Origin of the sequence: Pseudomonas sp. 8209, from assembly GCF_028682105.1 — a bacterium.
Classification (GTDB): Bacteria; Pseudomonadota; Gammaproteobacteria; order Pseudomonadales; family Pseudomonadaceae; genus Aquipseudomonas; species Aquipseudomonas palmensis.
Genome location: NZ_JANIAH010000005.1, coordinates 55354 through 110452, shown reverse-complemented (window position 1 = coordinate 110452; position 55099 = coordinate 55354). Strand labels below are relative to the sequence as shown.

Annotated in this window: 54 protein-coding genes and 1 pseudogene (1 of these 55 cut by a window edge); 19 read left to right on the top strand and 36 right to left on the bottom strand. The window is 65.0% G+C overall.

Annotated features, from left to right (window positions below):
* Window positions 1–162: 162 nt before the first annotated feature.
* From NP552_RS12150 to NP552_RS12140, 3 genes are all read right to left on the bottom strand, one after another.
* Window positions 163–918 (bottom strand): DeoR/GlpR family transcriptional regulator, encoded by a 756-nt coding sequence (locus tag NP552_RS12150; protein WP_043861985.1) that lies wholly within the window; start codon window positions 916–918, stop codon window positions 163–165.
* 162 nt (window positions 919–1080) lie between these two features.
* Complete coding sequence (glpK, locus tag NP552_RS12145) at window positions 1081–2580, bottom strand: glycerol kinase GlpK (protein ID WP_043861984.1); 1500 nt, start codon at window positions 2578–2580, stop codon at window positions 1081–1083.
* A 66-nt stretch (window positions 2581–2646) separates the two neighbouring features.
* Complete coding sequence (locus tag NP552_RS12140) at window positions 2647–3498, bottom strand: MIP/aquaporin family protein (protein ID WP_274096767.1); 852 nt, start codon at window positions 3496–3498, stop codon at window positions 2647–2649.
* A gap of 302 nt (window positions 3499–3800) precedes the next feature.
* Between NP552_RS12140 and ybaK the strand changes: the two genes are divergently transcribed.
* Window positions 3801–4271 carry a Cys-tRNA(Pro) deacylase gene (gene ybaK, locus NP552_RS12135; protein WP_043861982.1) on the top strand — a complete coding sequence of 157 codons (471 nt, stop codon included), beginning with the start codon at window positions 3801–3803 and terminating at the stop codon, window positions 4269–4271.
* 92 nt (window positions 4272–4363) lie between these two features.
* Complete coding sequence (locus tag NP552_RS12130) at window positions 4364–5143, top strand: PhzF family phenazine biosynthesis protein (RefSeq protein ID WP_058540964.1); 780 nt, start codon at window positions 4364–4366, stop codon at window positions 5141–5143.
* Between the two features lie 82 nt (window positions 5144–5225).
* Here NP552_RS12130 and NP552_RS12125 read toward each other — a convergent pair whose 3' ends face one another.
* Together NP552_RS12125 and argF are read right to left on the bottom strand one after the other, a co-directional pair.
* A complete protein-coding gene (locus tag NP552_RS12125) occupies window positions 5226–6335 on the bottom strand; it encodes an ABC transporter ATP-binding protein (RefSeq protein ID WP_274096766.1) in 1110 nt (369 codons plus the stop codon).
* Window positions 6332–7252 (bottom strand): ornithine carbamoyltransferase, encoded by a 921-nt coding sequence (gene argF, locus NP552_RS12120; RefSeq protein ID WP_043861979.1) that lies wholly within the window; start codon window positions 7250–7252, stop codon window positions 6332–6334. The genes NP552_RS12125 and argF overlap by 4 nt, the downstream gene beginning before the upstream one ends.
* A gap of 389 nt (window positions 7253–7641) precedes the next feature.
* Between argF and NP552_RS12115 the strand changes: the two genes are divergently transcribed.
* Window positions 7642–9750, top strand: coding sequence for a molybdopterin oxidoreductase family protein (locus NP552_RS12115; RefSeq protein WP_274096765.1), 2109 nt, complete (start codon window positions 7642–7644; stop codon window positions 9748–9750).
* A 92-nt stretch (window positions 9751–9842) separates the two neighbouring features.
* Window positions 9843–10178, top strand: a complete 336-nt coding sequence (gene grxD, locus NP552_RS12110; RefSeq protein ID WP_038999109.1) for a Grx4 family monothiol glutaredoxin — start codon at window positions 9843–9845, stop codon at window positions 10176–10178.
* Between the two features lie 140 nt (window positions 10179–10318).
* Here the strand turns inward: grxD and bfr are convergent, their stop codons facing one another.
* Both bfr and NP552_RS12100 read right to left on the bottom strand, forming a co-directional pair.
* A complete protein-coding gene (gene bfr, locus NP552_RS12105; RefSeq protein WP_043861977.1) occupies window positions 10319–10789 on the bottom strand; it encodes a bacterioferritin in 471 nt (156 codons plus the stop codon).
* Between the two features lie 201 nt (window positions 10790–10990).
* Window positions 10991–11209: a bacterioferritin-associated ferredoxin gene (locus NP552_RS12100; protein ID WP_043861976.1), complete on the bottom strand. Its 219-nt coding sequence runs from the start codon at window positions 11207–11209 to the stop codon at window positions 10991–10993.
* A gap of 236 nt (window positions 11210–11445) precedes the next feature.
* Here NP552_RS12100 and NP552_RS12095 point away from each other — a divergent pair, with 236 nt between their 5' ends.
* The gene (locus tag NP552_RS12095; RefSeq protein ID WP_043861975.1) at window positions 11446–12048 is read left to right on the top strand and encodes a peroxiredoxin; all 603 of its coding nucleotides are present in this window, start codon (window positions 11446–11448) and stop codon (window positions 12046–12048) included.
* 110 nt (window positions 12049–12158) lie between these two features.
* On the opposite strand, the gene rnt is transcribed toward NP552_RS12095, so the two are convergent.
* Window positions 12159–12770 (bottom strand): ribonuclease T, encoded by a 612-nt coding sequence (gene rnt, locus NP552_RS12090; protein WP_173925077.1) that lies wholly within the window; start codon window positions 12768–12770, stop codon window positions 12159–12161.
* Window positions 12771–12823: 53 nt separating this feature from the next.
* Window positions 12824–13870, bottom strand: a complete 1047-nt coding sequence (gene pyrC, locus NP552_RS12085) for a dihydroorotase (RefSeq protein WP_043861973.1) — start codon at window positions 13868–13870, stop codon at window positions 12824–12826.
* Window positions 13871–14001: 131 nt separating this feature from the next.
* On the opposite strand from pyrC, the gene NP552_RS12080 reads away from it, so the two are divergent.
* Both NP552_RS12080 and NP552_RS12075 read left to right on the top strand, forming a co-directional pair.
* The gene (locus tag NP552_RS12080) at window positions 14002–14970 is read left to right on the top strand and encodes a flagellar protein MotY (RefSeq protein WP_043861972.1); all 969 of its coding nucleotides are present in this window, start codon (window positions 14002–14004) and stop codon (window positions 14968–14970) included.
* Between the two features lie 134 nt (window positions 14971–15104).
* Window positions 15105–16322, top strand: a complete 1218-nt coding sequence (locus tag NP552_RS12075; RefSeq protein WP_043861971.1) for an argininosuccinate synthase — start codon at window positions 15105–15107, stop codon at window positions 16320–16322.
* A gap of 51 nt (window positions 16323–16373) precedes the next feature.
* Here the strand turns inward: NP552_RS12075 and NP552_RS12070 are convergent, their stop codons facing one another.
* Entirely contained in the window at window positions 16374–16901 is a 528-nt protein-coding gene (locus NP552_RS12070; protein ID WP_274096764.1) for a hypothetical protein, read from the bottom strand.
* Window positions 16902–17368: 467 nt separating this feature from the next.
* Here NP552_RS12070 and NP552_RS12065 point away from each other — a divergent pair, with 467 nt between their 5' ends.
* On the top strand, window positions 17369–17995 hold the full coding sequence (locus tag NP552_RS12065; RefSeq protein WP_043861969.1) for a response regulator transcription factor: 627 nt from the start codon (window positions 17369–17371) through the stop codon (window positions 17993–17995).
* A 75-nt stretch (window positions 17996–18070) separates the two neighbouring features.
* Here NP552_RS12065 and NP552_RS12060 read toward each other — a convergent pair whose 3' ends face one another.
* The 8 genes and pseudogenes from NP552_RS12060 to metG form a co-directional block, all read right to left on the bottom strand.
* A complete protein-coding gene (locus NP552_RS12060; RefSeq protein WP_043861968.1) occupies window positions 18071–18250 on the bottom strand; it encodes a PA3496 family putative envelope integrity protein in 180 nt (59 codons plus the stop codon).
* Window positions 18251–18354: 104 nt separating this feature from the next.
* Window positions 18355–18993 (bottom strand): endonuclease III, encoded by a 639-nt coding sequence (nth, locus tag NP552_RS12055; protein ID WP_043861967.1) that lies wholly within the window; start codon window positions 18991–18993, stop codon window positions 18355–18357.
* Window positions 18994–18997: 4 nt separating this feature from the next.
* Window positions 18998–19519: an Rnf-Nqr domain containing protein gene (locus tag NP552_RS12050; RefSeq protein ID WP_274096763.1), complete on the bottom strand. Its 522-nt coding sequence runs from the start codon at window positions 19517–19519 to the stop codon at window positions 18998–19000.
* Entirely contained in the window at window positions 19512–20126 is a 615-nt protein-coding gene (locus NP552_RS12045; RefSeq protein ID WP_274096762.1) for an RnfABCDGE type electron transport complex subunit G, read from the bottom strand. Before NP552_RS12045 ends, NP552_RS12050 begins: the two co-directional genes overlap by 8 nt.
* Window positions 20123–21106: an RnfABCDGE type electron transport complex subunit D gene (locus tag NP552_RS12040; protein ID WP_054914748.1), complete on the bottom strand. Its 984-nt coding sequence runs from the start codon at window positions 21104–21106 to the stop codon at window positions 20123–20125. The genes NP552_RS12045 and NP552_RS12040 overlap by 4 nt, the downstream gene beginning before the upstream one ends.
* Before the next feature lie 16 nt (window positions 21107–21122).
* Window positions 21123–21938 (bottom strand): annotated as a pseudogene (locus tag NP552_RS12035) (RnfABCDGE type electron transport complex subunit B); the annotation flags it as partial.
* Complete coding sequence (locus NP552_RS12030) at window positions 21935–22510, bottom strand: Rnf-Nqr domain containing protein (protein ID WP_043861962.1); 576 nt, start codon at window positions 22508–22510, stop codon at window positions 21935–21937. The gene NP552_RS12030 and the pseudogene NP552_RS12035, both read right to left, overlap by 4 nt.
* Window positions 22511–22601: 91 nt before the next feature.
* Window positions 22602–24641: a methionine--tRNA ligase gene (metG, locus tag NP552_RS12025; protein ID WP_274096761.1), complete on the bottom strand. Its 2040-nt coding sequence runs from the start codon at window positions 24639–24641 to the stop codon at window positions 22602–22604.
* Window positions 24642–24792: 151 nt separating this feature from the next.
* Between metG and apbC the strand changes: the two genes are divergently transcribed.
* The gene (gene apbC, locus NP552_RS12020; protein ID WP_058540969.1) at window positions 24793–25887 is read left to right on the top strand and encodes an iron-sulfur cluster carrier protein ApbC; all 1095 of its coding nucleotides are present in this window, start codon (window positions 24793–24795) and stop codon (window positions 25885–25887) included.
* 180 nt (window positions 25888–26067) lie between these two features.
* Here apbC and NP552_RS12015 read toward each other — a convergent pair whose 3' ends face one another.
* Window positions 26068–26277 carry a cold-shock protein gene (locus NP552_RS12015; RefSeq protein ID WP_008365925.1) on the bottom strand — a complete coding sequence of 70 codons (210 nt, stop codon included), beginning with the start codon at window positions 26275–26277 and terminating at the stop codon, window positions 26068–26070.
* 350 nt (window positions 26278–26627) lie between these two features.
* Between NP552_RS12015 and dcd the strand changes: the two genes are divergently transcribed.
* Together dcd and NP552_RS12005 are read left to right on the top strand one after the other, a co-directional pair.
* Window positions 26628–27194: a dCTP deaminase gene (dcd, locus tag NP552_RS12010; protein ID WP_028943496.1), complete on the top strand. Its 567-nt coding sequence runs from the start codon at window positions 26628–26630 to the stop codon at window positions 27192–27194.
* Between the two features lie 100 nt (window positions 27195–27294).
* A complete protein-coding gene (locus tag NP552_RS12005) occupies window positions 27295–27522 on the top strand; it encodes a hypothetical protein (RefSeq protein WP_058540970.1) in 228 nt (75 codons plus the stop codon).
* Between the two features lie 2 nt (window positions 27523–27524).
* Here NP552_RS12005 and pdeM read toward each other — a convergent pair whose 3' ends face one another.
* The 16 genes from pdeM to NP552_RS11925 form a co-directional block, all read right to left on the bottom strand.
* Window positions 27525–28184, bottom strand: a complete 660-nt coding sequence (gene pdeM, locus NP552_RS12000; protein WP_102063802.1) for a ligase-associated DNA damage response endonuclease PdeM — start codon at window positions 28182–28184, stop codon at window positions 27525–27527.
* Window positions 28185–30644, bottom strand: coding sequence for a ligase-associated DNA damage response DEXH box helicase (locus tag NP552_RS11995; protein WP_274096760.1), 2460 nt, complete (start codon window positions 30642–30644; stop codon window positions 28185–28187).
* Window positions 30645–30727: 83 nt separating this feature from the next.
* Window positions 30728–31492 carry an ABC transporter ATP-binding protein gene (locus NP552_RS11990; RefSeq protein ID WP_054914743.1) on the bottom strand — a complete coding sequence of 255 codons (765 nt, stop codon included), beginning with the start codon at window positions 31490–31492 and terminating at the stop codon, window positions 30728–30730.
* Window positions 31493–31502: 10 nt separating this feature from the next.
* The gene (locus NP552_RS11985; protein ID WP_088513953.1) at window positions 31503–32618 is read right to left on the bottom strand and encodes a succinylglutamate desuccinylase/aspartoacylase family protein; all 1116 of its coding nucleotides are present in this window, start codon (window positions 32616–32618) and stop codon (window positions 31503–31505) included.
* A gap of 8 nt (window positions 32619–32626) precedes the next feature.
* Window positions 32627–33337 carry an ABC transporter permease gene (locus NP552_RS11980; protein ID WP_274096759.1) on the bottom strand — a complete coding sequence of 237 codons (711 nt, stop codon included), beginning with the start codon at window positions 33335–33337 and terminating at the stop codon, window positions 32627–32629.
* Window positions 33334–34062 carry an ABC transporter permease gene (locus NP552_RS11975; protein WP_043861954.1) on the bottom strand — a complete coding sequence of 243 codons (729 nt, stop codon included), beginning with the start codon at window positions 34060–34062 and terminating at the stop codon, window positions 33334–33336. The genes NP552_RS11980 and NP552_RS11975 overlap by 4 nt, the downstream gene beginning before the upstream one ends.
* A gap of 103 nt (window positions 34063–34165) precedes the next feature.
* A complete protein-coding gene (locus NP552_RS11970; RefSeq protein ID WP_043861953.1) occupies window positions 34166–34948 on the bottom strand; it encodes a transporter substrate-binding domain-containing protein in 783 nt (260 codons plus the stop codon).
* Window positions 34949–35059: 111 nt separating this feature from the next.
* Complete coding sequence (locus tag NP552_RS11965) at window positions 35060–36697, bottom strand: ATP-dependent DNA ligase (protein WP_274096758.1); 1638 nt, start codon at window positions 36695–36697, stop codon at window positions 35060–35062.
* Window positions 36694–37710, bottom strand: coding sequence for a ligase-associated DNA damage response exonuclease (locus tag NP552_RS11960; RefSeq protein WP_043861951.1), 1017 nt, complete (start codon window positions 37708–37710; stop codon window positions 36694–36696). Before NP552_RS11960 ends, NP552_RS11965 begins: the two co-directional genes overlap by 4 nt.
* A gap of 108 nt (window positions 37711–37818) precedes the next feature.
* On the bottom strand, window positions 37819–39846 hold the full coding sequence (locus NP552_RS11955) for a c-type cytochrome (RefSeq protein WP_274096757.1): 2028 nt from the start codon (window positions 39844–39846) through the stop codon (window positions 37819–37821).
* Between the two features lie 176 nt (window positions 39847–40022).
* Window positions 40023–42461, bottom strand: a complete 2439-nt coding sequence (locus NP552_RS11950) for a penicillin acylase family protein (RefSeq protein WP_274096756.1) — start codon at window positions 42459–42461, stop codon at window positions 40023–40025.
* Between the two features lie 116 nt (window positions 42462–42577).
* Entirely contained in the window at window positions 42578–43219 is a 642-nt protein-coding gene (locus tag NP552_RS11945; RefSeq protein WP_043862633.1) for a glutathione binding-like protein, read from the bottom strand.
* Window positions 43220–43317: 98 nt separating this feature from the next.
* Window positions 43318–43524: an SEC-C metal-binding domain-containing protein gene (locus NP552_RS11940; RefSeq protein WP_078480560.1), complete on the bottom strand. Its 207-nt coding sequence runs from the start codon at window positions 43522–43524 to the stop codon at window positions 43318–43320.
* Window positions 43525–43530: 6 nt separating this feature from the next.
* Window positions 43531–44010, bottom strand: a complete 480-nt coding sequence (locus NP552_RS11935) for an LEA type 2 family protein (protein ID WP_043862632.1) — start codon at window positions 44008–44010, stop codon at window positions 43531–43533.
* Window positions 44011–44012: 2 nt separating this feature from the next.
* Window positions 44013–44489 (bottom strand): YchJ family protein, encoded by a 477-nt coding sequence (locus NP552_RS11930; protein WP_043862631.1) that lies wholly within the window; start codon window positions 44487–44489, stop codon window positions 44013–44015.
* A 4-nt stretch (window positions 44490–44493) separates the two neighbouring features.
* Window positions 44494–44988: a DUF6231 family protein gene (locus tag NP552_RS11925; protein ID WP_043862630.1), complete on the bottom strand. Its 495-nt coding sequence runs from the start codon at window positions 44986–44988 to the stop codon at window positions 44494–44496.
* 159 nt (window positions 44989–45147) lie between these two features.
* Between NP552_RS11925 and NP552_RS11920 the strand changes: the two genes are divergently transcribed.
* The 4 genes from NP552_RS11920 to NP552_RS11905 all read left to right on the top strand — a co-directional run bounded on the left by NP552_RS11920 (window position 45148) and on the right by NP552_RS11905 (window position 47782).
* The gene (locus NP552_RS11920) at window positions 45148–45840 is read left to right on the top strand and encodes an OmpA family protein (RefSeq protein ID WP_043862629.1); all 693 of its coding nucleotides are present in this window, start codon (window positions 45148–45150) and stop codon (window positions 45838–45840) included.
* A gap of 90 nt (window positions 45841–45930) precedes the next feature.
* Window positions 45931–46644, top strand: a complete 714-nt coding sequence (locus NP552_RS11915) for an OmpA family protein (RefSeq protein ID WP_054914734.1) — start codon at window positions 45931–45933, stop codon at window positions 46642–46644.
* Between the two features lie 111 nt (window positions 46645–46755).
* Entirely contained in the window at window positions 46756–47031 is a 276-nt protein-coding gene (locus NP552_RS11910) for a DUF1145 domain-containing protein (protein WP_043862627.1), read from the top strand.
* Window positions 47024–47782, top strand: a complete 759-nt coding sequence (locus NP552_RS11905) for a collagen-like protein (RefSeq protein WP_274096755.1) — start codon at window positions 47024–47026, stop codon at window positions 47780–47782. The genes NP552_RS11910 and NP552_RS11905 overlap by 8 nt, the downstream gene beginning before the upstream one ends.
* Window positions 47783–47869: 87 nt before the next feature.
* Here NP552_RS11905 and NP552_RS11900 read toward each other — a convergent pair whose 3' ends face one another.
* Entirely contained in the window at window positions 47870–48334 is a 465-nt protein-coding gene (locus NP552_RS11900) for a CopD family protein (RefSeq protein WP_043862625.1), read from the bottom strand.
* Window positions 48335–48431: 97 nt separating this feature from the next.
* On the opposite strand from NP552_RS11900, the gene dinG reads away from it, so the two are divergent.
* From dinG to NP552_RS11880, 4 genes are all read left to right on the top strand, one after another.
* Complete coding sequence (dinG, locus tag NP552_RS11895) at window positions 48432–50576, top strand: ATP-dependent DNA helicase DinG (RefSeq protein WP_043862624.1); 2145 nt, start codon at window positions 48432–48434, stop codon at window positions 50574–50576.
* 81 nt (window positions 50577–50657) lie between these two features.
* The gene (locus NP552_RS11890; protein WP_054914731.1) at window positions 50658–52844 is read left to right on the top strand and encodes a beta-galactosidase; all 2187 of its coding nucleotides are present in this window, start codon (window positions 50658–50660) and stop codon (window positions 52842–52844) included.
* Window positions 52845–52952: 108 nt separating this feature from the next.
* The gene (locus tag NP552_RS11885) at window positions 52953–54098 is read left to right on the top strand and encodes a serine hydrolase domain-containing protein (protein WP_054914730.1); all 1146 of its coding nucleotides are present in this window, start codon (window positions 52953–52955) and stop codon (window positions 54096–54098) included.
* Between the two features lie 98 nt (window positions 54099–54196).
* On the top strand, window positions 54197–55099 hold the 5' portion of the coding sequence (locus NP552_RS11880) for an OmpA family protein (RefSeq protein WP_054914729.1). 75 nt of this gene lie beyond the right edge of the window; 903 of the gene's 978 nt are visible here — the first part of the coding sequence; its start codon is at window positions 54197–54199; the stop codon falls past the right edge of the window.

The following is a 55099-nucleotide window of genomic DNA, read 5'->3' as shown; positions in this document are numbered from 1 at the left end:
CTGGTTTCTATCGAATATGAACATTAATGTTCGTTTGCGAAAATGGTAGCGCAACAAAATGGCGCCCGCCAGTCGCTTTCAATAGAAAATACTGATCGGATGACAAATAAATGAAAAATTATGAACATTCGAGCGGCCCCCGTTGCGAGGGCCGCGATGGCGCTACACCACGTCCAGGCGGATCTTGTGCTGGTTGAGCAACTGGGCGAGGGCGGCGACGGGGGGCTGGTCGGTCACCAGGCAGTCGATCAGGCTGATCGAGCCCAGGCGCACCATGGCGTTGCGCCCGAACTTGCTGGAGTCGGCGGCGAGGATCACCTGGCGCGCATTGGCGATGATGGCCTGGGACACGCGCACTTCCTGGTAATCGAAGTCGAGCAGGCTGCCGTCCTCATCGATGCCGCTGATGCCGACCAGGGCGAAGTCGACCTTGAACTGGTTGATGAAGTCGACGCTGGCCTGGCCGACCACACCGCCATCGCGGCGCACGTTGCCGCCGGCCAGCAGTACTTCGAAATCGTCCTTGGCGCTGAGGATGGAGGCCACATGCAGGTTGTTGGTGATGATCTTCAGGTGGTTGTGGTTGAGCAGGGCGCGGGCGATGGACTCGGTGGTGGTGCCGATGTTGATGAACAGCGAGGCGTGATCGGGGATCTGCGCGGCGATGGCTTCGGCGATACGCTGCTTTTCGTCGCGCATCTGGTCGGCACGCATGGCGTAGGCGGTGTTCTCGATGCTCGAGTCATAGGCCGCGCCACCGTGATAGCGGCGCAGCAGGTTCACTTCGGCCAGCTGGTTGATGTCACGGCGGATGGTTTGCGGGGTTACAACGAACAGCTGCGCCATTTCCTCGATACTGACATAGCCGCGTTCGCGGACCAGCTCGAGAATTTGTTGTTGGCGAGGGGGCAGATTCATGGGCGGTCCTTTTGGGCTGCCGGGCAAATCTGCATGATGCCGCAGGATGGGGGCGGGGGCCAGCGCGGGGCTGGCTGAAACGATCCTGTGGGCGCCTCGCCAGCAAGGCTGGTGCCTACAGTGTAGGAGTCAGCCTTGCTGGCGAAGAGGCCTGCGCAGGTTTTATTCCTCGTGCGGTTCCCAGTCGCGGGTACGGTCCACTGCCTTCAGCCAGCCGGCGTACAGCTTCTCTTTCTGCGCCTCCTCCAACTGCGGAGTGAACTCGCGCTCGATGATGGCCTTGCCGCGCAGCTCGTCCAGCCCGCTCCAGAAGCCACATGCCAGGCCGGCCAGGTAGGCGGCGCCGAGCGCAGTGGTTTCGCGCATCTGCGGGCGTTCCACGCAGGTGCCGAGAATGTCGGCCTGGAACTGCATCAGGAAGTTGTTGGCCACCGCGCCACCGTCCACCCGCAGTGCGCTCAGGCGCTCGCCGCAATCCTGCTGCATGGCGTCGAGCACGTCGCGGGTCTGATAGGCGATCGACTCCAGCGCGGCGCGGATGATGTGGTCGACCTTGACCCCGCGGGTCAGGCCGAACAGGGCGCCGCGCGCGTACGGGTCCCAGTACGGCGCACCCAGGCCGGTGAATGCCGGCACCAGGTACACGCCGTTGCTGTCCTTGACCTTGCTGGCGAAGTACTCGGTGTCGTGGGCGTCGTTGACGATCTTCAGTTCGTCACGCAGCCACTGCACGGTCGAACCGCCGTTGAACACCGCGCCTTCCAGGGCATAGGCCACTTCGCCGCGCGGGCCGCAGGCAATAGTGGTCAGCAGGCCATGGGACGACTGCACGGCCTTGTCGCCGGTGTTCATCAGCAGGAAGCAGCCGGTGCCATAGGTGTTCTTGGCCTGGCCCGGCTCCACGCACATCTGGCCGAACAGCGCAGCCTGCTGGTCGCCGGCGATGCCGGCAATGGCGATGCCGCTCTTGGTGTGGCCGTACACCTCTGACGACGAGCGTACCTGGGGCAGCATCTGCTTCGGGATGCCCAGCACCTGCAGCATCTTCTCGTCCCATTCCAGGGTGTGGATGTTGAACATCAGGGTGCGCGAGGCGTTGGTGTAGTCGGTGACATGCACCTTGCCGCCGGAGAACTTCCAGATCAGCCAGGTATCCACGGTGCCAAACAGCAGCTCGCCGCGTTCGGCGCGTTCACGCACGCCGTCGACGTTATCCAGGATCCACTTGAGCTTGGTGCCCGAGAAGTACGGGTCGGTGACCAGGCCGGTGGTTTCGCGAATGTAGTCCGCGTGGCCGTCACGCTTGAGCTGCTCGCAGATCTCGGTGCTGCGTCGGCACTGCCAGACGATGGCGTTGTACACCGGGCGACCGGTTTCGCGGTCCCACACCACGGTGGTCTCGCGCTGGTTGGTGATGCCGATGGCCGCCACCTGGTCGTGGCTCAGGCCCGCCTGGGCCAGTGCTTCGACCATGGTCGCGCTCTGGGTGGCGAAGATCTCCATCGGGTCGTGCTCGACCCAGCCGGCCTGGGGGTAATGCTGGGCGAACTCGCGCTGCGAGGTGCCGACCACGTTGGCGTCACGGTCGAAGATGATCGCGCGTGAACTGGTCGTGCCCTGGTCCAGGGCAATGATGTAGTGCTTGTTCGGGGTGTCGGTCATGGTGTGGGCCTTGCACTCGAAAAGGTGGAAGTCGGGGCAGGGCGAGCCTGGCTCGCCGGTTCGGCATCAGGAGGCCTGGGTCTTGCCCCGAGCGTTGTCGTCGGTCTGGGCGTTCGCGCCGTCTGCCGTGGGCAAGTTGCGCGCGATCACGCCGCGATACAGGGCGGCACCCACGCTTGCACCTATGATCGGCGCAATGATGGGAACCAGGAAATAGGGAATGTCACGTGCGCCAGTAAAGGCCACGTTGCCCCAGCCGGCCAGGAAGGTCATGAGCTTGGGGCCGAAGTCGCGCGCCGGGTTCATCGCAAAGCCGGTCAGCGGGCCCATGGCACTGCCGATCACCGCGATCAGCAGGCCGATCAGCAGTGGTGCCAGTGCGCCGCGGGGCAGGCCGTTGCTGTCGTCGGCAAGGGCCATGATCACCGCCATCAGGATGGCCGTGATCACGGCCTCCACCAGAAATGCCTGGCCGGTGGACAGCAACGGGTGCGGATAGGTGGAGAACACCGAGGCCAGCTCCAGGCTGGCGGTGCTGCCGCGCACCATGGCGTGGGTCTGTTCGTAATCGAAGAACAGGTTGCTGTACAGGGTGTATACCAGCGCCGCGCCGCAGAAGGCACCGGCCACCTGGGCGACGATGTAGAACGGCAGCTTGCGCTTTTCGAAGCCGCTGAACAGGCTCAGGGCGATGCTCACGGCCGGGTTCAGGTGTGCACCCGACACCCCGGCGGTGAAGTAGATCGCCATGCTGACCCCCACGCCCCAGATGAAGCTGATTTCCCACAGGCCGAAGCTGGCGCCCGCGACCTTGAGTGCCGCGACGCAGCCGGTACCGAAAAAGATGAGCAATGCGGTGCCGAGGAATTCGGCAATGCATTGGGCAGACAGCGTTGGTTGTCGTAGAGCAGTCGTCATTCGTGACCTCGGTTCTTGTTGTTGTGAGGCGCGTGTGCGCTCGACAAAAACCCGAGCAGAATCCCCATTCTGGTCGGGTTGACGGCAGAACTGCACGGTATTGGGGCAGTTCGATATTCAGAATCGAAAAAATATAGACAAGAAACGCTGATGTCAAAGGTCGAAAGTGAACTGCCATTCATATTCTGACTGCCGGTGGCTCAGGTGGTGTCGGTGGCAACCGGGCGGGTAATGGTTGGCTCCGGCGTTTTGCCCTAAAGTAGCCAGCGACTGGAGACCGATCACCCTGCCTGGAGCCCTGCATGACCCCCGCCCTGGATTTGCTCAAGAAAGCCCGCGCCGAACACCGCATCCACAGTTATGAACACGACCCCAAGGCGGCTTCCTACGGCCTGGAAGCCGCCGAGAAGCTCAACCTGGAGCCAGCGCGGGTGTTCAAGACGCTGCTGGCCAGCACCGAGAAGGGCGAGTTGCTGGTGGCGGTGGTGCCGGTGGTGGGCAGCCTGGACCTCAAGGCCCTGGCCCATGCGGCGGGCGCAAAGAAGTGCGAAATGGCCGACCCGATGGCCGCACAGCGTTCCACCGGGTACCTGGTAGGCGGGATCAGCCCACTGGGGCAGAAGAAGCGCCTGCGCACCTTCATCGATGCTTCGGCGCAGCAGTTCGAAACCATTCATGTCAGCGCCGGGCGGCGCGGGCTGGAGGTGGAACTGGCGGCGGCGGTGCTGGCCGAGCACACCCGGGGCAGCTTTGCGGCGATCGGCCGCGAGTAGCATCTGTATCCTCCAAATCCGGCCATTCTGTATATGGAAGCGCGAGCGCCCGGGCAGGCATGCTCGCTGCCTTCCCATGCAGGAGCCAACCCATGCAGCTTGAATTTCACCAGGTCGATGCCTTCAGTTCCCAACCCTTCAGCGGCAACCCGGCGATGGTGTATCGCCTGGAGCAATGGCTGCCCGATGAACTGATGCAAAAAATTGCGGCCGAGCACAACCTGGCCGAAACCGCATTCGTCGTGCGCGAGGCGCAGCGCTGGCGCATCCGCTGGTTCACGCCCTCCACCGAAGTGCCGCTGTGCGGGCATGCGACCCTGGCCAGCGCGCATGTGCTGTTCGAGGTGTATGGGGAAGATGCCGAGTGCCTGGCGTTCGACAGCCGTTCGGGGCCGCTGACCGTGAGCCGCGAGGCGGGGCGCCTGGTGCTGGACTTCCCGCGCTACGACCCGCAGCCGCTGGCCGAGCTGCCGCCGGTGGCGCAGGCGCTGGGGTGCCCGGTGGTCGAGGTGTGGCAGACCAATGAACTGTTCGTGGTGCTCGAAAGCGAACAGGCGGTGCGGGATTGTCGCCCTGACATGGCGGCGCTGGTGCCGTTGCCGGGGCTGGGCGTGATTGTCACGGCGCCAGGGCGCGAGCATGATTTTGTGTCGCGCTATTTTGCGCCGGGGATCGGTATCCCTGAAGACCCGGTGACCGGCTCCACGCACTGCTCGCTGATCCCTTACTGGGCGCAGCGCCTGGGCAAGGATGAGCTGCACGCGGTGCAGTGTTCCGCGCGGGGTGGGGAGCTGTTCTGCCGCCTGGAAGGGGCGCGGGTGAAGATTGGCGGGTATGCGACGCGGGTGGCGAGCGGGACGTTGTTCCTCTAGCGGCCCTTTTCGCCAGCAAGGCTGGTTCCTACAGTAGGCCAGGCAATTTCCTGTAGGAGCCAGCCTTGCTGGCGAAGCCTTATCAGAGCGCCGCGCTGTAGCGTCGCACGCCGTTCTCCGCCACCGGCAGTTGTGCCGGCACCGTGCCGGCCACCGGGAACAGCACCAGGTGGTCCGCCGCCACTTCAATGCCCACCTCGCCGCCGACCTGATGGTCGATATGGCTCGGGAAGATCGCTTCGAGCTGGCTGCCGGTACCCAGTTGTAGGCGGTACAGGGTGGACGCACCGAGGAAGCTCTTGCCGACGATGCTTGCCCTCAAGGCACTGTGGGGCGCATGCACGATGTCGTCCGGGCGCAGCAGCACATCCACCGCGCTGCCCTGGGGCAGGGTGTAGGCCCGATTGCCGCGCAGCTCGCCCAGTTCGGTCTGCACCGATTCGGGGCTGGTCAGCTGGCCACGGATGAAATAGCCCTGGCCGATAAAGCTGGCCACGAACGGCGTGAACGGTTCGTGGTAGAGGTTGTACGGGGTGTCCCACTGCTCCAGGCGGCCTTCCTTGAACACGCCCACATGGTCGCTGACGGCAAAGGCCTCTTCCTGGTCATGGGTGACCAGGATCGCGCTGGTGCCGCGACTCTTGAGGATGTCACGCACCTCATGACTGAGGCGTCGGCGCAGTTCCACGTCGAGGTTGGAGAACGGCTCGTCCAGCAGCAGCAGTTGCGGCTCGGGTGCCAGGGCACGGGCCAGGGCCACACGCTGTTGCTGGCCGCCGGACAGCTCGTGCGGGTAGCGCCCGCCAAGCTTGTCCAGCTTCACCAGCTCGAGCATTTCATCGACCACCTGGCGCTGGCGCGGGTGCTTGCCGATGCCGAACGCGATGTTCTCGGCCACGGTCAGGTGCGGGAACAGCGCGTAGTCCTGAAACACCATGCCGATGCGGCGCTTCTCCGGGGCCAGGGTGAAGCCGGCCTTGGAGATGACTTCGCCCGCCAGGCTGATCTCGCCCTCGTGCACCGGCTCGAAACCGGCGATGGCGCGCAGCGTGGTGGTCTTGCCGCACCCCGAGGAACCCAGCAGGCAACCGATGTCGCCGGCGTTGAGGTGCAGGTTGAGGTTCTGGACGATGCGCTGCTCGCCATAGCCGCAGGCGAGGTCGCGCAGGTTAAGCAGTAGAGGTTGACTCATGCGTGGTGATAGGCCGGTTCGACAAGATATTCGAGAAGCGCCTTCTGTGCATGCAAGCGGTTTTCGGCCTGGTCCCAGGCGACCGAACGGGGGTCGTCGAGCAGGTCCAGGCTGATTTCCTCGCCACGGTGGGCGGGCAGGCAGTGCATGAACAGGGCATCCGCAGCCGCCAGGTCGAGCAGTTCGCGGTTGACCTGGTAAGGCGCAAACAGCGCCAGGCGCCGTGCAGTTTCCTCCTCCTGGCCCATGGAAGTCCAGACATCGGTGCTCACCAGGTGTGCACCGCGCACGGCGTCCTTGGGGTCGCGCACGATCTGCACGCGCTCGCCGGCCTGGGCCACGAACGCCGGGTTGGGCTCATAGCCCTCAGGGCAGGCGATGCGCAGCTGGAAGTCGAACTGGATGGCCGCTTCTATATAGCTGTTGCACATGTTGTTGCCATCGCCCACCCAGGCCACGGTCTTGCCCTGGATCGAGCCGCGGTGTTCGAGGAAGGTCTGCATGTCGGCCAGCAGCTGGCACGGGTGCAGGTCGTCGGACAGGCCGTTGATCACCGGTACCCGCGAATTGGCGGCGAACTCGGTGAGCGTGCTGTGGGCAAATGTACGGATCATCACCGCGTCGAGCATGCGCGACATGACGATGGCGCAGTCACCGATCGGCTCGCCACGGCCCAGCTGGGTGTCGCGTGGCGACAGGAAGATGGCCTGGCCACCGAGCTGGATCATGCCGGCTTCGAACGACAGCCGGGTACGCGTGGACGATTTTTCGAAAATCATGCCCAGCACGCGGTTTTTCAGAGGTTCGAAGAGTACGCCGCGGTTACGCAGGTCCTTCAGCTCGATCCCTCGGCGGATCACACTGACCAGTTCTTCGGCGGTGAAATCCATCAGGGAGAGAAAGTGCCTAGCGCTCATCATTGACTACCTTTTTGCAACAGACCGCAGATCATCAAAAGCCGGTTTTCGAAAATAACGGAAGTGACCTGCGGCGAAAGCCGCACGGGGCGACGAAATAGGGAAAGGCGCAATACTATAATTAAATGTCGCGTCTTACCAAGTGGCGGCTGCGAACTCGACGTTGCCGAATGTGTTCAAGCCGTTGGGTGACGCTTTTTATTGGGCCGGACAGGCTTTGTACACTGCCCGCCGAGGCCTTTGCAACGCATGCGCGGTACAGGTGCCAGCGCGCCGCGACCATCGCCTTGCCTGATGCCGGGCGATTCACGCCACGAACGTCACTGGCGAGGGGGGCGGGGCAGGGCCATAGTCGAGGTCGCTAATCAGACCTACAACAAGAGGCGGCCATGAGCAAAAGCGTGCATCACCGTGCCTGTCATCTGTGCGAAGCCATCTGCGGCCTGACCCTGGAAGTGGCCCATGAGCCTGGGCAGGCGCCGCGCATCACGTCGATCAAGGGCGATGCGCTGGACACCTTCAGCCGTGGCCATATCTGTCCCAAGGCCGTTGCGTTGCAGGACATCCAGAACGATCCGGACCGCCTGCGTACTCCCATGCGCCGCATCGGCGAGCAATGGCAGGCCATCGGCTGGGACGAGGCGTTCGCGCTGGCCGCCCGGAAGCTCTGGGCCCTTCAGCAGCGCCATGGTCAGAACGCGGTGGCGGTGTACCAGGGCAACCCCAGCGTGCACAACTACGGCCTGATGACCCACAGCAACTATTTCCTGGGCCTGCTCAAGACGCGCAACCGCTTTTCCGCGACCTCGGTCGACCAGTTGCCGCAGCACCTGACCAGCTACCTGATGTACGGCCATGGCCTGCTGTTACCGATTGCGGACATCGACCATACCGACTTCATGCTGATTCTGGGCGGCAACCCCTTGGCTTCCAACGGCAGCATCATGACCGTGCCCGATGTCGAAAAGCGCCTCAAGGCCCTGCAGGCACGGGGCGGCAAGCTGGTGGTGGTCGACCCGCGGCGCAGCGAGACCGCGGCCATGGCCGACCAACACCTGTTCGTGCGCCCAGGCGCTGATGCGGCGCTGCTGTGCGGGCTGCTCAACACCCTGTTCGAGGAAGGCCTGAGCCGTACCACGCACCTGCCGGTGGCCGGGCTGGACGCGGTGCGCGAGGCAATCGCGCCGTTCACAGCCGAAGCCATGGGCCCGCGCTGTGGTATCGAGGCCGAGCAGATCCGCCAGTTGGCCCGCGACTTCGCCGCCGCCGACAAGGCCGTGTGCTATGGGCGCATGGGTATCTCGACCCAGGCTTTCGGCACCCTGTGCCATTGGCTGGTGCAGATGATCAACCTGGTCAGTGGCAATCTGGATCGGGTCGGCGGCGCCTTGTGCACCCAGCCGGCAGTGGACCTGGTGGCCAGTACCAGCGGCGGACATTTCAACGCCTGGCAGAGCCGGGTGTCGGGCCTGCCCGAGTACGCAGGCGAGCTGCCGGTGGCGGCACTGGCCGAAGAAATGCTGTGCGAGGGCGAAGGGCAGGTGCGCGCACTCGTCACCGTGGCCGGCAACCCGGTGCTCTCCACGCCCAATGGGCGGCAGCTGGAGCAGGCGCTGCAAGGGCTGGAGTTCATGCTCAGCATCGACCTGTACATCAACGAGACCACGCGCCATGCCGACCTGATCCTGCCGTCCACCTCGGCGCTGGAGAACGATCACTACGACACCACCTTCAACCTGCTGGCGGTGCGCAACGTCAGCCGCTTCAACCGGGCGATCCTGGCCAAGCCCGAAGGCGCGCTGCACGACTGGGAGATCTTCGTCGGCCTGGCCAAGGCCTTCGCGGCACTGGCCGACAAGCCGCTCAAACCGACCCTGACACCCGCGCAGATGATCGACCTGGGCTTGCGCGGCGGGCCCCATGGCCAGGGCAGCGCGTTCGACCTGTCGCTGCACACCCTCGAGCGCTATCCCCACGGTATCGACCTGGGGCCGTTGCAGCCCAACCTCGGTGCACGGCTGAAAACTGCCAGCCAGTGTGTCGAGGCCGCGCCCGCGGTGATCCTGGCCGACCTTCAGCGCTTCGCCGCGCAAGCTTTGCCCCACGCCACGCAACTGGTGCTGATCGGGCGTCGGCATGTGCGCAGCAACAACTCCTGGATGCACAACTACCATCGCCTGGTGAAGGGCAAGCCGCGCCACCAGCTGCTGATGCACCCCGACGACCTGGCCGGCCGGCAGTTGCAGGACGGCCAGCGAGTGCGCGTCAGCTCGCGCGTGGGCAGCATCGAGGTGGAGGTGCTCGCCAGCACCGATATGATGCCCGGCGTGGTCAGCCTGCCACACGGCTTCGGCCACGGGCGGCCAGGCATGCGCCTGGGCATCGCTCAGGCGCAAGCAGGGGCCAGTGCCAACGATCTGACCGACGAGCGTCAGCGCGACGCGGTATCGGGCAATGCGGCGCTCAACGGGGTGGTGGTAGAGGTGGTTGCGGCCTGATATCGGCAAGGCCGAGCGTCACGCTCGGCTTTCCGATACAATGCGTCACCGTGCCGACAACCAGGTCGGAAAGTTCAGCCGCGAGGTGCTTCATGGATATTATCGAAACAATCAAAGAGCAGATTGCCAACAACACCATTCTGCTTTACATGAAAGGCTCGCCGAATGCCCCGCAGTGCGGCTTTTCGGCCAAGGCGGCGCAAGCCGTGATGGGTTGTGGCGAGAAGTTCGCTTACGTGGATATCCTGCAGAACCCGGAAATCCGCGCCAACCTGCCCAAGTACGCCAACTGGCCGACCTTCCCGCAACTGTGGGTGGGCGGTGAGCTGGTCGGCGGCAGCGATATCATGGCCGAGATGTTTGCCAACGGCGAGCTGCAGACCCTGATCAAGGACGCCGCTGCCAAGGCCGAGGCGGCCAAGGCCTGAATCCGGTTTTGCACTGTAGAGCCCCGCATCTGCGGGGCTTTTTTGTGCCTGCCTGGGCCCGGTGGCCGGCAAGGCCGGTTACCCCAGGCGAAAAAAAGCCCCGCACAGGCGGGGCTTTGGTTGCAGCCGGTTGGGCGTGATTACTCGCCCATCTGCGACTGCAGGTAGTTTTCCAGGCTGACCTTGTCGATCAGGCTCAACTGGGTTTCCAGCCAGTCGATATGCTCTTCCTCGGCCTCGAGGATGTCCTCGAGCAGTTCGCGGCTGCCGAAGTCGCCCACGGTCTCGCAATGCGCAATCGCCGCCTTCAGGTCGATCAGGCCTTTCTGCTCCAGGCGCAGGTCGCACTCAAGCATTTCCTTGGTGTGTTCGCCAATCAGCAGCTTGCCCAGGTCCTGGACGTTGGGAATACCTTCTAGAAACAGAATGCGCTTGATCAGTTTGTCAGCGTGTTTCATCTCGTCGATGGATTCTTTGTATTCGTGCTTGCCGAGCTTTTCCAGACCCCAGTCTTCGTACATGCGCGCATGCAGGAAGTATTGGTTGATTGCGACCAGCTCGTTTCCGAGGATCTTGTTGAGATGCTGGATGACGCTAACGTCGCCTTTCATGATGGGGTCCTGCCCTGCGTAAGTGTGTCGATAAGCACGAGTCTGAGCCCGACAACTTCCAGTGTCAAACCTAAGTTATTGAATAATAAATGAAAATTAATCGGAATAAGAATGTTTGTGTTCCGCGTTTTAAGCCTAACTACTTGAATTGCAGGCATAAAAAAACCGGACACGAGGTCCGGTTCTTCAAATTCGCTGTTTTCAGGCTGCGGTAAATTCTACCGGATAAGGCAGGGCGGCCTGGCTGACCTGCAGTTTGGTCAGGGTTTCACGTACCACTTCCTTGGCCAGGCAGGCACATTTGCCGCACTGGGTGCCCACGTTGGTGGCGGCACGGACTTCCTTGTAGCTGCAGCATCCTTCGTAAATCGCATCGCGGATCTGTCCGTCGGTAACACCAACACAAAGACACACATACATAAGGGAGACCATCGCTGGTAAAGGCTTGATGTCGGGGAGCTTAATGCTAATGAGAATGCTTGTCAAAGTACCTTGTGCAGAGGCCCGTTCCAGAGCGACCGGCGGTCAGTCTGGCAGTGGGCTGGCATTCGCTCGGCGCACGGCGTCGGTCGGTGTATGATGGGCAGTTCTTGTGTCATGCCAGCGGACCTGCGGGTCGGCTGCGCAAACCATTCAATACCATCAGGAGATATCGAATGAGCGTGCTCGTAGGCAAAAACGCCCCGGACTTCACCGTACCTGCAGTACTGGGCAACGGCGAGATCGTCGACAGCTTCAACCTGGCTTCGGCTATCAAGGGCAAGTACGGCCTGGTGTTCTTCTACCCACTGGACTTCACCTTCGTCTGCCCGTCCGAGCTGATCGCCCTGGATCACCGCATGGACGACTTCAAGGCGCGCAACGTTGAAGTGATCGCCGTTTCGATCGACTCGCACTTCACCCACAACGCCTGGCGCAACACCCCGATCAACGCCGGCGGTATCGGCCCGGTCAAATACATCATGGCTGCCGACCTCAAGCACGAAATCGCCCAGGCCTACGACGTCGAGTCCGAAGGCGGCGTGGCCTTCCGTGGCGCGTTCCTGATCGACGACAAGGGTGTTGTCCGTTCGCAGATCGTCAACGACCTGCCGCTGGGCCGCAACATGGAAGAGCTGATCCGTCTGGTCGACGCGCTGCAATTCCACGAAGAGCACGGCGAAGTCTGCCCTGCCAACTGGAAAAAAGGCGACAAGGGCATGACCGCTTCGCCAGAAGGCGTTGCTGCCTACCTGAGCGAGAATGCTGGCAAGCTGTAAGCGCCACGCATGAAAAAACCGGCCCTGGTGGCCGGTTTTTTTATGCCTGTTCGCCAGCAAGGCTGGCTCCTGCGTCGCGTAGCGTCTGCAGGCGCCGGCCGGCGAAGCGGTCAGTCGCGAAAGTCCTGCCAGCCGCCCATTTCCTTCCAGCGATTGACGATGCCGCAGAACAGCTCGGCCGTCTTCTCGGTGTCGTAGCGCGCCGAGTGTGCCTCCCGCCCGTCAAAGTCGATGTCGGCACTCTGGCAGGCCCGCGCCAGCACGGTCTGACCATAGGCCAGGCCAGCCAGGGTGGCGGTGTCGAAGCTGGAGAACGGGTGGAAGGGGTTGCGCTTCATGTCGTGGCGCGCCACGGCCGCGTTGAGGAAGCCCAGGTCGAAACTGCTGTTGTGCCCCACCAGGATCGCGCGCTTGCAGCCATTGGCCTTGAGGGCCTTGCGCACGCCGCGGAAGATGTCGGTCAGCGCCGACTCTTCGCTGACCGCCATGCGCAGCGGGTGATCGAGCTTGATGCCGGTGAAGTCCAGGGCCGCCTGTTCGATATTGGCGCCCTCGAAGGGTTCGACGCGGAAGAAATAGGTGTGCTCCGGGAACAGAAAGCCCTTTTCGTCCATGCCGATGGTGACTGCGGCTATTTCCAGCAGTGCATCGGTGGCGCAGTTGAAACCACCGGTTTCAACATCCACCACCACCGGCAGGTAGCCGCGAAAGCGCTCTGCCATCGGATGGCGCGAACCGCCGCCTTGACCTTCCTGGTCGTCTTCGTAATCGTCGCTCACACAGTCTCCTCCAGCAGGCGCCAGCGCAGTTGCTCACCGGCGCGCAGCGGGATGACAGTCTGCTCGCCGAACGGCAGGCTGCCTGGGGCGGTCCAGCTTTCGCGGACCAGGGTAATGTGGTCGGTGTTCGCCGGCAGGCCGTAGAACGCCGGGCCATGAAGGCTGGCGAAACCTTCCAGCTTGTCCAGCGCGTTGCGCTGTTCGAACGCCTCGGCGTACAGCTCGATGGCGGCGAACGCGGTGTAGCAGCCGGCACAGCCGCAGGCGGCTTCCTTGGCATGCTGGGCGTGGGGCGCCGAATCGGTGCCGAGGAAGAACTTGCTGCTGCCGCTGGTGGCTGCGTCGAGCAGAGCCACCTGGTGGGTGTTGCGCTTGAGGATCGGCAGGCAGTAGAAGTGCGGGCGAATACCGCCCACCAGCATGTGGTTGCGGTTGTACAGCAGGTGCTGGGCGGTGATGGTTGCGCCGACGTTGGCCGGGGCCTCGTTGACGAACTGCACGGCTTCGGCAGTGGTGATGTGCTCGAACACCACTTTGAGCGTGGGGAAGCGCTCGACCACACGGCGCAGATGCTCGTCGATGAACAGCTTCTCGCGATCGAACACGTCGATCTCGGGGCGGGTCACTTCGCCGTGCACCAGAAGTGGCATGCCCACCTCGGCCATGGCTTCGAGCACCGGGAAAATCTTGTCGACGCTGGTCACGCCGGAGTCCGAGTTGGTGGTCGCGCCGGCCGGGTACATCTTGGCGGCATGCACGAATCCGCTGGCCTTGGCCGCGCGAATGTCCTCGGGCTGGGTGCGGTCGGTGAGGTACAGCACCATCAGCGGTTCGAAGCGGCTGCCGGCAGGGCGGGCGGCCAGGATGCGCTGGCGATAGGCGTCGGCTTCGGCAGTGTTGCGTACCGGCGGTACCAGGTTGGGCATGATGATGGCGCGGGCAAAGGTGCGCGCCACGTCGCCGACGGTATGGGGCAATACAGCGCCATCGCGAAGATGGATGTGCCAGTCGTCGGGACGCAGGAGGGTCAGGCGGTCGGACATTGGGGATTCCAGGCGGTTCGAACTCCCGGTGAATGCTACCGGAAAAGCCCGATCCGAGCACTCGCTATCAAGTTTTGCGCAGGGCGTCCGATAGCTTGCAGGTATGCCGTAAGAAATTTGTGGAGCCGCCCGTGCGCCAGCGTTACCTAGCCCTGCTCAGTATGTTTGCCAGCCTGCCGGCCGTGGCACTCACCTTCCAGACTCGCGTGGAGAACGTCGAGTGGAAGGTCGAGGGCGATCAGTTCGAATGCCGGCTGATCCAGCCGATCGCCGATTTCGGCAGCGGCGAGTTCGTGCGCCGCGCGGGCGAGCAGGCCACCTTCCAGCTACGCTCCACCAGCAATGTGCTGGGCGCCGGCTCCGCGACCCTGCTGGCCGCCGCCGCACCGTGGCAGCCCGGGCGTGGCGACATCAACCTGGGCGCGGTGCGCATGGCGCGCAGCGGCGTGCTGTTCAACAGCTCCCAGGGCCAGGCCAGCCGGCTCATCAATGGCCTGCTGGACGGGCGCAGCACCGTGGTGCGCAACTACACCGGCGAAGCCGGGCGCAGCATGGAAGTGCGCGTGCTGCCGGTGAAGTTCAACCGTGCCTACGGTGACTACCAGGCCTGTGCGGCCAAGCTGCTGCCGATGAACTATGACCAGGTGCGCCAGGCACGCGTGGGCTTTCCGGGCGGCGGTATCGATCTGGATGCCGATGCACGTGCCCGCCTGGACGTGATCATCGACTTCCTCAAGGCCGACCCCACGGTCAACCACATCGAGCTCGATGGCCACTCCGACAACAGCGGCAACCGCCTGACCAACCGCGACCTCTCGCGTCGCCGCGCCCTGGCGGTGCAGGACTACCTCAAGGCCCATGGCATCCCCGAAGAGCAGATCACCGTGCGCTTTCATGGCGAGCGCTATCCGCTGGCGGCCAATACCAATGCCGCCAATCGGGCACGCAACCGCCGGGTGAACATCCAGCTCGACCGCGTCACCCCGGTCGAGAAGCCCGCAGAGGTTGCCCCGCACAAGCCTGCCGAACCGGCAGCGACCCCGCCTGCGCCGGCACCCACGCAGACGCCGGCCGCCCAGGCAGGCAAACCCGCCGCCTGATTCGACGGTGCGACCGCCGGTCGCGCCGACGACAATTTCTGTCGCTTTGTCGTCACAAGCTGTCGCCCCACTGTAAATTCTGCGGTAAGGCCGGTAGAATCACCGGCTTTCCGTACAACCCGTGGAGTGATGGCATGGCGGACGTAAAAAAGGTCGTACTGGCGTATTCCGGCGGCCTTGATACTTCGGTGATTCTCAAGTGGCTGCAAGATACCTACAACTGTGAAGTGGTGACGTTCACCGCCGATCTGGGGCAGGGCGAGGAGGTCGAACCGGCCCGCGCCAAGGCTCAGGCCATGGGTGTCAAAGAGATCTACATCGATGACCTGCGAGAAGAATTCGTCCGCGATTTCGTGTTCCCGATGTTCCGCGCCAACACCGTCTACGAAGGCGAGTACCTGCTGGGTACTTCCATCGCACGTCCGCTGATCGCCAAGCGTCTGATCGAGATCGCCAACGAAACCGGCGCCGACGCCATTTCCCATGGCGCCACCGGCAAGGGCAACGACCAGGTGCGTTTCGAGCTGGGTGCCTACGCGCTCAAGCCAGGCGTCAAGGTCATCGCCCCATGGCGCGAGTGGGACCTGCTCTCGCGCGAGAAACTGATGGACTACGCCGAGAAGCACGGTATCCCGATCGAGCGTCACGGCAAGAAGAAGTCGCCGTACTCGATGGACGCCAACCTGCTGCACATCTCCTACGAGGGCGGCGTGCTGGAGGATACCTGGACCGAGCACGAAGAAGACATGTGGCGCTGGACCAAGTCGCCAGAAAACGCCCCTGATGTTCCGACCTACCTGGAACTGACCTACCGCAACGGCGACGTCGTGGCGCTGGACGGCGTCGAGATGACTCCGGCCACCGTCCTGGCCACCCTGAACCGCATCGGCGGCGAGAACGGCATCGGTCGCCTGGACATCGTCGAGAACCGCTATGTGGGCATGAAGTCCCGTGGCTGCTACGAAACCCCGGGCGGCACCATCATGCTGCGCGCGCACCGTGCGATCGAGTCCATCACCCTGGACCGCGAAGTGGCTCACCTCAAGGATGAGCTGATGGCCAAGTACGCCAGCTTGATCTACACCGGCTACTGGTGGAGCCCTGAGCGTCTGATGCTGCAACAGATGATCGATGCTTCGCAGTTGAACGTGAACGGTGTGGTTCGCCTGAAGCTGTACAAGGGCAACGTCATCGTCACCGGTCGCAAGTCTGACGATTCGCTGTTCGATGCCAACATCGCCACCTTCGAAGAAGACGGCGGCGCCTACAACCAGGCCGACGCGGCGGGCTTCATCAAGCTCAACGCACTGCGCCTGCGCATTGCCGCGAACAAGGGCCGCTCACTGGTGTGAGGGGCGCTTGAACGAAAGGAACCCGGCCTGAGGCCGGGTTTTTTTATGCCTTCATTGCGGTAGCTCGGCGCCCAGGGCATGGGTGGTCAGTGTGGTCTGCGTGCCGGTTTCAAGGTTGTGGATGACCAGCGTGCCCAGCCTGGGCTGTTGCGTGATGGCCTGAGTGACAAGGTATTCGATCAGCGATGTGCTGTGTGCACCGGAAATGACGATGGTCGAGATAGCGGGTGCCATGGCGTCGCAACCCAGGGGTGGGGCTTGTGTGGTCAATTGTGCAAAGGCAGAACGGGCAGGCGGCAGGTGACTTTCACGTTGTTCTGAAGTTGGCCAGTCTTTGGGTTCATCCGGAACTTCAGGCGTGTCCTCGTTGTACTCCGGGCAATACAGCGTCTTGCTGTTGAAGTTGAGCGTCAGGAAAAACAGGATTGTCAGAAAGGGTGGAAAGCCCACCAGAAACCACGTGTAGATACCCTGGCTGTCTTCGCCAAGAAAGGGCAGTGAGGCCAACGCAGAGGCTTCGATGATACCCGCGAAAATAGCAATGATCGTCAGTGGGCTTTTCGGTTCGACGTTGCTCATGTACGTGCCTGCTGCTCGGCGTGAGCGCTGTTTCGTGGGCGCAAGGGTCAGGGTTCGCATTGTTTTTGGAACCACTATGCGGCCTGGGTACTTCGGTGTTCAGGGGGTTATGGATCGTCCTCAGGAAATACTTCGGTGCAACTTCGACGCGATAAAACGCCGTGACGGGATTGATACCCGGGTTTGGCAAATATCACGGATATTTCCTGCGTGCGGGCGAGCGTTGTCATATGGAACGTGGCGAGAGTGCGGTGTTAGTGTTTGTTCGCACTGCATGCACGCCTCGAACGGCGCAATGATTGTTTCTGCTTAACGCCTGCTATCAGGAAGTTTTGTAGGAATAATCTTCTATTTAGGTAGGTCTGGTCTTGTCGTGCAACTGTCAAGGAAGCTGCAATGCACTATGCCGGTTGACTAGGCTATTGTGCGGGCTCAAAAAATCGAACAGCGAAAATTGGATTTTGCCCATGAATAAAGTGCTGATCGTGGATGATCATCCGGTCATTCGCCTGGCTGTACGCATGCTGATGGAGCGGCATGGCTATGAAGTTGTCGCAGAGACCGACAACGGAGTGGACGCGCTGCAGCTGGTCAAGAAACACCTGCCCGATATCGTGATACTGGATATCGGCATGCCCAAGCTCGATGGGCTGGAGGTCATCGCAAGGTTGACCTCCAATGACGTGAACATAAAGGTACTGGTGCTGACCTCACAGGCACCTGGGCATTTTTCGATGCGGTGCATGCAGGCGGGCGCCGCGGGTTATGTCTGCAAGCAGCAGGACCTTACCGAGCTGCTCAGCGCCATCAAGGCGGTCCTCTCCGGTTACAGCTACTTCCCCAACCAGGCCCTGCACTCGGTGCGTTCGAACCTTGGCGGTTCCAGCGAAGCGGATATGGTCGAACGTCTGTCGGGGCGGGAGATGATGGTGCTGCAGCAACTGGCACGCGGCAAGACCAACAAGGAGATTGCCGACGGCATGTTTCTGAGCAACAAGACGGTGAGTACCTACAAGACGCGCCTGTTGCTCAAGCTCAATGCGCGCTCCCTGGTGGACCTTATCGAACTGGCCCAGCGTAACGGCCTGGTGTGAACCAGACCTTGCCAGGGCGACTGCCTGGCCCCTGCATGCGCTAGAGACGGCCCGCCCGCGACCTGAAGTGGGCCGTCAAAGATCGAAGTCGTAATCGGCCAACTGCTTTTGCAGGCGGCGTTCTTCCAGCATGTTGTCGATGGTGCGACGCTTGCTGAGGTTGGTCTTCGCCGTTTCGGGCGGGCTTTCCGTTTCCTGTTCGTCTGCCGTGTCCGGCTCGACGTCGATATCCAGCTCTTCGTTATCGGTGCTCATAAGTCACTCCATGCCAAGAGGGCTATTGGCGCACCTTATAGCGATATTTTCAGAGCCGGTAAAAAAGATTTTTTCAATCGTGCGCAACCGATTCAACTATTTGTTCAATCGTCGGAGGTTTTTTGCGGGTACTCGCAAAGGTCCTCGATACGGCAGCTTCCACAGCGTGGCTTGCGCGCCTGGCATACATAGCGCCCATGCAGTATCAGCCAGTGGTGCGCATCCAGCAGATAGTCCTTGGGCACAAACTTCATCAATGCCTTTTCCACCTCCAGCACCGTCTTGCCGGGGGCGATACGGGTGCGGTTGCTGACCCGGAAGATATGCGTGTCCACCGCCATGGTCGGCTGGCGAAATGCGGTGTTGAGCACCACGTTGGCCGTCTTTCTGCCCACCCCTGGCAACGCTTCGAGGGCCTCGCGGGTTTGCGGCACTTCGCCGCCGTGGCGCTCGATCAGCAGGCGACAGGTTTCGATGACGTTCTTGGCCTTGCTGTTGTACAGGCCGATGGTCTTGATGTAGCTGGACAACCCTTCAACGCCCAGGTCGTAGATGGCCTGGGGCGTGTTGGCCACCGGGTACAGGCGTGCAGTGGCCTTGTTGACCCCCACGTCGGTGGATTGCGCCGAGAGGATGACCGCGATCAGCAGTTCGAAGGGGGTGGTGTAGGCTAGCTCGGTCTTCGGGTCCGGGTTGTCTTCGTGCAGCCTGCGAAAGATTTCCAGGCGTTTGGCAGCATTCATGGGCTCAGAGGCTTCCTTGACGGCTAGAGGGGGCCGGCTTGCGCCGCACCCGGTTGAAAATGGCCAGTAGCAGGCCCAGCAGGATCAGTGCGCCCGGGGTCAGTTGGGCCAGGCGCAGCCCGGCAGAGCCCAGCAGTTCGCGACACAGGCCCAGCAGCAGGTGCACTGTACACAAGCCGATGACCAGCAGCAGGCCTTGCGCGACGCCGCAATGGCGCTCGAAGCTCTGTTCCAGCAGCACGCATTGCAGTGCGATCAGCGCCGGGTAGATGCCCAGTTGCGCGTGAACCTCCAGGGCCCAGGCGCGCAGGCTCAGCTCCAGGCAGGTCACCAGCATCGCCGCCAAAAGCACGCTGACCAGCGTGGTCTGCAGCCCTTGCAGCAGCGGGCGCAAGGGCGTCATGCACAACCGGTGCAGGCACAGGCTCAACAGGCTGAACAACGCCAGCGCTGCGGCCTGGGCCAGGGTCTGGCTGGCGCCCAGCATCGGGGCCAGGCTGAGGATGAGCAGGCTGCGGCTATTCATGTTCACCGGTACCCAGCAGATAGAGGGAGTGTTCGTCGAAGTAGCGCAGGGCATCGTGCACCGCCCGGACCACTGCGCGGGAGGTCACGCTGGCGCCGGCCAGCTGGTCGAACTGGCCGGCATCGCGCTTGAGGGCCCAGGCCGGATCGGGGGTGTCCGCCAGCGTGCGGCCCTCGAACCCGCGTAGCCAGGTGTTGCCCGGTTCACTCAGCTTGCCGCCAAGCCCTGGCGTTTCCTGGTGCTGCAGCACCCGGGTGGCCAGCAGGCGGCCGTGGCTGTCGATGGCGATCAGCAGGTCCAATGGCCCCGCATAGCCCTGAACCCGGCTGTGCAGCACCACGGCGCTGGGCTGGCCGAGCAGGGTCGCGCGGTAGCCGGCCAGCAGGGTGCTATGGGCCAGGGTCGGTGCGGGCAGTGCGAGGGGGCGTTGCAGCGGCTGGTTGTCGTAGCGCTCTGCCGGCAGCACGCTCAGCAGGCTCCTGGCCTTGAGCTGCAGTTCAGCCTGGCTGATACGCGCGGCGTTCAACTGCGCCCAGCCAATGGCGCAGCCGATGGCCAGGCACGCCACAGCCGCCACCAGCAGCACTGCACGCGCCCGGGGGGTCATGCCGGCTGCCCTTGGCGCCGCGCGGCCCAGCGTTCGAGCGCCGGCACGCACAGGTTCATCAGCAGCACGGCGAACGCACTGCCGTCGGGGTAGCTACCCCAGGTACGGATCAGATAGACCAGCACGCCCACCCCGGCGCCGAACAGCAGGCGTGCGCTGGCCGCCCTGGGGCCGCTGACCGGTTCGGTGACGATGAAGAACGCGACGAACAGGCTGGAGCCGGCCAGCAGGTGAAACAGCGGCGAGCCATTGGAGTCGGAGCCCGAGCCGTTCCAGCCCAGCAGGCTCATGATGAACAGGCTGCCCAGCATGGCCACCGGGGCATGCCAGCTGAACACCTTGCGCTGCAGCAACAACAGGCCGCCGGCCAGGAAGGCCAGGGCGACCCACTCGCTGCCCGCGCCGGCGAATCGGCCGAAGGCCGGGTGCTGGCCGAACAGTTCTTCGATGGTCAGGCTCTGGTTGTGGCGCACCACATCCAGCACCGTCGCCTGGGCCCAGGCGTCGGGTCGGACGGCCAAGCCGAACACCGCTTCGAGGCTGGTGCCCAGGTCCAGCGGTTGCGGCCCGGGCCACTGGGTCATCTGGGCCGGAAAGCTGACCAGGGCCACGGCATAGCCGAGCATGGCCGGGTTGAACGGATTCTTGCCAAGCCCGCCGTACACATGCTTGCCCAGGGCCAGGGCGCTTGCGCTGGCAATCACCGGCACCCACCAGGCGAGGTAGGCGGGCAGGGCGATGGCCAGCAGTGTGGCGCTGACCAGGGCGCTGCCATCACCCAGTGCAGCACGTACCGGGCGGCGCTGGGCGCGCAGCAACACCGCTTCGGTCGCCAGCGCCGCGGTGGTGGTCAGCAGCAGGTTGAGCAGGGTGCCCCAACCGTGCAGCCAGGTCAGTGCCAGCAAGCCGGGCAGGCACGCCAGCAGCACCAGGCGCAGGCTGGCGCGCAGGCGTTCGCCCGGGTCAGGCGCGGGCAGCATCGCTTACCGCCAGCAGTGATTCCAGGTGAGCCTGGGCCTGTTGCTGCGCTTGCTGCAGCTCAGCCAGTTGCGCTTGCTGCGCCGGGCTTGGCGAGTCGCCAAAGGCTGTGCGCGCCTTGGTCAGCTGGGCGCGACTCATGGCCGCGGCAATCTTGGCCTTTTTCAGCGCCGCATCGGCGGCTGCAGCCTTTTGCGCCTGCACCCGCGCAATCGCGGCCTTGATCGGGTCGTCGGCCGGCACCGCAGCCGCCGCGTTCGGGGCGGGCCGCTGGCTGCGCGCGATGCGTTCGGCCTGCTTGCGCGCCTCTTCGCGTTGCAGGCGCTGGGCACGCTGCTCGAAGCGGTGGCGTGCATGGCTGCGCCGGGCGGCGCGGGCGAGCTGCTGTGGCCGGGTGTGCGCCAGGCCGCCGACGATCGGCACGATAGGGCTGTCGGCAGGCAGTGGCAGCAGGTCGATGCAGTCGACCGGGCAAGGCGCCACGCACAGGTCGCAGCCGGTGCATTCGGCGCTGATGACTGTGTGCATCAGCTTGGCGGCGCCGACGATGGCGTCCACCGGGCAGGCCTGGATGCATTTGGTGCAACCGATACATTCGGCCTCGCGAATGAAGGCGACCTGGGCGGGCGCACTGCCGCGGTCGGTATCCAGGGCAATCACCGGCACCTGCAGCAGTGCTGCCAGTGCGGCAATGGTCTCGCTGCCGCCGGGTGGGCACTTGTTGATCGCCTCGCCCGCCGCCAGCCCCTGGGCGTAAGGCTGGCAGCCGGCATGACCGCACTTGCCGCATTGGGTCTGGGGCAGCAGGGCGTCGATGCGTTGAATCAGGCTCATGAGGTGAACAGTCCGTTGAAACCGAGAAAGGCCAGGGCCATGATCCCTGCGCCGATCAGCTCGATGGGCAGGCCGCGCAAGGCCACGGGGGCCGCGTCGCTGCGTTGGCGCAGGTCGTCGAACAGGCACAGCGCCAGCCAGAAGCCCAGGCCGCCGCCCAGGCTCAGGGCCAGGGTGGCGAACGGGTCGAGCGTGGCATCGCTGGCTTGCAGGGCAAGGCCCAAGACGGCGGCATTGCCCAGCAGCAAGGGTTTGAGGCCGGTGAACGGCCAGTGTGGCAGTTGGCGTTGCAACCGGTTCAGCACCGGCGCTGCCAGCAGAACGCACAGCGGCAGGAACACGAACAGGCGCAGGTACTCCAGTTGCAGCGGGCGCAACCCGTAGCGGTAAAGCAACTGCCCCGGTACGACCGCCAGCACCATCAGCACCAGCGTCGCCAACCCCAGTGCGTGCACCCGGCGACGTGACGCCGGCTCGACGGGCTGCAGCAGCGGGTCGAGCGCGAGGGCCTGGTGCAACACGAGGTTGTTGACCAGCGCAGCGCTGATAAGGGTAAGGAGCAGTTCGGTCATGGGCGCGCCACAGGCAAGAGGCTGTGCGCCATTATCCGGCAATCACGGTGCAATGAGAACGCCCCGGCCGGTCAGGGTCGGGGCGTGGCACTTACTTGATGCGCTGACCCGGCTTGGCGCCGCTGTCAGGGCTGAGCAGGTAGATCTCCTCGCCGCCAGGGCCTGCGGCCATGACCATCCCCTCGCTCACGCCAAAGCGCATTTTGCGTGGCTTGAGGTTGGCGATCATCATGGTCAGACGACCTTCCAGCTTGCTCGGGTCCGGGTAGGCGGACTTGATGCCGGAGAACACGTTGCGCTGCTCGTCACCGATGTCCAGGGTCAGTCGCAGCAGCTTGTCGGCCCCTTCCACGGCTTCGGCCTTGAGAATCAGCGCTACCCGCAGGTCGACGGCGGCAAAGGTGTCGAAGTCGATCTCGGCCGACAGCGGGTCCTTGGTCAGCTCGCCGTTGCCGGTGACCACGCTGGTCTGGCTGGCGGCCAGGTCCTGCTTGGAAGCGTCGACCATGGCTTGCACCTTGACCGGGTCGATGCGGGTCATCAATGCCTTGAACGGGTTCAGCTGGTGGTTCTCGAGACGGCTCAGGTGGTCGTTCCAGGTCAGCGGCGCGACGTTCAGGAACGCCTCGGCATCGCTGGCCAGTTGCGGCAGCACCGGCTTGAGGAAGATCACCAGCTGGCGGAACAGGTTGATGCCCTGGGCGCACACGGCCTGCACTTCGTCCTGCTTGCCTTCCTGCTTGGCCAGCGACCACGGGGCCTTGTCGGCGATCCAGGCGTTGGCGCGGTCGGCCAGGCCCATGATTTCGCGCATCGCACGGGCGAAGTCGCGGCCTTCGTAGGCGTCGGCGATACCCGGTGCCGCAGCCAGGAAGGCTTCGGTCAGCTCCGGTGCGGCGTCGCCGGCCACCATCACGCCGCCGTTGCCCTTGTGGATGAACCCTGCGCAGCGGCTGGCGATGTTGACCACCTTGCCGATCAGGTCCGAGTTGACCTTCTGCACGAAGTCTTCCAGGTTCAGGTCCAGGTCATCCACGCCACGGCCCAGCTTGGCCGCGTAGTAGTAGCGCAGGTATTCCGGCGACAGGTGGTCGAGGTAGGTGCGCGCCTTGATGAAGGTGCCACGAGACTTGGACATCTTCTGGCCGTTGACCGTCAGGTAGCCGTGCACGTTGATTGCGGTCGGCTTGCGGTAGCCGGCGCCTTCGAGCATGGCCGGCCAGAACAGCGCGTGGAAGTTGACGATGTCCTTGCCGATGAAGTGGTACAGCTCGGCGCTGGAGTCTTTTTTCCAGTAGGCGTCGAAGTCCAGTTCCGGCGTGCGGTCGCACAGGTTCTTGAAGCTGGCCATGTAGCCGATCGGCGCGTCCAGCCACACATAGAAGTACTTGCCCGGCTCGCCCGGGATCTCGAAGCCGAAGTACGGCGCATCACGGGAGATGTCCCATTCCTGCAGGCCGGAATCCAGCCATTCGGCCAACTTGTTGGCCACGGCGTCCTGCAGTGTGCCGCTGCGGGTCCACTGCTGCAGCATGGCCTGGAAGTCGGGCAGCTTGAAGAAGAAGTGCTGGGAGTCCCTGAGCACCGGGGTGGCGCCGGAGATCGCCGACTTGGGGTTCTTCAGTTCGGTCGGTGCGTAGGTGGCGCCGCATTTTTCGCAGTTGTCGCCATACTGGTCGTCGGCCGCGCATTTGGGGCAGGTGCCCTTGATGAAGCGGTCGGCCAGGAACATCTGCTTGTCGGGGTCGAAATACTGGGTGACCGAGCGCGTGGCGATATGCCCGGCGTCACGCAGTTTCAGGTAGATCTGGCTCGACAGCTCGCGGTTTTCGTCGGCGTGGGTCGAATGGTAGTTGTCGAACTCCACCAGAAAGTCGGCAAAGTCGCCGCAGTGCTCGGCCTGCACATTCGCGATCAGTTGCTCGGGGGTAATGCCTTCTTTCTCGGCGCGCAGCATGATCGCCGAACCGTGCGCGTCGTCGGCGCACACGTAGGTGCACTGGTTGCCGCGGTACTTCTGGAAGCGCACCCACATGTCTGTCTGAACGTACTCGAGCATGTGGCCAAGGTGGATCGACCCGTTGGCATAGGGCAGGGCGCTGGTGACGAGAATCTGGCGTGGCTCGGACATGGGGGCTCGGCTACTTTCGGCTACAGGGTATGAACGGTGATCGGCCACTATAAAACGATGGGAAATATATTTCACCCCATGGACGTATCTGCCGTTGTTTCACGGGTTAGCATAGCGACCTGTTTCATTCAGTCTTTTATCGGGAGTCTCCATGAGCGCCGTCACTCGCGCAGCGGTTGAAACCGTCCTTCGCCAATACACCGACCCTTACCTGAACCAGGACCCGGTCAGCGCCGGGTGTGTGCGCAGCATCGATATCCAGGGCGACCGGGTCAGCGTGGCCCTGGAGCTGGGCTATGCCGCCGGCCTGTTCAAGAACGGCTGGGCCCAGGTGCTGCAGACCGCCGTCGAGGGGATCGAGGGCGTGGCCTCGGCACAGGTCGAGATCACCTGTGTGATCGCCGCGCACAAGGCCCAGGCGCAGATTCCGGGCCTGGCCAACGTCAAGAACATCGTGGCCGTTGCCTCGGGCAAGGGCGGTGTGGGCAAGTCCACCACCGCCGCCAACCTGGCCCTGGCCCTGGCCCGTGAAGGGGCGCGAGTGGGTATCCTGGATGCCGACATCTATGGCCCCAGCCAGGGCGTGATGTTCGGTATCGCCGAAGGGACCCGGCCGCAGATCCGCGACCAGAAGTGGTTCGTGCCGTTGCGTGCGCATGGCGTGGAAGTCATGTCGATGGCGTTTCTTACCGACGACAACACGCCGATGGTATGGCGTGGCCCGATGGTCTCCGGTGCGTTGCTGCAACTGGTGACCCAGACCGCCTGGGACAACCTCGACTACCTGGTGATCGACATGCCGCCGGGCACCGGCGACATCCAGCTGACCCTGGCGCAGAAGGTGCCGGTGGCCGGTTCGGTGATCGTGACCACGCCGCAGGACCTTGCGCTGCTGGACGCGAAAAAGGGTGTGGAGATGTTCCGCAAGGTGAATATCCCGGTGCTGGGCGTGGTCGAGAACATGGCCGTGCATATCTGCTCGAACTGCGGGCATGCCGAGCACCTGTTCGGTGAAGGTGGTGGCGAGAAGCTGGCGGCGCAGTACGGTGTGGAGCTGCTGGCTTCGCTGCCCCTGTCGATGCTGATTCGCGAGCAGGCCGACAGCGGCAAGCCGACTGCGATTGCCGAGCCTGAAAGCCAGATTGCCATGGTGTACCAGGAACTGGCACGGCAGGTGGGGGCGCGCATCGTGCTGCAGGAAGCGGCGGCGCCGGCGATGCCCAATATCACCATCAGCGAAGACTGAGTCGATACCCTCGCCTGTGTAGGAGCCGGCGTTGCCGGCGAAGGGCCCACTGCATCACCAGGCAGGTACTGCGGTGTTGCCTTCGCCGGCAACGCCGGCTCCTACGGGCAGCCCCACCGGCAAGGCAAAAAAAAGCCCCGCCGGTGAGGGCAGGGCTTTTTTCAAGCAGTGAAGCGCAAGTTAGATAACTTGTACTTCTTCAGCTTGCATGCCTTTCTGGCCGCGGGTAGCGACGAAAGAGACCTGCTGGCCTTCTTTCAGGCTTTTGAAGCCGTCAGCTTGAATGGCTTTGAAGTGTACGAACAGGTCGTCACCGGATTGTGGGGTGATGAAGCCGAAGCCTTTTTCATCGTTGAACCACTTAACGGTACCGGTTTGGCGATTGGACATGGTCTGTCTCCTTGGACAAAGTTAATTACGGCTCAGGAAACGCCCTGGCCGAGACTGAGTGCAAAGAGGCAGAAAATTCATGAAGATGGGTTGATCGAGATCTTGCATCAGGTAGAGATTCTCAGTGACACGTGCAGCACAGTGGCGTCACCATAACCCTTTTTCCAGAACGTGCCAATGGTCTTGTTCAGCTTTCGTGCAATTCAAGACTGACGGCGCCGCGATACCCCGCGCAGGCCCCGTATGACGCGGATCTTGCCGCCAACACCGCACGGAACTTTGAACCCGGCGCCGGGCCCGGTAAGATGCCCCACAGAATTTCTTCACCACGCTATTTCAGGACACCCGCCATGAGCATCAAATCGGACAAGTGGATTCGCCGCATGGCGCAGGAACACGGCATGATCGAGCCCTTCGTCGAGCGTCAGGTACGCGGCGAAAGCGACAACCGGCTGATCTCTTTCGGCGTCTCCAGCTACGGCTACGACGTGCGCTGCGCCGACGAGTTCAAGGTGTTCACCAACATCAATTCGGCCACCGTCGATCCGAAAAACTTCGACGCCGGCAGCTTCGTCGACGTCAAGAGCGACGTGTGCATCATCCCGCCCAACTCCTTCGCCCTGGCGCGCACCGTCGAGTACTTCCGCATCCCGCGCAACGTGCTGACCATCTGCCTGGGCAAGAGCACCTATGCCCGTTGCGGCATCATCGTCAACGTCACCCCGCTCGAGCCGGAGTGGGAAGGCCACGTGACCCTGGAGTTCTCCAACACCACCACCCTGCCGGCCAAGATCTACGCCAACGAAGGCGTGGCGCAGATGCTGTTCCTGGAGTCCGACGAAGAGTGCGAAGTGTCCTATAAGGACCGCGGCGGCAAGTACCAGGGCCAGCGCGGTGTGACCCTGCCGCGCACCTGAGCCGACGAAGCGAGGGAATTACTCGCCGGCAAGGCACTCCAAGCAGATGAACCGTCCCGGCACGCCAGGAGGCGTGTCGGACTTCGCTCAGGAGCCGCCTATGAAACTCGACCCCTCAATCAGCGCCAAACTTGCCGTGCTGCAGCCCAATCAGATTGGGCTGGTGGCCTGGTCATTGCTCGCGCAGCCGCCACTGATGCAGGCCGGTGGCGTCCCCGGCCAGCCTGGCCCGGACACCCCGTCGCCGCCGCAGCCAGGCGATAACCCGCCGATGGAACCGGGTGAACCCACACTCCCTGATGAACCGCCACCGGCACCGGTTGCCTGAGCCTAGGGCTTGACCGGCCATACCTGCGCGTCTGCCGTCAGGTACACGCGCTCACCCGGCTGAGGCTGCACTGCCCAGCCGCCGGTGAAGTCCCCGAAGGCCGGCAGCAGGCCGAGCCGTTCGCCGATCACGAAGCAGGGCAGGCGCAGGCGTTGCCGCGCGCGCCCTCGCAGCACATACACCGGGTGTACGTGGCCGGCCAGCACCAGGTGCGTGGCATGGGGCTCGGGCTCGTGCTGCAAGGCGAATGGCCCCAGCAGCAGCGGGCCGTCCAGCACGTCGATGCGCAGCCCTTCGGGCGGGTCGCCGGCATGCAGGTCGTGGTTGCCGCGTATCAGCGTGATCTTCAGCCGGGCGTGCTCCTCCCGCCATTGCCGCACGCGTTCCAGCGTGGCCGCGGCGCGGCCGGTGCGTGCGTGCAGAAAGTCGCCCAGCACGATCAGCTCTTCGCACGGGTAGCTGGTCAGCAGCCGGTCCAGGCGTTGCAGGGTCGATTGCGTGGTGCCGCGGGGCACGGGCAGGTGCTGGGCGCGAAATGCCGCCGCCTTGCCGATATGCACATCGGCCACCAGCATCACCCTGCGCGCCGGCCAGTACAGCGCCTTGTCCCCCAGCAGCCAGAGCTGCTCGCCGTGTACGTCGATGTTCAGGCAGTGACTCATTCAGCGCTCCCGGCTCGCGGCCTTTTCCAGGTCGGCGACCATGCGGGCGATGCGGTCGGCGAGCTTTTCCGTGCTCAGGGTTTCGCGCATGCCTTCCACCAGCAGCGGAAAGGCCAGCGGGCCCGGGCGCGCAAGCGGCTGCAGATGCAGGCGCAAACCGCCCAGCCGGCTCAGTACCTGCGCCAGCCGGTCGATCTCAAGCTCTGCGTTCAGCACCTCGTCACGGGCCTGGCCCAGCAGCAGGTTGCCCGCGTCGTGCTGGCGGAACACCTCGAAGAACAGGCCGCTGGACGCCTGGATCTGCCGGGTGCTCTTGTGCGAGCCGGGATAGCCGCCGAACACCAGCCCGGAGATCTGCGCAATTTCGCGAAAACGTCGCATGGCCATTTCGCCGGCATTCAGGCTGGCCAGCACGTCCTCGAGCAGTTCATCGGGGCTCAGCAGGTCCGGCAGCATGGCCGCCCACGGCACTTCGCCAGGGCACAGCAGTTCCAGGCCATAGTCGTTCACCGCAATCGAGAAACTCGCCGGCTGGCTGCGGCTGTAGCGCCACGCCAGCAGGCTGGCCAGCCCAAGGTGGGTGGTGCGCCCGGCAAATGGATAGAGAAACAGATGGCAGCCCTGACGCGAGGTCCAGGTCTCGGCCAGCAGCATGTCGTGGGTGGGGATCACCGACCAGCGCCGCTGCAGCTCCAGCAATGGCTTGACCGCCTGCATGGCCGGCCCGTGGTAGCGACCGTGCGCGGCGCTGTTGAGCTGCTCGACCACGGCCCTGGCCAGCTCGCTGGAAAGCGGCATGCGCCCGCCGTTCCAGCGTGGTACGGCAGGTTTGCGTGCGGTGCTGCGACGCACATAGGCGGTCATGTTGTCGATGCGCACCAGCTCCAGCGTGCGCCCGGCGAACAGGAAGGCATCGCCCGGGCGCAGGCGGGCAACGAAGGCTTCCTCGACACTGCCCAGGTTGCGCCCGCCGCCTCCCTTGCTCCAGAACTTCAGCTGGATGCTCGCATCGCTGACGATGGTGCCGATGCCCATGCGGTGGCGGCGCGCCAGGCGCGCGTTGGCCACCCGCCATACCCCGTCCGGGGCTTCGATGACCCGGTGATAGTCAGGGTAGGCGCCCAGCGAGGCACCGCCGTTGCGCACGAATTCCAGCGCCCATTGCCACTGTTCGTCGCGCAGGTGCCGATAGGCCCAGGTGCTGCGCACTTCCTCGAGCAGTTGCGCGGGGCGAAACCCGGCCCCCAGGGCCATGCTCACCAGGTGCTGCACCAGTACATCCATGCACAGCGCCGGAGAGCGCCTTGCCTCTATCTGGCGTGCTGCCACGGCCTCGCGGGCGGCGGCGGCCTCCACCAGCTCCAGGCTGTGGGTCGGTACCAGGGTCACCCGCGAAGGGCGGCCCGGCGCGTGCCCCGAGCGTCCGGCGCGCTGCATCAGACGCGCCACGCCCTTGGCCGAGCCGATCTGCAACACCCGTTCGACGGGCAGAAAATCCACCCCCAGGTCTAGGCTTGAGGTACATACCACTGCCTTGAGCTGGCCCTGTTTCAGGCTCTGCTCGACCCAGTTGCGGGTTTCGCGGGCCAGCGAGGCGTGATGCAGGGCAATGATGCCGGCCCAGTCGGGGCGCGCCTCCAGCAGCGCCTGATACCACAGCTCGGCCTGGGCGCGGGTGTTGGTGAACACCAGGCAACTGCCGCTGCGCGCCACCTCATCGCGCACCTGCGCGAGCATCTTGAGCCCCATGTGCCCGGCCCAGGGGAAGCGCTCGATGGCTTCGGGCAGCAGGGTATCGACCTCGATGCGCTTGTCCTGGCGGCCTTGCACCAGGCATCCGCCCTCGGGCAGCAGCACGTCGCGGGCATGCTCCAGGTTGCCCAGGGTGGCCGAGATGCCCCATACGATCAGGCCCGGGTGCCAGCGGCGCAGGCGCGCCAGGGCCAACTGCAGTTGTACACCGCGCTTGTTGCCGAGCAGCTCGTGCCATTCGTCCACCACCACCAGGCGCAGGCTGGCGAACTCGCTCTGCGCCGCATCGCGGGTCAGCAGCAGGGTCAGGCTTTCGGGGGTGGTGATCAGGGCACTGGGCAGGCGCCGGCTCTGGCGGGCACGCTCGGCGCTGGAGGTGTCGCCGCTGCGCACGCCCAGGCTCCAGTGAATCTGCAACGCGTCCAGTGGCGCCTGCAAGGCCCGCGCGGTATCGGCGGCCAGGGCGCGCATGGGGGTGATCCACAGCACTTGCAGCGGTGCCGGGTGCTTGGCGCGTGGCGTGTCCTGGGCATGGAGGTGTTGCAGCGCGGCCAGCCACAGGGCGTAGGTTTTGCCGGCGCCGGTGCTGGCATGCAGCAACCCGGATTCGCCGCGGGCGACGGCGGCCCACACGCGCTTCTGAAAGGCGAAGGGCTTCCAGCCACGGGTGGCAAACCAGGGGCCAGCAAGGTCGGAAGGTTTACGCATGCCGGGGCCGCTTGTGGGCAGTGGGTGTGTCTTCACAGACCATCAATGCCCGGCATTAGTTTTAGCGGGTGACAATCGTCGGGTTATTTGAGGTTGCCACTCAGGAACTGGCGCAGCCGCTCGCTCCTGGGGTTGCCCAGCACATCGGCCGGTGCGCCCTGTTCCTCCACCAGCCCCTGATGCAGGAACAGCACCTGGCTCGATACCTGCCGTGCAAAGCTCATTTCGTGGGTCACCATGATCATGGTGCGGCCTTCCTCGGCCAGCCCCTGGATCACCCGCAGCACTTCCCCCACCAGCTCCGGGTCCAGCGCCGAAGTCGGCTCGTCGAACAGCATCACCTCCGGCTCCATTGCCAGCGCCCGTGCGATCGCCACCCGCTGCTGCTGGCCACCGGACAGGAACGCCGGGTACTGGTCTGCCACCCGGGGCGCCAGGCCTACCTTGTCCAGGTAGGCACGTGCCCGTTCCTCTGCCTCGTGCCGGCTTACCCCCAGCACCCGGCGCGGCGCCATGCTGATGTTCTCCAGCACGCTCAGGTGGCTCCACAGGTTGAAATGCTGGAACACCATGGCCAGGCGCGTGCGGATACGCTGCAGCTCGTCGGCATCGGCCACGCGCAGGCCGTGGCGGTCGTGCACCATGCGCACCGGCTGGCCGTCCAGGGTCATGCTGCCCTCGTCGGGCTGTTCGAGAAAATTGATGCAGCGCAGAAAGGTGCTCTTGCCCGAGCCACTGGCGCCGATCAGGCTGATCACGTCGCCGGTGCTGGCCTGCAGTGAAACGCCCTTGAGCACATGGTGCTCGCCGTAGCGCTTGTGCAGGCCTTCGATGGTCAGTTTGTACATGCACGGCCCCTCATGGCGATAACAGGTAGCCGCTGCGGTACGGCTGGTTGCCCGCCACATGCGCAATCACCATGCCAGCGGTGGCCATGCGTCGCAGCGAGCGGGCATACAGCAGCCCGGCCTGCTGGTTGTGTACCGGGGTCACGCGGTCGCTGAGCGGGTCGATCACCTCGGCGATCAGTTGCCCGGCCTGCACCGGCTGGCCCGGGGTGACATGAAACACCAGCAGGCCGCCCAGCGGCGTGGCCACCGGTTCGACCGCCGCCAGCGGCGTGGCCGGGTAGGGCAGGGGCGGCAAGGGGGCGGCCTCGCCTTCGATGGCACCGAAACGGGTCAGGTAGTTCAGGATCGCCTCGCAGTCGGTGCTGGCCAGCGGGTGGCTCACATCGCCCTGACCGCGCAGCTCCACCGTCACCGAAAAGCTGCCCTGGGGGATGGGGAACTGCTTGGCAAAGCGTTGCTGCAGCTGCCACCACACCAGGGTGAAACACTCATCGAACGACTGCCCGCCCGAATCGGTGGCCAGCAGGCTGGCCTGGGCCCCGAGGTAGCGCGACAGCGCCTCGACCCGGGGCCAGGCTTCCGGGGTGGTGTACAAGTGCGCGACGGCCTCGAAGTCGCAGTGCAGGTCCAGCACCATGTCGGCATCGCAGGCCAGGCGTTGCAGTACCAGGCGCTGGGATTGCAGCGGTGTGGCGGCGGGCTGCGCGTCCAGCGCCCGGCGCATGCACTCGCGAATCAGCTCGACGTTGTGCCGCGGGTCCTGGGTCAGGTGCGCCTCGATCTGGTCACCGATGGTGTCGCTCAGGTCGACGAAGTGGCGGTTGAAGTTCTCGCCGCTCTGCAGCTCGAAACGCCCCAGGGGCACGTCCATCAGCACCTGTTCCAGGCCCACCGGGTTGGCGATGGGCACCAGCACGATCTCGTGGCGCAGGCGGCCCTGGCTCTGCAATTCGCCCAGGCGTTGCTTGAGGTGCCAGGCCACCAGCATGCCGGGCAGCTCGTCGGCATGCAGCGAAGCCTGGATATAGACCTTGCCGGCACCGCGCGGGCCGAAGTGGAAGCTGTGGATCTGGCGGCAAATCCCCGGCACCGGGGCCAGGATGTCGTGGGTCTTGTGGTGCATGAACGGTCCTAGTGTGCGGGGCCGAGGAAGGCCAGCCAGCGTCGTTCGGCCAGGCGGAACAGGCCCACCAGTGCGAAGGTCACGCACAGGTAGATGATGGCGGCCGTACCGAACGACTGAAAGGTCAGAAAGGTGGCCGAGTTGGCGTCGCGGGCGACCTTGAGGATGTCCGGCACGGTGGCGGTGAAGGCCACGGTGGTCGAGTGCAGCATCAGGATCACCTCATTGCTGTAGTACGGCAGCGAGCGGCGCAACGCGGACGGCATGATGATATAAGCATAAAGTTTCCAGCCGCGCAGGCCGTAGGCCCTGGCTGCCTCGACTTCACCGTGGTGCATGCTGCGGATGGCGCCGGCGAAGATCTCGGTGGTGTAGGCGCAGGTGTTCAGGGCAAAGGCCAGGATGGTGCAGTTCATGGCGTCGCGAAAGAAGCTGTCGAGCAGCGGTTGCCCGCGCACCACCTCCAGGCTGTAGATGCCGGTGTAGCAGATCAGCAACTGGATATACAGCGGCGTGCCGCGAAACAGGTAGGTGTAGAACTGCACTGGCCAGCGCACCCACAGGCGCCGTGACACCCGTGCGATCGACAGCGGGATCGACCCCACGAAGCCGATCAGCAGCGAGGCGCTGAGCAGCCACATCGTCATCGCCAGCCCGGTGATGTGGGTGCCGTCGGTATAGAGGAACGCGCGCCAGTATTCCTGCAGCAGCTCGATCATCGCAGTGCCTCCCGGGTGCCGACGTTGTAGCGCCGTTCGAGCCAGCGCAGGGCCACGTTCGAGGCGCTGGTGATCAGCAGGTAGATGAAGGCCGCCACCACCAGAAAGTAGAACAGCTGGTAGCTGCTCTTGCCGGCATCCTGGGCGGCCTTGACCAGGTCGGCCAGGCCGATGATCGACACCAGCGCGGTGGCCTTGAGCATCACCATCCAGTTGTTGCCGATGCCCGGCAGGGCGAAGCGCATCATCTGCGGGAACACCACGAAGCGAAACCGCTGAAAGCGCTTGAGGCCATAGGCGGTGGCCGCTTCGACCTGGCCGCGCGGCACCGCGAGGATCGCGCCGCGAAAGGTCTCGGTGAAATAGGCACCGTAGATGAAGCCCAGGGTGATGACCCCGGCAGCGAAGGGGTTGATCTCGATGTAGTCCCACTCCATGGCGTCGGTCAGGCTGGTGAGCCCGGTCTGCAGGCTGTAGAAGATCAACAGCATCAGCACCAGGTCGGGCACCCCGCGGATCAGCGTGGTGTAGAGCTGCGCGGGGATGCGTAGCAGCGGCAGCGCGGAGAGCTTGGCGCTGGCGCCGAGCAGGCCCAGGCCGACGCTGACCAGCAGCGACATGAAGGACAGTTGCAGGGTCATCCAGGTGCCTTGCAGCAGCAGCGGGCCGAAGCCCCTGAGGCTGAAGGCGCCAAGGCCCAGGTGTTGCAGGAGGTCGTCAAGCATGGGGCGAGCCTGTGCGGGTGGGACCTTGGGTACGCGGTGCGTCAGCTCCTGCACGCACCGCGAACCCGTGTAGGAGCCGGCCTTGCCGGCGAAGAGGCCGGCCCTACTTGCCGCTGTACAGGTTCAGATCACCAAAGTGCTTCTTCTGGATGTCGGCATAGGTGCCATCATCGTGTAACGCTTTGATACCTTTGTTCAGCAAGGCCTTCAGCTCGCTGTTACCTTTCTTAATGCCCACCGCCGTCTTCGACGGCAGCAATTCGCTGTCCACCGGTTGGCTCACTTCGTAGCCCGCGCCTTGTGGCGATTTCAGAAAGCCCAGTTCGGCCTGCAGCATGTCCTGGATCGAGGCGTCCAGGCGTCCCGAAATCAGGTCGGCATACACCTGGTCCTGGTTCTGGTAGGCCTGGGTCTTGACCCCGGCCTTGTCCAGCACGGCCTTGGCATAGGCTTCCTGGATGGTGCCCTGCTCATAGCCGACGGTCTTGCCCTTGAGCGAGGCCGGGTCGGCGCTCATGCCTGCACCTTTTTTGAACACCAGTGCGGTAGGCCCGGAGAACAGCTCGTCAGAGAAGTCGATGACCTTCTCCCGCGCCGGGGTCACCGTCATGGACGAGATCACGCCGTCGAACTTGTTGGCCTTGAGGCCCGGAACCATGCCGTCGAAGTCGCTCTCGACCCACCTGCACTTGACCTTGAGCTCGGCGCAGATTGCGTTGCCCAGGTCGATGTCGAAGCCCACCAGGCTGCCGTCGGCGGCCTTGGACTCGAAAGGGGCGTAGGAGGGATCGACGCCGAAGCGCAGTTCCTTGTAGTCCTTGGCCAGGGTGTTGCCCGCAGCCAGGCACAGCGCCAGAGCAGACAGCGTCAGCAGAGCTTTTTTCATGGTGTGGTCCTTCAAGCGCAAATGATGGGTGGCTGCGCAGCGTTACCGCTGGCCGCTCGACATCAAGCTCACAGCAATTTCCGCACCATAGTCCCAATTGCTGCGTTTCGCTTACCCCAGCAGCGACTGCAACGTGGCCAGGTCGTCCGCTTCGTCCACCGGTTTGTCCAGGCGCCAGCGCAGCATCCGCGGGAAGCGCACCGCAATCCCGCTCTTGTGGCGCTTGGACAGTGCGATGCCCTCGAAGCCGAGTTCGAACACCAGCGTCGGGGTCACGCTGCGTACCGGCCCGAAGGTTTCCACGGTGGTCTTGCGGATGATTGCATCAACCTTGCGCATCTCTTCGTCGCTGAGCCCCGAATACGCCTTGGCAAAGGGCACAAGGCTACGCTGCGGGCTGCCGGCGGGGGCGTCCCACACCGCAAAGGTGTAGTCGCTGTACAGGCTGGCGCGCCGGCCATGTCCGCGCTGGGCATAGATCAGCACCGCGTCCACGCTGAACGGGTCGATTTTCCACTTCCACCACACCCCCATGTCCTTGGTGCGGCCCACCCCGTACAGGGCGTCGCGGGCCTTGAGCATCAGGCCCTCGACCCCCAGGCTGCGCGATGCCTCGCGCTGGGCGGCAAGCTCGGCCCAGGTGTCGCCCTGCAGCACCGGCGACAGGCGCAGCGCCGGGTGTGCAGTGGTCTGAACCAGCGCTTCCAGCTGCGCCCGGCGCTCGGTCTGCGGGCGGCTGCGCCAGTCGGCGCCCTGCCATTCGAGCAGGTCGTAGCCCAACAGCGCCACTGGCGCATCGGCCAGGATCTTCTTGCCCAGGGTCTTGCGCCCGATGCGCTGCTGCAGCAGGGCGAAGGGCTGCACGCCGTCGCGCCACACCACGATCTCGCCGTCCACCACGCAGCCATCGGGCAGCACGGCGGCCAGCGCCTGCAGTTCGGGGAAGCGCTCGGTCAGCAGCTCCTCGCCGCGTGACCACACCCACAACTGGCCCTCGCGCTTGACCACCTGCGCACGGATGCCGTCCCACTTCCATTCCGCCTGCCAGGCCTGGGGCGGGCCGAGCAGGGCGTCGAACTGGTCCACCGGCTGTTGCAGCGCATGGGCCAGAAAGAACGGGTACGGCTGGCCGCCGCGCTGGGCATGTTCGTCTTCGGACTCGGCCGCGATCAGCTTGAGGTAGCCCTGTGCCGTGGGGCGGTGCGACAGGTCGGTGTAGCCCACCAGGCGCTGAGCCACGCGCTTGCTGTCAATGTCGGCCAGTTGCGCCAGGGCGCGGGTGACCAGCAGCTTCGACACGCCGACGCGAAAGCTGCCGGTGACCAGCTTCAGGCACACCAGCAGGCTCTGCCGGTCGAGCTGTGCCCACAGGGGCGGCAGGCGCTGCGCCAGGGTTTCGGGCGGCAGTCCGCGCAGCGGCAGCAGGCAATCCTCGACCCAGTAGGCCAGGCCCGCGTCGCTGCTGTGGGCGGCTTCGGGCAGCAGCAGCGAAAAGGTCTCGGCCAGGTCGCCCACGGCCTGGTAGCTCTCCTCGAACAACCAGTCGGGCAAACCCGACAGGCTGATTGCCAGCTCGCGCAGCAGCCGTGTGGGTACCAGCTGGCGCGGCCGCCCGCCGGCCAGGAAGTACACCGCCCAGGCGGCGTCTGCGGGGCTGGCGCTGGCGAAGTAGCGCACCAGTGCATCGCGCTTGGCGTTGCTCGAGGTGGTGGCGTCGAGCTGGCCGTAGAGTTCGGCGAAGACCTTCATGCGCTGGCCTCGGTCGGGGCGCCTTCATCCTCGTCACCGTATTCGGTGACGAACGCCTGGGCATCCAGCCCGCGCTCGCACAGGTAGCGCACCAGCACGGCCACCGAGCCGTGGGTCACCATCACCCGCTGCGCCCCGGTCTGTTCGATGGCCCATAGCAGGCCGGGCCAGTCGGCGTGGTCGGAGAGCACGAAGCCGCGGTCCACCCCGCGCCGGCGCCGGGTGCCGCGCAGGCGCATCCAGCCGCTGGCGAACGCGTCGCTGTAGTCGCCGAAGCGGCGCATCCAGCTGCTGCCGGCCGCCGAGGGCGGGGCCAGGATCAGCGCCTGACGCATGCGTGGGTCGTGCTTGTCCATCTCGCTGGCATGCAGCGTGGCGGGCAGGGCGACACCCGCTTCGCGGTATACCCGGTTCAGCGGCTCGACCGCGCCATGCACCAGGATCGGCCCCAGGCTCGGGTCCAGGCCATGCAGGATGCGCTGCGCCTTGCCGAACGAATAGCAGAACAGCACGCTGGCCTTGCCCAGTGTGATGTTCTCGCGCCACCACGCATTGATCTGGTCGAAGATCTGCTGCTGGGGCTCCCAGCGGTAGATCGGCAGGCCGAAGGTCGACTCGGTGATGAAGGTGTGGCAGCGCACCGGTTCGAACGGTGCGCAGGTGCCATCGGGTTCGACCTTGTAGTCGCCGGACGCCACCCACACCTCGCCGCGATACTCCAGGCGCACCTGGGCCGAGCCCAGCACATGGCCGGCCGGGTGCAAGCTCAGGGTCACCCCGCCGTGGTCCAGGCGCTGGCCGTAGTCGAGGGTCTGCAGGTTGATGTCGGCGCCCAGGCGGCTGCGCAGGATGCCCGCGCCGGGGCTGGCGGTGAGGTAGTGGCGGTTGCCGTTGCGGGCGTGGTCGCCATGGCCGTGGGTGATCACCGCACGTTCAACAGGGCGCCACGGGTCGATATAGAAATCCCCGGGTGGGCAATACAATCCTTCGGGTCGTGCAATCACCAGGTCCATGCCAAGGCCGCTGCGCTGGGGGTTTAACCTAGGAGCGCGGCCGGGCCGGTGAAGTTCGATCCGAAAGCGTCGCCGGCGTGCTGCCGGCGACGCTGCAGGGGGGCTGCTTCAGTAGCGCGCGTCTACCGGGCGCCCGCCGTTGGGCCAGTCCTTGACCTTGTCGGGGAAGTCCGGGCGTGGCTGGCTGGAGAACCAGGCCGCCACGTCCACCGCGTCCTGGTCGGACAGGCCGCCCTGGCCGAGCGGGAACTTCTCGTGCATGCCGATCGGCATGTTGCGTTTGACGAAGGCGGCCGCGGTGTAGGTGCGCGCCATGCCGGCACCGATGTTGAACGACTGCTCGCCCCACAGCGGCGGGAAGATCCAGGTGCCGTCGGCGCGGGTCAGGCCTTCGCCGTCGTTGCCATGGCACACCGCGCACTGCTGGGCGTACACCTGCTTGCCGTTCTCCAGGTCGGGCTTGATCGACGGGTCGACCTTGCCTACGCCGCGCCCTGGCACCTTGTCCTCGGGCTTGGTGTTGTTCTTCATCCACTCGAAGTACGCCACCATCGCCTGCATGTCGGCCCCTTGCGGTGGCAGCGGCGAGCCGCTCATCGAGCGCCGGAAGCAGCCGTTGATGCGCTCCTCCAGGGTGATCACCTTGCCCGCCCGTGGCGCATAGCCGGGGAAGAAGGCCGATACCCCGACGAACGGCGAACCGTCGGCCACGGTGCCGGCGTTCAGGTGGCAACTGGTGCAGTTGAGCGCGTTGCCGACGTTGTCGGGCAGCAGGTCGCGGGTCTGCAGGTGCAGGCGCATGCCGCGCACCACCTGATCGGCATTGCTGGCCGCCAGCAGGTCGGCCAGGCGCGGGGTCTCGAAGGTCGAGGCGTCGCGGTCCTGGGGCTTGAGCTGCTGGCGCAGCTTGGCCACCTGCGCTGCGCTGATCGCCGAGCCGTCGTTGCCCCAGCTGCTGCGCACGAACGTGAGGATCTCGGCGATCTCGGTGTCGGTCAGGCGCGAGAACCCGGGCATGGTGTACACCCGTGGGTGGGCGACGGTTTCGGCGGTCTGCCAGCCGGTCAGGGTGATGTGCAGCAGCGAGGTCGGGTTGGCCGAGGCCACGCTGGGGTTGTGCGCCAGTGGCGGGAACATGCCCGCCACGCCGGCGCCGTCCGGGCGGTGGCAGTCGCTGCAGAACTGCGTGTAGCCCAGCCCGCCGCGGCTGGTGAACAGGTTGTCCGGCGCTGGGGCAGGGGTTCGTTCCACCATCGGCATCGGCAGGTCGTCCTTGCCCGGTGGCAACGACTTGAGGTAGCGCGCGATGGCGGTGAGGTCGGCGTCGGTGAAGTGCTGGGTACTGTGGGAGATCACCTCGGCCATGTTGCCCGACACCGTGGCAAAGCGGTTCTGCCCGGTCTTGAGCAACTGCACGGTGTCTTCCACCGTCCACAGGTTGCGCAGGCTCAGGGCGCGCCAGTGCTCCACGGTCTCGCCTGCCAGGAAGTGCTGGCCGGCGCTGCCGGCGTCGTCCATGGCCTTTTCCTGGAAGGCCACGCCGCGCGGGGTATGGCAGGCGCCGCAGTGGCCCAGGCCCTGTACCAGGTAGGCGCCGCGGTTGAGCTCGTCGCTGCGGGCCGGGTCGGCCACGAAGGGTTGCTTGTCGAGAAACACCAGGTTCCACAGCGACAGGCCCCAGCGCTGGCTGAACGGAAACTTCATGTCCGCTTCCAGGTTGGGCTGGTTGACCGGCTTCACGTCCTCCATCAGGTAGGCGTACAGGTCGCGCATGTCGCCTTCGGTCATTTTCGCGTAGGAGGGGTAGGGCATGGCCGGGTACAGGTTGGTGCCGGCCGCGTTCACCCCTTCGCGCATGGCGCGGTCGAACTGCTCGAAGGTATAGCGGCCGATGCCGGTGACCTTGTCGGGGGTGATGTTGCTGGAGTAGATGGTGCCCATCGGCGTGGTCAGTTCGAGGCCGCCGGCCATCAACTCGCCGCCCTTGGCAGTGTGGCAGGCCACGCAGTCGCCCAGACGGGCAATGTAGGCGCCGCGTTCGACTGCCGTTGCCGGGGGCGGCTCACTGGCAGAGGCGGGGTACGCAAACAGCAGCGTCGAGCCAAGCATGGCCAGACGCGATACAAGAGAAGCCATCGCAATCGTCCTTTGGATGCGGCCGCAGGTGGTCCTGTAGGCACGTATCCGCAATCGTTTTTATAGGGTCATCAGACAAACCCGGTTATAGCCGATGGACGAGGGTGGCACTTTGATATGGATCAGCGCGGGGTGAGAAAGGGGCTCGCCGCCAGGGCGACGGCGAGCCGAAGGGGTTACTTGCCGGGCACCAGGGTCAGGCGCTTGCTGCCGTAGGCGCGTTCGAAGTTCTGCGGCTGCATCGGGAAGGTCACGTAGCTGCCCTTGAACCAGGCATCCAGGCCGTCGGCGAAATGCGCGCTGGCCGGGTTGCCCGACTGCCCGCTGCTGCTCACCCCCTGCAGCGGCTCGGCCAGGCCGAAGTCGACCACCATGCGCATCGACGGCATCAGGCGGGCATCGAAGTCCTGGCCCCAGGCATAGGCCGAGGCGTTGAGTGTGGTGTGGTCGCCGCCGGTGGCCAGCGGGCCGCGCTTGAGCGTGTCGCCCAGGCCATAGGGTGCGCTGACGGGCCAGTGGTACTGGTGCAGCTTGCCCCATTGCCAGGCCCGGCGGTCGGTGCCCATCTGCGCTTCGCCGGCGCTGATGGCCGCGGCCAGGCTGCGGGCCAGGATCGCCGGCTTGTCCTGCTTGCCCGGGCTGTTGCGGTCGTCCCAGAACGGGCTGTCGTCGCGGCCCAGCAGGTGATCGGCCTGGGCCGAGTACGACAGCCGCGCATTGGCGACGAAGGCCTGCCAGCTCGGGCTGGTTTCAGGCCCCAGTTCATCGAGGAAGATCTGCCGGGCGCTTTGCTGCAGGAACAGCTCGTACACCGCGGCATCCGCCGATTGCGGGCTCAGGCGCCCGTCGAACGCCATCAGCCGGGTGTAGGCCTCGCGGGCGCGGGCCTTCTGCTCGGCGGGCAGGGCGTCGATGGCCTGCTTGAGCGGCTGGGCCATGCCGGGTGCTTCGAACATGGCTTTGAGCTTGGCGGCGAACAGGGTGGTCTGGTCGTACTGCATGGCGATCAGGCTGCGGCTGTCGTGCTTGCCGTTGCCGGCCAGCTGCGCCAGGCGTTCGGCACGCTCGGGGTAGTACCAGCTGTTGGACAGTTGCAGGCCATAGCCCTTGGGAATGCTGCGCTGGTTGGCATTGCCCAGCCAGCCTTGCGGCGGGTCCTGGTCGTAGGGGTGGAGCATGGCGTCGGCGTAGCCATCCCAGTCATAGCGCCCGTCGGCACCTGGGGAGGGCAGCAGGCCCTGGCCTTCGCGGCGGTTGGGGTAGCGGCCGGTAACCTGCCAGCCCACGTTGGCGGCGTCGGCGAACACCAGGTTCAGCGCGGCGGCGCCGATTTCGCGGCTGGCGTCGAAGGCACGTTCGACGCTCTGTGCCCGCGACAGGTCGAAGAACGCATCAAGGCTCTTGTCGCCCTTGAGTTCGGGCATCTTCAGGGCCAGGCCGAGGCTGCCCTGGGTGCCGGTCAGCAGGGCGCCGTGGCGGGTTTCGTACAGGGTTTCGCGTTGCGGGCGCTGGCCCTTGACGAAGTAGGTCTCGTTGCGCGCCTGCACCGGCTGCCAGCGGCCGTCGACTTCATAGAGCACGCGGTTGCCTTCGCGCTTGAGTTTTTCCAGGTACAGGTCCTGGTTGTCGCCCATTGCCGCGCTGCTGCTCCAAGCCAGCTTGCCGTTGAAGCCGGACAGCACGAACGGCAGGCCGGCCAGGCTGAAGCCGGCGGCCTGGTATTTGGTGGTACGTACCTGCACCGGGCTCAAGGCCCAGGCGCCCTGGCTGTCGCTGGCCAGCAGGCTGCGGCCGCTGCGGCTGCGCTGCGGGGCGATGGCCCAGTTGCTCGACGCCGGGGTGCCCAGCAGGTTGAGCGCGGCCAGTTGCTCGCTGACCTTGTTCAGTGTGGCCAGGCCCGGCAGCTGGCTGCCCGGGTTCAAACCCTTGAGCTTGTCGGCTTCGGCCATGGCCAGCGGTTCGTCCGGGTAGCTGGGCAGCAGCCACGGCAGTGTGTCGGCACCGACTTTCTGCGCCAGGGTCAGTGCGGCGATTTCTTCCTGCAGGTTCACCGACTGGCTGAAGCTGTACAGGCTGAAGATCAGCGCCGAATCTTCAGGCTTCCAGTACTCGGGGCGGTAGCCGCTCTGGGCCAGCGGGGCCGGCAGGCGGTCGCGGTAGCGGAACAGGTAGGCGTTGACCCCGCGTGCGTACACCTCGAAGAAGCGCTTGAGGCGCGGCGAGGCGTCGGCGTAGAGGTCGCTGGCGTTCTTTTTCAGGTTGACCGCGCGCATGAAGCGGTCGACCTCCAGCGCATCCGGGCCAGCCATCTCGGCCAGGCGCCCCTGGGCCAGCAGACGCATGCCGACCATCTGCCCGATGCGATCGCCGGCGTGCACATAGCCCAGGGTGAACAGCGCATCGTGGAAGCTGCTGCTCTCGATCAGCGGCATGCCCAGGGCGTTGCGCCGCACCGAGACGTTCTGTGCCAGCCCCTTGAGCGGTTGCACGCCGCTGGTGGGGAGGACGCTGTCCTGATGGTTGCCCAGTTGGCAACCGCCCAGGCTGAGCAGCCCGAGCAGGGTCGCGGCGACGCCGAACCGGGGTAGAACGGGGGAAAGGGCTGGCGAGGCCATGGGCAAGGCTCCTGCAGGGGATGGCGCTAAAAGGCGCTACGTTAGTGAGCACGATCACGCCATGCAAGCGGGGGCGCGGGCTTTATTTTCAAAGTACCGCGCGGCCTTGTCGTGGTTCAGGCTGGCGGCGGGTTGATCTGCTCGACCAGGGCGTAGGCGCGCTGTGTGGCGGGGCGTGCCTGGATGCGCTGGAACCAGCCTTTGAGGGCCGGGAAGTCGTCCAGGTTCTGCTGCTGCCAGGTGTGCGAAACGATCCACGGGTAGATCGCCATGTCGGCGATGCTGTAGTCGTTGCCGGCGACGAATGGTCGGTCGGCCAGGCGCTTGTTCAGTACCCCGTACAGGCGCGCGGTTTCGTCCACGTAGCGCTTGATGGCGTAGGGGATCTTCTCGGGGGCGAAGCGGTTGAAGTGGTGGTTCTGCCCGGCCATCGGGCCCAGGCCGCCCATTTGCCAGAACAGCCATTGCAGGGCCTCCTGGCGGCCGCGCAGGTCCTTGGGAATGAACTGCCCGGTTTTTTCGGCGAGGTAGAGCAGGATGGCCCCGGACTCGAACAGCGACAGCGGCTGGCCGTCGGCGGTGTCGTGGTCGACGATGGCCGGGATGCGGTTGTTGGGGGCGATTTTCAGAAAGTCTTCGGCAAATTGCTCGCCCTTGCCGATGTTGATCGGGTGAAGGGTGTAGGGCAGGCCGGTCTCTTCGAGAAACAGGGTGATCTTGTGGCCGTTGGGGGTGGTCCAGTAATACAGGTCGATCATGGTCACGCTCCGTTTGATGGTCGTCTGCTGGAACTGTGCTTGATGTCGAGGCGCAACGTGTGTGGGAGCGGGTCAGGCCCGCTCCCACAGGAGAGGCATCAGGCCCCGTGGCACTTCTTGAACTTCTTGCCGTTGCCGCATGGGCAAGGGTCGTTGCGGCCAACGTCCTTCAGGGCATTGCGCGCAGGTTCCTGAGGGGCATGGTTGCAGTGCGGGCCATGCACATGGCCGTGGTCATGATCATGCGCGTGATGGTCATGATCGTGATTGCAGTCGGGGCCATGAACGTGGGGTTGCTGGGTCATCGAGGGTTACTCCGGAATGAGATCGGCGGGAATTATCTCACCCTTGCGCAACAAGTGCAGGTCGTGGGCAAAGAATAATCCGGTGCTCAGCTCACCCTCCAGGCGATAGGGGATGGCCTGATCGGGGCGCTTGAGCAGCTTGGCGATGGGCTTGAGCTGGCGCCACAGGTTGGTACGCACCGGTACCTGGATGGTGCGCCGACTGTGCGCGTCCACCCGAAACCACTGGCCGTGGTCGCCTTCGACCAGCAACAGGTCGGCCAGGTACACCGCGTAATGCAGGTTGCGCACCTGCAGGGTGCTGTCGTTGGGATTGTCGATGCGAAAGTGCAGGATGAACTCCTGCTGCATCAGCCGCGCCTTTACTGTCTCGACCCGCACCAGGTGCACGCCGGGGTCCTGGTAGCTGCCGCCCCACCAGCTGGCGCAGCCCGCCAGATTCATCAGCAGCAGGCCGATGAGCAGCCGACGGGCGCAGGTGGTCATGACTAATGGCTCATGTAGCTGGCGCAGCACTTCTTGAACTTCTGCCCGCTGGCGCATGGGCAGGCGTCGTTGCGCCCGGCCTTGAGGCCCACCGTGGGGTCGATGAAGTACCAGTGCCCGCCGTTGTGCACGAAGGCCGAGCGCTCGCGGTGGCTGTGCTCGCCGTCGTTGTCGTGCCAGCGCGCTGTGAAGGTGACGAACGCGTGATCGGGCTGGCCGCCGAACACCTCGGCGCTCTCGACCTCCAGGCCCAGCCAGGTGCTTTGCGCGCTCCAGGCGGCAATGCCGGCGCGATCCAGCCCGGCCTGCTGCACCGGCAGGGTGGTCTTGATCAGGTAATCCACCAGCCCCAGCACATAGGCGCTGTAGCGCGAGCGCATCAGCGTCTGTGCATCGGGCGCCGGGTGGCCGGCATGATAATGCCCGCAGCAGGCATCGAGCAGGTTACCGCTGCCGCACGGGCAAACCGAGACACTCATTGCATCACCACCAGTACTTTCCAAAATTTTGCGGGTTGGCCCAGAACTTGGCGTTGAGCCAGTCGGGTACCTGTTTGTAGTCACGTAGATCATAGGTGAACAGGTTCAATACCTGCTCGTCACGTTGAAAACGCTCGCTGTCCTGCAGCGCCAGTGCGTAGAAGTCGGTGTCGCGCCAGCCGCTGGCCGCAAGGTCGACCAGCACCGCCACGCGGCTGGCGTTGAGGTTGCGAATGCCGCCGAGCAGTTGCAGGCCCTGCTGGTTGCTCAGGTGTTCCAGGCAGTCCACCAGCACCGCCAGGTCGAAGCGCTGCGCGGCAAGCTCGGCCGGCAGCGCGCCGGGGCGGGCCACGGCGATCTGCGCCTGCGGGTGCGCGGCGGCGAAGGCCTCCAGTGCCGGAAACGACGTGCCCACCAGCAACAGGCGTTGCGGGGCATGGTGCTCCAGCAGGGCGGCGAGGGCCTGCTGGGGCGTGCGCGAAGAAAAACGGTCAGTCATCGAAGCTCCTCGGTAATGCGTCAAGACTAGCCGGCCCGGGACGCAAGGCATAGAGGCACGCGCAAAGCACCATGGCTTATTGCTGGCGCAGATGGAATCACCGGTCTTTACTCCCAGAGCATCGGTTTTGCACCGATTCCCCCTAGGAGACGCGACAAAATGAGCATAGTTCGCACAGCATTGCCTCTGGTTCTGCTAACCAGCGTATTGACTGGTTGTGCAGGTTTGCAAAAAACCGACTGGCCGAAGTGTGCCGCCGTCGGGGGCGTTGGCGGTGCCGCCCTGGGCGCCATCGAAAGCTCCAGCTGGGCCGGCTGGGGCGCGCTGCTCGGCGGCGGTCTGGCGGCCGGTTACTGCTGGGCCCATGGCGACGGCGACGAAGACGGTGATGGGGTACCGGACAGCCGCGACAAGTGCCCGGGCACCCCGCGTGGCGTTCAGGTCGATGCCAACGGCTGCCCGCCGGAGCCGGTCGCGGTGGTCGAGGAAGTCGTGGTGGTCAAGGAAGAGGTCATCGTGATCCGCGATGTGCTGTTCGAGTTCGACTCGGCCAGGCTCACCACGGCTGACAAACTGCGCCTGGACAAGATCGCCACGCGCCTCAAGGCCGAAGCCCCGAGCGCACGCCTGAGCGTCACCGGGCACACCGACAGCCGCGGTAGCGATGCCTACAACCAGAAACTCTCGGAGCGCCGCGCCCATTCGGTGACCGACTACCTGGTCGAGAGCGGCATTGCGCGCAGCAGTTTCGTTTCGGTGCAGGGCGCCGGTGAAACCCAGCCGGTGGCAGACAACAACACCGCCGACGGACGCGCGATGAACCGCCGCGTGGAAATTCGCATCGATCGCTGAAGCCCTTGCGCCCCGCGGCTTGTGAAGTGTCGCGGGCGCGTCTTTACTCCTGTGTGACCGGTACTGGCCGGTGACACAGGAGCATTCCCCATGAATGTAATCACCAAGGCTGCGCTGCCCGTGCTCGTGGTCGCCAGCCTGCTGTCCGGTTGCGCCACCCACAGCGATGGCAGCGCCCCGTTGAACCAAAGAACCTGGCCCCTATGCAGCCTGCTGGGCGGCGCCGTGGGTGGCGGCCTGGGCGCCATCGAAAGCTCTGCCTGGGCCGGTGGCGGCGCGGCGCTGGGTGCCATCGCCGGTGGCCTGATCTGCTTTGCCCAGGACGGTGACGAGGACGGCGATGGCGTGTTCGACCGCCGCGACCGGTGCCCCGATACCCCGCCCAACACCCCGGTGAGCCACAACGGTTGCCCGTTGCCCCAATACCCGCCGAGCGAGAAGGCCCCGGCGCCTGAGCCCGAGGTGATCACCCTCAACGACCAGGGCAGCGTGATGTTCGCCTACGACTCGGCCGAACTCACCCCGGCCGCCCAGCAGCAGTTGCGTACCCTGACCGGCAAGCTCAATGACCCGAGCGTGGCCAGCATCAAGGTGATCGGACACACCGACAGCCGTGGCAGCGATGCCTACAACCAGGCGTTGTCCGAGCGGCGCGCCAGCAGCGTGGCCGAGTACCTGATCAGCCAGGGCCTGGCACCGCAGAAAATCACCAGCCAGGGGCGTGGCGAGCGCGAGCCGATTGCCGACAACGAAACCGATGCGGGCCGCGCGCAGAATCGCCGGGTCGAATTGCACCTCAATTGATCGACAGCGGGGCTGGCATCCGGAGGGTGCCAGCCGGTAATGTGGCGTGCAGTGCCTGTGTCGCGTAAGCGGGCCGCCAAACAAGAAAACGCAACAACAAGGGGCGCGGGTATGAAGGCGTTGTGGGGGCTGGGCAAGGCCCTGACGGTAGTGTTCTGGTGGGTGGTACTGGTGAATCTGCTGATGCCGGCAGACAAGCCGTTCCACCAGCTGATCAACCTCGCGGGGGCCATGCTGCTGGTGCTGCACGTGCTCGAGGTGCTGATGTTCAACGGACGGTTGCGTGAGCGCAGCCATCGCTGGTTCGACCGTTTGCAGATTCTGCTGGTCGGCATCTTTCATATCCAATCGATACCGGCCCCGCGCCAGGAGGCTGGTCATGCGTAAGGTCGTGTTGTTGGCAGCACTGTTCAGCCCGTTGGCCCTGGCCGATGCAATCAGCGTGGCGGCGCACTCGGTGCTGCGCCTGCCGAACAAGGCCAGCGTGGTGCACCTGCAGCGCCTGGAGGTGGCGGATTCGGCCACCCTGGTGCTGCCGGCGAGCCTGGTGGAATTGAAGGTGGATGAGCTGTACCTGGGCAACCAGGCGCGCATTGCCATCGTGCCGGCCGAGCATGCGCTGAGCATGGAAGTGGCCCAGGCGCAGTTGGGCCAGGGCAGTGAGATTGCTGCCCACGGTGCGCCGGGTACCTATGAGCGGGTCGCCAGGCCCGGACGTGACCTGAGCTTGCGCATTCAGGCGCTGGAGGCTTCAGAACTGGCCATCGACGCCCGTGGCGGCGCGGGGGCACCGGGGTATGTGGGGCTCGATGGTGGTAACGGCAAGGCGGGTGGTTGCACCTGGGGCCAGGCCAGCCGTGGCGCCAATGGCGACAACGGTGGCGATGGCCATGACGGGGCGCCCGGAGGCCGGGTGCGCCTGGCACTGCCGGCCAGTTTCCCGGCCGAGCAGATCAAGGTCAGGCTCGACGGCGGTGCGCCAGGGCTGGCAGGTGCGCCGGGCAAGCCGGGCGCAGGCGGGGCCAGCAAGGGGTGCCTGGTGTACCGTACCGATGCAGGGGCGACGGGAAGACCCGGGCAGCCCGGGCAACCGGGGGCAGCCGGGGCTGACGGGGAGCTGATTCTTCAGCGCCTCTGATCTTCAGGGCTTCTTCGCCGGCCAGGTCGGCTCCTGCAGGCAAACGTGGCCTTTGCAGGAGCCCGCCTTGCTGGCGAAGCGGTCACCTCACACCAGCAGCCGGCTCGATGCCACCAGCACCACCGCAATACCCAGCAGCAGATTGATCCCCACCAGGCGCCGAATGCGCCCGAGCACTGCGGCCCCGGCGGGCCAGTCCTGCGCCTTCACCGCCTTGCGCAACTCTGGCAGCAGCAGCGCCTGGATTCTCAGAAACAGCGCAAACATCGCAATCCCTGCGCCAATCATCACCTGCACATAACGTGGCGCAGTCTCGAACCCCGAGAAGCGCATGTGCATCATGCCAACGCCGGTGATCGCCAGCACCGCGACCGCCACCCAGACCCACACGAAAAAACGTTGAAACACTTCTACCCACAGCGTCAGCCGTGAAGGGCCGTCAAGCGCGGCCACCATGGCCGGGCGCAGGATCAGCCAGGCGAAGAACATGCCGCCCACCCAGATCAGGGCGGCCAGCAAATGCAGGCTGTAGGGGATGGCAAAGGCGGTCATCGGGAACTCCATTCGGCGCAAGGGGCAATAGCGGGGTATGATAGCGACCCATTCGAAACACTGAAAATTTATCCAGCCCTCCGGGCGCCCCGACACCATGATCAGCAACGAACTCAAATCCCAGATTCAGGGCGCCTATTCGCGTTTTCTCGAAGCCAAGAGCCTCAAGCCCCGCTACGGCCAGCGTCTGATGATCGCCGAAGTGGCCAAGGTGCTGGGCGACATCGCCGTGGACGACGAAGGCCGCCGCAGCGGCGAGCCCGCCGTGGTCGCGGTCGAGGCCGGCACCGGTACCGGCAAGACGGTGGCCTACAGCCTGGCCTCGATTCCCGCGGCCAAGGCTGCTGGCAAGCGCCTGGTGATCGCCACCGCCACCGTGGCCCTGCAGGAACAGATCGTGTTCAAGGACCTGCCGGACCTGATGCGCAACAGTGGCCTGAACTTCAGCTTCGCCCTGGCCAAGGGGCGTGGTCGCTACCTGTGCCTGTCCAAGCTCGACCTGCTGCTGCAGGAAGGCCACGCCCAGACCGCCACCGCGCAGCTGTTCGAGGAGGAGGGCTTTCGCATCGAGGTGGACGAGGCCAGTCAGAAGCTGTTCACCAGCATGATCGAGAAGCTGGCCGGCAACAAATGGGACGGCGACCGCGACAGCTGGCCACAGGCCCTGGAAGACCAGGACTGGTCGCGCCTGACCACCGACCACAGCCAGTGCACCGGCCGCCACTGCCCCAACTTCGGGCAGTGCACCTTCTACAAGGCCCGCGAGGGCATGGGCAAGGTCGACGTGATCGTCACCAACCACGACATGGTGCTGGCCGACCTGGCCCTGGGCGGCGGCGCCGTGCTGCCCGACCCGCGCGACACCATCTATGTGTTCGACGAAGGCCATCACCTGCCCGACAAGGCCATCGGCCATTTCGCTCATTACACCCGCCTGCGCTCGACCGCCGACTGGCTCGAGCAGACCGCCAAGAACCTGGCCAAGCTGCTGGCGCAGAACCCGTTGCCGGGCGACCTGGGCAAGTACATCGAGCAGGTGCCGGAACTGGCCCGCGAGATCAAGGCCCAGCAGCAGTTCATGTTCAGCGCCTGCGAGCAGGTGGCGGAGTTTCGCCCGGGCGAAGACATGGAAGGTCGCGAACGCCCGCGCTATCGCTTCGTCGGCGGCGTGGTGCCCGAGCACATGCGCGAGATGGGCATCGAACTGAAAAAGGGCTTTTCGCGCCTGACCGACCTGTTCACCCGACTCACCGACCTGCTCAAGGAAGGTATGGACGCCGAAGTCAGCATCGGCATCCCCAGCCACCAGGCCGAGGAGTGGTACCCGTTGTTCGGCAGCCTGCAGACCCGTGCCCAGGGCAACTGGGAGCTGTGGACCGCCTTTACCGCCGAAGACCCGGAAGACAGCCCGCCGATGGCGCGCTGGCTGACCCTGGCCGAAAGCGGTGCGCTGTTCGATATCGAGGTCAACGCCAGCCCGATCCTGGCGGCCGAGATGCTGCGCCGCAACCTGTGGAACGTCGCCCATGGCGCCCTGGTGACCTCGGCCACCCTGACCGCGCTGGGCAAGTTCGATCGCTTTCGCATGCGCGCCGGGCTGCCCAAGCTGGCCGTCACGGCGGTGGTGCCCAGCCCGTTCCACCACGTGGATGCGGGCGTGCTGCGCGTGCCGGACCTGCGCGCCGACCCGCGCGATGCTCCGGCGCATACCGCCGCGATCATCCGCGACCTGCCCGAGCTGGTGGAAGGCTCGCGTGGCTCGCTGGTGCTGTTCTCGTCGCGCAAGCAGATGCAGGACGTGTTCGACGGCCTGGACCGCGACTGGCGCAAGCAGGTGTTCATCCAGGGCAACCTGTCCAAGCAGGAAACCCTCAACAAGCACAAGGCGCGCGTCGACGGCGGTGACTCCAGCGTGCTGTTCGGCCTGGCCAGCTTTGCCGAAGGGGTCGACCTGCCGGGTGCGTATTGCGAGCACGTGGTCATCGCCAAGATTCCCTTCGCGGTGCCGGACGACCCGGTCGAGGCGGCCCTGGCCGAGTGGATCGAGGCCCGTGGCGGCAACCCGTTCATGGAGATCGCCGTGCCGGATGCCTCGCTGCGCCTGATCCAGGCCTGCGGGCGCCTGCTGCGTACCGAACAGGACCGCGGCACCATCACCCTGCTTGACCGGCGCGTGGTCACCCAGCGCTACGGCAAGGCTATCCTCAATGCGCTGCCGCCGTTTCGCCGGGAAATTTCCTGAGCGGCACAGCGCTTTGCAGTGCCCCGTTGTCTATTGCACAGATCAAGGCCCGCAAGGGCCATCAAGGAGAACTCCAGCCCTATGTTGCGCCGTACCCTGCCTGCCGTGATTGCACTGTTGTTCAGCTCGCCGCTGCTGGCCGGGCAACAGACGCTGTTCAACTTCGTTCGCCCGGCCGCGGTGGTCAATGTGGTGACCGAAGATGCCAGCCTGCCGCAGTACAACGCGGAGCAGACAGCCGAGGGCGAGGTACTGCGGCGCGTGGTGTTCAACCCCGTGGAGCGCCCGAGCCTGCGCCTTAGCCCGCAGACCGGGGTGTGGGACTGGACGGGCGCTACCGCGCTGACCTTGCGCATGCAGAGCGCCATGGACTGGGCGCTGAGCGTCGACGTGACGGTGCTCAGCAGCGACGGCAGTACCCTCACCAGCCGCATCGACCTGCCGGCCGGCCCGGCACAGACCGTGATGGTACCGCTGACCGCCAGCTCGCCGCTCACCCAGGGCATGCGCGTCGGCCCGCCGATGCCGTTCCGTCATCAGGGCCAGCGGGTGCTGCTGACCAGCAGCGAGGGCAAGGCCGACCTCAAGCAGGTGGTATCGGTCACGCTGTCGATGCCCAGGCCCAAGGTGGCGCAGAGTCTGCTGATCGAGCGCTTTGGCGTGCAGGACGACGACGTGCTGCAAAAGGCCGCCTATGCCGGCCTCATCGACGGTTATGGGCAGTCCACCCGTGGTCGCTGGCCCGAAAAGATCAGCAGTGACGACCAGCTCAAGGCGGCTGCCCAGCGCGAGCAGCAGCAGCTCAAGGGCTGGCTGGACGAGCGCAGCAAGCTCAAGCTGGACACGTTCGGCGGCCTGCTTGGCGCTGAGGCATTCGAGGCCAAGGGGTTCTTTCGCACCGAAAAGCGTGAGGGTCGCTGGTTTCTGGTCACGCCGCTGGGGCATCCGTTCTACTCGCTGGGGGTCAATGCCGTGGCGGCCGATGGCGGGCGCACCTACGTGGAAGGGCGCGAGTCGATGTTCACCGCCTTGCCCGAGGCGCAGACCCCGCTGGCGCAGTACTACGGCCAGGGCGACAACCTGGACGGCAACGGTTCTTCCCAGGGGCGCGGTTTCGGCAAGGGGCGCTGGTTCGACTTCTACGCCGCCAACCTGGGCCGTGGTCACGCCACGCCGACGTTCGACCAGGCGCGCTGGCAGGGCCAGAGCCTGGATCGCCTGCAGGCCTGGGGTTTCAACACTCTGGGCAACTGGAGCGACAACGGCCTGCAGAGCGAACGCCTGGCCTACACCCTGCCGTTGTCCATCGGCGGCGACTACACCAGCATCAGCACGGGGGTGGACTGGTGGGGTGCGATGCCCGACCCGTTCGACCCGCGCTTTGCCATGGCCACCGAACGTGCTGTGGCGATTGCCGCGCGCGACCATCGCGACGATCCGTGGCTGATTGGCTATTTTGCCGACAACGAGCTGGCCTGGGCGGTGCCGGGTAATGAACCGAAGCAGCGTTATGCGCTGGCCTATGGCACCTTGCGCCTGACCACCGACTCGCCGGCCAAGCGTGCCTTTCTCAAGCAGCTGCGCGACAAGTACCGCAACCAGGAAGGCCTGTCCAAGGCGTGGGGCATCGAACTGACGGCGTGGGAACTGATGGAGGACCCGGGTTTCGAGCCGCCGCTGCCCGACCCCGCGCACCCGGAAATCGAGGCCGACTTCAAGTATTTCCAGCGGGTGTTTGCCGAGACCTACTTCAAGACCATCTCCGACTCGCTGAAATGGCATGCGCCCAATCACCTGCTGCTGGGTGGGCGGTTTGCGGTCAGTACGCCTGAAGCGGTGGCGGCGTGTGCCAAGTACTGTGATGTGGTGAGCTTCAATGTGTATGCACCCACGCCGCAGGATGGCTACGACTTTGCCCAGCTCAATGCGCTGGACAAGCCGGTGCTGGTGTCGGAGTTCCAGTTTGGCTCGCGTGATCGTGGGCCGTTCGGGCCGGGGCCGATGGAAGTGGCGCGTGAGGAGGACCGTGGGCCGGCCTATGCGAACTTCGTCAAGGCGGCCTTGAAGGAGCCTTCGATTGTGGGAGTGCACTGGTTCCAGTACCTGGATCAGCCGGCCAGCGGGCGTTTGCTCGATGGCGAGAATGGGCATTTCGGCTTGGTGGGGATTACCGACGTGCCGTTTCAGGGGTTTGTGGAGAGTGTGCGCAAGAGCAATCTTGGGGTGGTGGAGCAACTGAACAAGCCGCTGGTGATGCCGGCACGGTAGGCGCCTGAGAGCGCAAGGGGACCGCCTGGCTTTGCGGTGTTCCCAAAAACCTCCAGTGCTGGAACAATGCCAGCCATTTTGTGGCGCAGTACGGCGGGGTAATTACGGGTGCAGATTCAAGGTCATTACGAACTCCAGTTCGAGGCGGTACGCGAAGCCTTCGCAGCACTTTTCGATGATCCCCAGGAACGCGGCGCCGCACTGTGCATCCAGGTCGGTGGCGAAACGGTCCTCGACCTGTGGGCCGGCACCGCCGACAAGGACGGCCAGCAAGCCTGGCACAGCGATACCATCGCCAACCTGTTCTCCTGCACAAAAACCTTCACCGCCGTCACCGCCCTGCAACTGGTGGCCGAAGGCAAGCTGGCGCTGGATGCACCGGTCGCTCGCTACTGGCCAGAATTTGCCCAGGCCGGCAAGAGCTCGGTAACCCTGCGCCAACTGCTGTGCCACCAGGCCGGCCTGCCGGCGATCCGCCAGTTGCTGCCCGCCGAAGCCCTGTACGACTGGCAGACCATGGTCGACACCCTGGCGGCCGAAGCCCCCTGGTGGACCCCCGGCACCGCCCACGGCTACGCCGCGATCACCTACGGTTGGCTGCTGGGCGAGCTGATTCGCCGCGCCGACGGCCGCGGCCCGGGCGAGTCGATCGTGGCGCGCACCGCCAGGCCCCTGGGGCTGGATTTCCATGTGGGACTGGACGATGAAGAGTTCTACCGTGTCGCGCACATCGCCCGGGGCAAAGGCAACCCGGGTGACGAGGCAGCCAAGCGGCTGCTGCAGGTGACGATGCGTGAGCCCGAGGCGTTGTCCACCCGCGCCTTCACCAACCCGCCAGCCATCCTGACCAGTACCAACAAGCCTGAGTGGCGACGCATGCAACAACCGGCGGCCAACGGCCACGGCAACGCACGCAGCCTGGCCGGGTTCTATGCCGGGCTGCTGGACGGCAGCCTGCTGGAATCGGAACTGCTCGACGAACTGACCCGCGAACACAGCCTGGGCCAGGACATGACCCTGCTGACCCAGACCCGCTTCGGCCTGGGCTGCATGCTTGATCAGCCACAGGTGCCCAACGCCACGTTCGGGCTGGGCGCCAAGGCTTTCGGACACCCGGGGGCCGGCGGCTCGGTCGGTTTTGCCGATCCGGAACACGACGTGGCCTTTGGCTTTGTCACCAATACCCTGGGCCCGTATGTCCTGATGGACCCGCGGGCACAGAAACTGGTTCGGGTGCTGGCCGGCTGCCTTTGATCGGGTAAGTCCCTGCAACCGGAACCCATTGTCTATTCTGGATTCCAACAGCCTGCGCTGTCGGGTCAAATTTCTTTCATTTTCATGGTGTATCGCTGATGTCTTCACATAAAACCTTAGCTCTCGCCCTGTGCCTGGCCGTGACCGGTTGCGCACAGCACCCTCAGAACGGCTCGGCCGATGGCGGCCATGGCTGGTGGCCCTTCGGCTCCGACAAGGTGGCCGAAAAGGACGTGAAGGATGTGGTCACCGAGAAGGTTGCCCAGGCTGATGCCAAGTCCGAAAGCAGCAGCCGCTGGTGGTGGCCGTTCGGAAACAGCGACAAGGCCCAGAGCCAGGCCCAGGCGGTACCCAAGATCGACGTCAAGGCCACCCAGGCCTGGCTCGACGACTACGAGCCCAAGCTGCGCGAAGCGATCAAGGACAGCAAGTTCGAGCTCGAGCGCCGCGAAGACGTGCTGGTGGTGACCGTACCGGTCGACTCTTCGTACAACCCTGACCGCCCCGCCATGCTGTTGCCGGCCACCCTCGGCCCGATCACGCGCGTGGCCAAGGTGATCGAGACCGACTCCAAGACCGCCGTGCTGGTACTCGGCCATGCCGACAGCAGCGGCGCAGCTGCTGCCAACCAGAAGCTGAGCCAGGAGCGCGCCCAGTCGGTATCGGCGATTTTTCGCCTCAGCGGCCTGCAGCGTGATCGCCTGATGCTGCGTGGCATGGGGTCGGTGGCGCCGCGCGCCGCCAACGACAGTGTGCAGGGCCGAGCCCTGAACCGCCGCGTCGAGCTGCTGTTGACGCCACAGAACACCATGCTGGCGCTGGTGGCCAAGTACCAGCAGCCGACCCCTAGCCCGGCCGAACTGGTTGCCGTGCAGGACGTCAAGGCACCGGTCAAGGCCGCTGCCAAGCCCGCCACCAAACCAGCGGCGAAAGCCACTGCGAAAAAAGCCCCGGCCGCCAAGCCGGTGGCCAAGAAGAAGCCGGCTGCAGCCGCTGCCAAG

Excerpts from the sequence above, each read along its gene's own strand:
- NP552_RS12150 (WP_043861985.1), bottom strand. The coding sequence starts at position 918 with ATGAATCTGCCCCCTCGCCAACAACAAATTCTCGAGCTGGTCCGCGAA.
- glpK (WP_043861984.1), bottom strand. The coding sequence starts at position 2,580 with ATGACCGACACCCCGAACAAGCACTACATCATTGCCCTGGACCAGGGC.
- NP552_RS12140 (WP_274096767.1), bottom strand. The coding sequence starts at position 3,498 with ATGACGACTGCTCTACGACAACCAACGCTGTCTGCCCAATGCATTGCC.
- ybaK (WP_043861982.1), top strand. The coding sequence starts at position 3,801 with ATGACCCCCGCCCTGGATTTGCTCAAGAAAGCCCGCGCCGAACACCGC.
- NP552_RS12130 (WP_058540964.1), top strand. The coding sequence starts at position 4,364 with ATGCAGCTTGAATTTCACCAGGTCGATGCCTTCAGTTCCCAACCCTTC.
- NP552_RS12125 (WP_274096766.1), bottom strand. The coding sequence starts at position 6,335 with ATGAGTCAACCTCTACTGCTTAACCTGCGCGACCTCGCCTGCGGCTAT.
- argF (WP_043861979.1), bottom strand. The coding sequence starts at position 7,252 with ATGAGCGCTAGGCACTTTCTCTCCCTGATGGATTTCACCGCCGAAGAA.
- NP552_RS12115 (WP_274096765.1), top strand. The coding sequence starts at position 7,642 with ATGAGCAAAAGCGTGCATCACCGTGCCTGTCATCTGTGCGAAGCCATC.
- grxD (WP_038999109.1), top strand. The coding sequence starts at position 9,843 with ATGGATATTATCGAAACAATCAAAGAGCAGATTGCCAACAACACCATT.
- bfr (WP_043861977.1), bottom strand. The coding sequence starts at position 10,789 with ATGAAAGGCGACGTTAGCGTCATCCAGCATCTCAACAAGATCCTCGGA.
- NP552_RS12100 (WP_043861976.1), bottom strand. The coding sequence starts at position 11,209 with ATGTATGTGTGTCTTTGTGTTGGTGTTACCGACGGACAGATCCGCGAT.
- NP552_RS12095 (WP_043861975.1), top strand. The coding sequence starts at position 11,446 with ATGAGCGTGCTCGTAGGCAAAAACGCCCCGGACTTCACCGTACCTGCA.
- rnt (WP_173925077.1), bottom strand. The coding sequence starts at position 12,770 with ATGGCAGAGCGCTTTCGCGGCTACCTGCCGGTGGTGGTGGATGTTGAA.
- pyrC (WP_043861973.1), bottom strand. The coding sequence starts at position 13,870 with ATGTCCGACCGCCTGACCCTCCTGCGTCCCGACGACTGGCACATCCAT.
- NP552_RS12075 (WP_043861971.1), top strand. The coding sequence starts at position 15,105 with ATGGCGGACGTAAAAAAGGTCGTACTGGCGTATTCCGGCGGCCTTGAT.
- NP552_RS12070 (WP_274096764.1), bottom strand. The coding sequence starts at position 16,901 with ATGAGCAACGTCGAACCGAAAAGCCCACTGACGATCATTGCTATTTTC.
- NP552_RS12065 (WP_043861969.1), top strand. The coding sequence starts at position 17,369 with ATGAATAAAGTGCTGATCGTGGATGATCATCCGGTCATTCGCCTGGCT.
- NP552_RS12060 (WP_043861968.1), bottom strand. The coding sequence starts at position 18,250 with ATGAGCACCGATAACGAAGAGCTGGATATCGACGTCGAGCCGGACACG.
- nth (WP_043861967.1), bottom strand. The coding sequence starts at position 18,993 with ATGAATGCTGCCAAACGCCTGGAAATCTTTCGCAGGCTGCACGAAGAC.
- NP552_RS12050 (WP_274096763.1), bottom strand. The coding sequence starts at position 19,519 with ATGAATAGCCGCAGCCTGCTCATCCTCAGCCTGGCCCCGATGCTGGGC.
- NP552_RS12045 (WP_274096762.1), bottom strand. The coding sequence starts at position 20,126 with ATGACCCCCCGGGCGCGTGCAGTGCTGCTGGTGGCGGCTGTGGCGTGC.
- NP552_RS12040 (WP_054914748.1), bottom strand. The coding sequence starts at position 21,106 with ATGCTGCCCGCGCCTGACCCGGGCGAACGCCTGCGCGCCAGCCTGCGC.
- NP552_RS12030 (WP_043861962.1), bottom strand. The coding sequence starts at position 22,510 with ATGACCGAACTGCTCCTTACCCTTATCAGCGCTGCGCTGGTCAACAAC.
- metG (WP_274096761.1), bottom strand. The coding sequence starts at position 24,641 with ATGTCCGAGCCACGCCAGATTCTCGTCACCAGCGCCCTGCCCTATGCC.
- apbC (WP_058540969.1), top strand. The coding sequence starts at position 24,793 with ATGAGCGCCGTCACTCGCGCAGCGGTTGAAACCGTCCTTCGCCAATAC.
- NP552_RS12015 (WP_008365925.1), bottom strand. The coding sequence starts at position 26,277 with ATGTCCAATCGCCAAACCGGTACCGTTAAGTGGTTCAACGATGAAAAA.
- dcd (WP_028943496.1), top strand. The coding sequence starts at position 26,628 with ATGAGCATCAAATCGGACAAGTGGATTCGCCGCATGGCGCAGGAACAC.
- NP552_RS12005 (WP_058540970.1), top strand. The coding sequence starts at position 27,295 with ATGAAACTCGACCCCTCAATCAGCGCCAAACTTGCCGTGCTGCAGCCC.
- pdeM (WP_102063802.1), bottom strand. The coding sequence starts at position 28,184 with ATGAGTCACTGCCTGAACATCGACGTACACGGCGAGCAGCTCTGGCTG.
- NP552_RS11995 (WP_274096760.1), bottom strand. The coding sequence starts at position 30,644 with ATGCGTAAACCTTCCGACCTTGCTGGCCCCTGGTTTGCCACCCGTGGC.
- NP552_RS11990 (WP_054914743.1), bottom strand. The coding sequence starts at position 31,492 with ATGTACAAACTGACCATCGAAGGCCTGCACAAGCGCTACGGCGAGCAC.
- NP552_RS11985 (WP_088513953.1), bottom strand. The coding sequence starts at position 32,618 with ATGCACCACAAGACCCACGACATCCTGGCCCCGGTGCCGGGGATTTGC.
- NP552_RS11980 (WP_274096759.1), bottom strand. The coding sequence starts at position 33,337 with ATGATCGAGCTGCTGCAGGAATACTGGCGCGCGTTCCTCTATACCGAC.
- NP552_RS11975 (WP_043861954.1), bottom strand. The coding sequence starts at position 34,062 with ATGCTTGACGACCTCCTGCAACACCTGGGCCTTGGCGCCTTCAGCCTC.
- NP552_RS11970 (WP_043861953.1), bottom strand. The coding sequence starts at position 34,948 with ATGAAAAAAGCTCTGCTGACGCTGTCTGCTCTGGCGCTGTGCCTGGCT.
- NP552_RS11965 (WP_274096758.1), bottom strand. The coding sequence starts at position 36,697 with ATGAAGGTCTTCGCCGAACTCTACGGCCAGCTCGACGCCACCACCTCG.
- NP552_RS11960 (WP_043861951.1), bottom strand. The coding sequence starts at position 37,710 with ATGGACCTGGTGATTGCACGACCCGAAGGATTGTATTGCCCACCCGGG.
- NP552_RS11955 (WP_274096757.1), bottom strand. The coding sequence starts at position 39,846 with ATGGCTTCTCTTGTATCGCGTCTGGCCATGCTTGGCTCGACGCTGCTG.
- NP552_RS11950 (WP_274096756.1), bottom strand. The coding sequence starts at position 42,461 with ATGGCCTCGCCAGCCCTTTCCCCCGTTCTACCCCGGTTCGGCGTCGCC.
- NP552_RS11945 (WP_043862633.1), bottom strand. The coding sequence starts at position 43,219 with ATGATCGACCTGTATTACTGGACCACCCCCAACGGCCACAAGATCACC.
- NP552_RS11940 (WP_078480560.1), bottom strand. The coding sequence starts at position 43,524 with ATGACCCAGCAACCCCACGTTCATGGCCCCGACTGCAATCACGATCAT.
- NP552_RS11935 (WP_043862632.1), bottom strand. The coding sequence starts at position 44,010 with ATGACCACCTGCGCCCGTCGGCTGCTCATCGGCCTGCTGCTGATGAAT.
- NP552_RS11930 (WP_043862631.1), bottom strand. The coding sequence starts at position 44,489 with ATGAGTGTCTCGGTTTGCCCGTGCGGCAGCGGTAACCTGCTCGATGCC.
- NP552_RS11925 (WP_043862630.1), bottom strand. The coding sequence starts at position 44,988 with ATGACTGACCGTTTTTCTTCGCGCACGCCCCAGCAGGCCCTCGCCGCC.
- NP552_RS11920 (WP_043862629.1), top strand. The coding sequence starts at position 45,148 with ATGAGCATAGTTCGCACAGCATTGCCTCTGGTTCTGCTAACCAGCGTA.
- NP552_RS11915 (WP_054914734.1), top strand. The coding sequence starts at position 45,931 with ATGAATGTAATCACCAAGGCTGCGCTGCCCGTGCTCGTGGTCGCCAGC.
- NP552_RS11910 (WP_043862627.1), top strand. The coding sequence starts at position 46,756 with ATGAAGGCGTTGTGGGGGCTGGGCAAGGCCCTGACGGTAGTGTTCTGG.
- NP552_RS11905 (WP_274096755.1), top strand. The coding sequence starts at position 47,024 with ATGCGTAAGGTCGTGTTGTTGGCAGCACTGTTCAGCCCGTTGGCCCTG.
- NP552_RS11900 (WP_043862625.1), bottom strand. The coding sequence starts at position 48,334 with ATGACCGCCTTTGCCATCCCCTACAGCCTGCATTTGCTGGCCGCCCTG.
- dinG (WP_043862624.1), top strand. The coding sequence starts at position 48,432 with ATGATCAGCAACGAACTCAAATCCCAGATTCAGGGCGCCTATTCGCGT.
- NP552_RS11890 (WP_054914731.1), top strand. The coding sequence starts at position 50,658 with ATGTTGCGCCGTACCCTGCCTGCCGTGATTGCACTGTTGTTCAGCTCG.